Source organism: Streptomyces sp. Root1310 (genome assembly GCF_001426425.1).
In the GTDB taxonomy this organism is placed as follows: domain Bacteria; phylum Actinomycetota; class Actinomycetes; order Streptomycetales; family Streptomycetaceae; genus Streptomyces.
The window spans coordinates 57672-113458 of record NZ_LMEQ01000006.1; the positions used below are offsets into that span (position 1 = coordinate 57672).

At 72.7% G+C, this 55787-nt stretch carries 52 protein-coding genes (2 of these 52 cut by a window edge); 28 read left to right on the forward strand and 24 right to left on the reverse strand.

The genetic code is table 11. The features are described from left to right. The 4 genes from ASD48_RS14810 to ASD48_RS14825 form a co-directional block, all read left to right on the forward strand. Window positions 1-625, forward strand: the 3' portion of a protein-coding gene (locus ASD48_RS14810; protein ID WP_057602051.1) for an NtaA/DmoA family FMN-dependent monooxygenase. 707 nt of this gene lie to the left of the window's left edge; only the last 625 of its 1332 coding nucleotides appear in the window; its start codon lies off the left edge, out of view; it ends in the stop codon at window positions 623-625. Between the two features lie 1073 nt (window positions 626-1698). Beyond that, window positions 1699-2610: a S1 family peptidase gene (locus tag ASD48_RS14815; protein WP_057602052.1), complete on the forward strand. Its 912-nt coding sequence runs from the start codon at window positions 1699-1701 to the stop codon at window positions 2608-2610. Window positions 2611-2832: 222 nt separating this feature from the next. Continuing rightward, window positions 2833-3681 (forward strand): slipin family protein, encoded by an 849-nt coding sequence (locus ASD48_RS14820; RefSeq protein WP_057602053.1) that lies wholly within the window; start codon window positions 2833-2835, stop codon window positions 3679-3681. Window positions 3682-3927: 246 nt separating this feature from the next. Further along, the gene (locus ASD48_RS14825; RefSeq protein ID WP_079073764.1) at window positions 3928-5010 is read left to right on the forward strand and encodes a S1 family peptidase; all 1083 of its coding nucleotides are present in this window, start codon (window positions 3928-3930) and stop codon (window positions 5008-5010) included. Between the two features lie 117 nt (window positions 5011-5127). Here the strand turns inward: ASD48_RS14825 and ASD48_RS45970 are convergent, their stop codons facing one another. Then, on the reverse strand, window positions 5128-5250 hold the full coding sequence (locus tag ASD48_RS45970) for a hypothetical protein (protein ID WP_282438187.1): 123 nt from the start codon (window positions 5248-5250) through the stop codon (window positions 5128-5130). A gap of 291 nt (window positions 5251-5541) precedes the next feature. On the opposite strand from ASD48_RS45970, the gene ASD48_RS14830 reads away from it, so the two are divergent. Next, window positions 5542-9204 carry a DNA polymerase III subunit alpha gene (locus tag ASD48_RS14830; protein ID WP_057602156.1) on the forward strand — a complete coding sequence of 1221 codons (3663 nt, stop codon included), beginning with the start codon at window positions 5542-5544 and terminating at the stop codon, window positions 9202-9204. After that, on the forward strand, window positions 9201-10169 hold the full coding sequence (locus ASD48_RS14835) for a DNA polymerase (protein WP_057602054.1): 969 nt from the start codon (window positions 9201-9203) through the stop codon (window positions 10167-10169). The genes ASD48_RS14830 and ASD48_RS14835 overlap by 4 nt, the downstream gene beginning before the upstream one ends. 21 nt (window positions 10170-10190) lie before the next feature. On the opposite strand, the gene ASD48_RS14840 is transcribed toward ASD48_RS14835, so the two are convergent. Beyond that, window positions 10191-10565, reverse strand: coding sequence for a cupin domain-containing protein (locus ASD48_RS14840; protein ID WP_057602157.1), 375 nt, complete (start codon window positions 10563-10565; stop codon window positions 10191-10193). Between the two features lie 143 nt (window positions 10566-10708). Here ASD48_RS14840 and ASD48_RS14845 point away from each other — a divergent pair, with 143 nt between their 5' ends. After that, window positions 10709-11152 carry a MarR family winged helix-turn-helix transcriptional regulator gene (locus ASD48_RS14845; protein ID WP_057602055.1) on the forward strand — a complete coding sequence of 148 codons (444 nt, stop codon included), beginning with the start codon at window positions 10709-10711 and terminating at the stop codon, window positions 11150-11152. A gap of 174 nt (window positions 11153-11326) precedes the next feature. After that, window positions 11327-12208, forward strand: coding sequence for an alpha/beta fold hydrolase (locus tag ASD48_RS14850; protein WP_057602056.1), 882 nt, complete (start codon window positions 11327-11329; stop codon window positions 12206-12208). Between the two features lie 75 nt (window positions 12209-12283). Here ASD48_RS14850 and ASD48_RS14855 read toward each other — a convergent pair whose 3' ends face one another. After that, entirely contained in the window at window positions 12284-13324 is a 1041-nt protein-coding gene (locus ASD48_RS14855; RefSeq protein WP_057602057.1) for a lytic polysaccharide monooxygenase, read from the reverse strand. Between the two features lie 152 nt (window positions 13325-13476). On the opposite strand from ASD48_RS14855, the gene ASD48_RS14860 reads away from it, so the two are divergent. Further along, complete coding sequence (locus tag ASD48_RS14860; protein ID WP_057602058.1) at window positions 13477-13938, forward strand: GNAT family N-acetyltransferase; 462 nt, start codon at window positions 13477-13479, stop codon at window positions 13936-13938. A 12-nt stretch (window positions 13939-13950) separates the two neighbouring features. Here the strand turns inward: ASD48_RS14860 and ASD48_RS45975 are convergent, their stop codons facing one another. Continuing rightward, window positions 13951-14085, reverse strand: a complete 135-nt coding sequence (locus ASD48_RS45975) for a hypothetical protein (RefSeq protein WP_020128204.1) — start codon at window positions 14083-14085, stop codon at window positions 13951-13953. A gap of 140 nt (window positions 14086-14225) precedes the next feature. On the opposite strand from ASD48_RS45975, the gene ASD48_RS14865 reads away from it, so the two are divergent. Further along, window positions 14226-14840 (forward strand): class I SAM-dependent methyltransferase, encoded by a 615-nt coding sequence (locus ASD48_RS14865; protein ID WP_057602059.1) that lies wholly within the window; start codon window positions 14226-14228, stop codon window positions 14838-14840. 65 nt (window positions 14841-14905) lie between these two features. Here the strand turns inward: ASD48_RS14865 and ASD48_RS14870 are convergent, their stop codons facing one another. Further along, window positions 14906-15409 (reverse strand): DUF402 domain-containing protein, encoded by a 504-nt coding sequence (locus ASD48_RS14870; RefSeq protein WP_057602060.1) that lies wholly within the window; start codon window positions 15407-15409, stop codon window positions 14906-14908. Continuing rightward, entirely contained in the window at window positions 15390-16316 is a 927-nt protein-coding gene (locus ASD48_RS14875) for a GNAT family N-acetyltransferase (protein WP_057602061.1), read from the reverse strand. Before ASD48_RS14875 ends, ASD48_RS14870 begins: the two co-directional genes overlap by 20 nt. A 95-nt stretch (window positions 16317-16411) precedes the next feature. Here ASD48_RS14875 and ASD48_RS14880 point away from each other — a divergent pair, with 95 nt between their 5' ends. Further along, a complete protein-coding gene (locus ASD48_RS14880; RefSeq protein ID WP_057602062.1) occupies window positions 16412-16780 on the forward strand; it encodes a GntR family transcriptional regulator in 369 nt (122 codons plus the stop codon). A 19-nt stretch (window positions 16781-16799) separates the two neighbouring features. Here ASD48_RS14880 and ASD48_RS14885 read toward each other — a convergent pair whose 3' ends face one another. The 6 genes from ASD48_RS14885 to ASD48_RS14910 all read right to left on the reverse strand — a co-directional run bounded on the left by ASD48_RS14885 (window position 16800) and on the right by ASD48_RS14910 (window position 23164). Continuing rightward, complete coding sequence (locus ASD48_RS14885; RefSeq protein WP_057602063.1) at window positions 16800-17579, reverse strand: DUF72 domain-containing protein; 780 nt, start codon at window positions 17577-17579, stop codon at window positions 16800-16802. A gap of 29 nt (window positions 17580-17608) precedes the next feature. Further along, window positions 17609-18703: a DUF5925 domain-containing protein gene (locus tag ASD48_RS14890; protein WP_057602064.1), complete on the reverse strand. Its 1095-nt coding sequence runs from the start codon at window positions 18701-18703 to the stop codon at window positions 17609-17611. A gap of 144 nt (window positions 18704-18847) precedes the next feature. Then, on the reverse strand, window positions 18848-19633 hold the full coding sequence (locus ASD48_RS14895) for a polysaccharide deacetylase family protein (protein ID WP_057602065.1): 786 nt from the start codon (window positions 19631-19633) through the stop codon (window positions 18848-18850). Beyond that, window positions 19630-20628 carry a glycosyltransferase family 2 protein gene (locus ASD48_RS14900; protein ID WP_057602066.1) on the reverse strand — a complete coding sequence of 333 codons (999 nt, stop codon included), beginning with the start codon at window positions 20626-20628 and terminating at the stop codon, window positions 19630-19632. Before ASD48_RS14900 ends, ASD48_RS14895 begins: the two co-directional genes overlap by 4 nt. Then, a complete protein-coding gene (locus tag ASD48_RS14905) occupies window positions 20625-21455 on the reverse strand; it encodes a glycosyltransferase family 2 protein (protein WP_057602067.1) in 831 nt (276 codons plus the stop codon). Before ASD48_RS14905 ends, ASD48_RS14900 begins: the two co-directional genes overlap by 4 nt. A gap of 500 nt (window positions 21456-21955) precedes the next feature. Next, on the reverse strand, window positions 21956-23164 hold the full coding sequence (locus ASD48_RS14910; protein ID WP_057602068.1) for a S8 family peptidase: 1209 nt from the start codon (window positions 23162-23164) through the stop codon (window positions 21956-21958). 312 nt (window positions 23165-23476) lie between these two features. Here ASD48_RS14910 and ASD48_RS14915 point away from each other — a divergent pair, with 312 nt between their 5' ends. Beyond that, on the forward strand, window positions 23477-24283 hold the full coding sequence (locus tag ASD48_RS14915; RefSeq protein ID WP_057602069.1) for an SGNH/GDSL hydrolase family protein: 807 nt from the start codon (window positions 23477-23479) through the stop codon (window positions 24281-24283). Between the two features lie 40 nt (window positions 24284-24323). Here ASD48_RS14915 and ASD48_RS14920 read toward each other — a convergent pair whose 3' ends face one another. From ASD48_RS14920 to ASD48_RS14935, 4 genes are all read right to left on the reverse strand, one after another. Then, entirely contained in the window at window positions 24324-25949 is a 1626-nt protein-coding gene (locus ASD48_RS14920) for a serine/threonine-protein kinase (RefSeq protein ID WP_057602070.1), read from the reverse strand. Between the two features lie 60 nt (window positions 25950-26009). Beyond that, complete coding sequence (locus ASD48_RS14925) at window positions 26010-27743, reverse strand: sulfite exporter TauE/SafE family protein (RefSeq protein WP_057602071.1); 1734 nt, start codon at window positions 27741-27743, stop codon at window positions 26010-26012. Beyond that, window positions 27740-29671, reverse strand: a complete 1932-nt coding sequence (locus tag ASD48_RS14930; protein ID WP_057602072.1) for a tetratricopeptide repeat protein — start codon at window positions 29669-29671, stop codon at window positions 27740-27742. The genes ASD48_RS14925 and ASD48_RS14930 overlap by 4 nt, the downstream gene beginning before the upstream one ends. Before the next feature lie 175 nt (window positions 29672-29846). Then, entirely contained in the window at window positions 29847-31355 is a 1509-nt protein-coding gene (locus ASD48_RS14935; protein WP_199875798.1) for a DUF4331 domain-containing protein, read from the reverse strand. 210 nt (window positions 31356-31565) lie between these two features. On the opposite strand from ASD48_RS14935, the gene ASD48_RS14940 reads away from it, so the two are divergent. The 3 genes from ASD48_RS14940 (at window position 31566) to ASD48_RS14950 (ending at window position 33361) form a co-directional block, all read left to right on the forward strand. Next, window positions 31566-32108, forward strand: coding sequence for a sigma-70 family RNA polymerase sigma factor (locus ASD48_RS14940; RefSeq protein WP_054239311.1), 543 nt, complete (start codon window positions 31566-31568; stop codon window positions 32106-32108). Continuing rightward, window positions 32105-32953 carry an anti-sigma factor gene (locus ASD48_RS14945; protein WP_057602073.1) on the forward strand — a complete coding sequence of 283 codons (849 nt, stop codon included), beginning with the start codon at window positions 32105-32107 and terminating at the stop codon, window positions 32951-32953. Before ASD48_RS14940 ends, ASD48_RS14945 begins: the two co-directional genes overlap by 4 nt. A gap of 126 nt (window positions 32954-33079) precedes the next feature. Further along, window positions 33080-33361, forward strand: a complete 282-nt coding sequence (locus ASD48_RS14950; protein WP_079073766.1) for a hypothetical protein — start codon at window positions 33080-33082, stop codon at window positions 33359-33361. A gap of 34 nt (window positions 33362-33395) precedes the next feature. Here the strand turns inward: ASD48_RS14950 and ASD48_RS14955 are convergent, their stop codons facing one another. The 4 genes from ASD48_RS14955 to hmgA are packed head-to-tail and all read right to left on the reverse strand — an operon-like array spanning window position 33396 to window position 37902. Next, window positions 33396-34604: a CaiB/BaiF CoA-transferase family protein gene (locus ASD48_RS14955; protein WP_057602075.1), complete on the reverse strand. Its 1209-nt coding sequence runs from the start codon at window positions 34602-34604 to the stop codon at window positions 33396-33398. A 10-nt stretch (window positions 34605-34614) separates the two neighbouring features. Further along, a complete protein-coding gene (locus ASD48_RS14960; protein ID WP_057602076.1) occupies window positions 34615-35760 on the reverse strand; it encodes a type ISP restriction/modification enzyme in 1146 nt (381 codons plus the stop codon). Window positions 35761-35785: 25 nt separating this feature from the next. Then, window positions 35786-36535 carry a GntR family transcriptional regulator gene (locus tag ASD48_RS14965; protein ID WP_057602077.1) on the reverse strand — a complete coding sequence of 250 codons (750 nt, stop codon included), beginning with the start codon at window positions 36533-36535 and terminating at the stop codon, window positions 35786-35788. 26 nt (window positions 36536-36561) lie between these two features. Further along, the gene (hmgA, locus tag ASD48_RS14970) at window positions 36562-37902 is read right to left on the reverse strand and encodes a homogentisate 1,2-dioxygenase (RefSeq protein ID WP_057602078.1); all 1341 of its coding nucleotides are present in this window, start codon (window positions 37900-37902) and stop codon (window positions 36562-36564) included. A gap of 176 nt (window positions 37903-38078) precedes the next feature. Between hmgA and ASD48_RS14975 the strand changes: the two genes are divergently transcribed. The 10 genes from ASD48_RS14975 to ASD48_RS15020 all read left to right on the forward strand — a co-directional run bounded on the left by ASD48_RS14975 (window position 38079) and on the right by ASD48_RS15020 (window position 50294). Next, on the forward strand, window positions 38079-38600 hold the full coding sequence (locus ASD48_RS14975; RefSeq protein WP_057602079.1) for a hypothetical protein: 522 nt from the start codon (window positions 38079-38081) through the stop codon (window positions 38598-38600). Window positions 38601-38694: 94 nt separating this feature from the next. After that, window positions 38695-39312: a TetR/AcrR family transcriptional regulator gene (locus tag ASD48_RS14980; RefSeq protein ID WP_057602080.1), complete on the forward strand. Its 618-nt coding sequence runs from the start codon at window positions 38695-38697 to the stop codon at window positions 39310-39312. A gap of 82 nt (window positions 39313-39394) precedes the next feature. Continuing rightward, entirely contained in the window at window positions 39395-41632 is a 2238-nt protein-coding gene (locus tag ASD48_RS14985) for a molybdopterin oxidoreductase family protein (protein WP_057602081.1), read from the forward strand. A 140-nt stretch (window positions 41633-41772) separates the two neighbouring features. Continuing rightward, window positions 41773-43206: a citrate:proton symporter gene (locus tag ASD48_RS14990; RefSeq protein ID WP_057602082.1), complete on the forward strand. Its 1434-nt coding sequence runs from the start codon at window positions 41773-41775 to the stop codon at window positions 43204-43206. 19 nt (window positions 43207-43225) lie between these two features. Further along, complete coding sequence (locus ASD48_RS14995; RefSeq protein ID WP_057602083.1) at window positions 43226-44464, forward strand: MFS transporter; 1239 nt, start codon at window positions 43226-43228, stop codon at window positions 44462-44464. Between the two features lie 103 nt (window positions 44465-44567). After that, window positions 44568-45389: a hypothetical protein gene (locus ASD48_RS15000; RefSeq protein WP_057602084.1), complete on the forward strand. Its 822-nt coding sequence runs from the start codon at window positions 44568-44570 to the stop codon at window positions 45387-45389. Then, window positions 45376-46092: a class F sortase gene (locus ASD48_RS15005; RefSeq protein ID WP_057602085.1), complete on the forward strand. Its 717-nt coding sequence runs from the start codon at window positions 45376-45378 to the stop codon at window positions 46090-46092. The genes ASD48_RS15000 and ASD48_RS15005 overlap by 14 nt, the downstream gene beginning before the upstream one ends. A 246-nt stretch (window positions 46093-46338) precedes the next feature. Further along, window positions 46339-47676: an ABC transporter ATP-binding protein gene (locus ASD48_RS15010; protein WP_057602086.1), complete on the forward strand. Its 1338-nt coding sequence runs from the start codon at window positions 46339-46341 to the stop codon at window positions 47674-47676. 131 nt (window positions 47677-47807) lie between these two features. Continuing rightward, window positions 47808-49196 carry an aldehyde dehydrogenase family protein gene (locus tag ASD48_RS15015; protein ID WP_057602087.1) on the forward strand — a complete coding sequence of 463 codons (1389 nt, stop codon included), beginning with the start codon at window positions 47808-47810 and terminating at the stop codon, window positions 49194-49196. 15 nt (window positions 49197-49211) lie between these two features. Next, window positions 49212-50294 (forward strand): Zn-dependent alcohol dehydrogenase, encoded by a 1083-nt coding sequence (locus ASD48_RS15020; RefSeq protein ID WP_057602088.1) that lies wholly within the window; start codon window positions 49212-49214, stop codon window positions 50292-50294. Window positions 50295-50358: 64 nt separating this feature from the next. Here ASD48_RS15020 and ASD48_RS15025 read toward each other — a convergent pair whose 3' ends face one another. The 3 genes from ASD48_RS15025 to ASD48_RS15035 form a co-directional block, all read right to left on the reverse strand. After that, window positions 50359-51369 carry a DMT family transporter gene (locus tag ASD48_RS15025; RefSeq protein WP_079073767.1) on the reverse strand — a complete coding sequence of 337 codons (1011 nt, stop codon included), beginning with the start codon at window positions 51367-51369 and terminating at the stop codon, window positions 50359-50361. Between the two features lie 357 nt (window positions 51370-51726). Further along, on the reverse strand, window positions 51727-52560 hold the full coding sequence (locus ASD48_RS15030; protein WP_057602090.1) for a winged helix-turn-helix domain-containing protein: 834 nt from the start codon (window positions 52558-52560) through the stop codon (window positions 51727-51729). Between the two features lie 34 nt (window positions 52561-52594). After that, complete coding sequence (locus ASD48_RS15035; protein ID WP_057602091.1) at window positions 52595-53227, reverse strand: TetR/AcrR family transcriptional regulator; 633 nt, start codon at window positions 53225-53227, stop codon at window positions 52595-52597. 100 nt (window positions 53228-53327) lie between these two features. Between ASD48_RS15035 and ASD48_RS15040 the strand changes: the two genes are divergently transcribed. The 3 genes from ASD48_RS15040 to ASD48_RS15050 all read left to right on the forward strand — a co-directional run bounded on the left by ASD48_RS15040 (window position 53328) and on the right by ASD48_RS15050 (window position 55540). Beyond that, window positions 53328-54479 (forward strand): acyl-CoA dehydrogenase family protein, encoded by a 1152-nt coding sequence (locus ASD48_RS15040; protein ID WP_057602160.1) that lies wholly within the window; start codon window positions 53328-53330, stop codon window positions 54477-54479. Window positions 54480-54553: 74 nt separating this feature from the next. Further along, a complete protein-coding gene (locus ASD48_RS15045; protein WP_057602092.1) occupies window positions 54554-54841 on the forward strand; it encodes a YiaA/YiaB family inner membrane protein in 288 nt (95 codons plus the stop codon). Between the two features lie 72 nt (window positions 54842-54913). Continuing rightward, window positions 54914-55540, forward strand: a complete 627-nt coding sequence (locus tag ASD48_RS15050) for a TetR/AcrR family transcriptional regulator (protein ID WP_057602093.1) — start codon at window positions 54914-54916, stop codon at window positions 55538-55540. Between the two features lie 109 nt (window positions 55541-55649). Here the strand turns inward: ASD48_RS15050 and ASD48_RS15055 are convergent, their stop codons facing one another. Continuing rightward, window positions 55650-55787, reverse strand: the 3' portion of a protein-coding gene (locus ASD48_RS15055; protein WP_057602094.1) for a MaoC family dehydratase. Its footprint extends 324 nt past the window's final position; 138 of the gene's 462 nt are visible here — the last part of the coding sequence; its start codon lies off the right edge, out of view — the gene reads right to left on this strand; it ends in the stop codon at window positions 55650-55652.

A 55787-nucleotide genomic window follows, 5' to 3' on the forward strand; every position in this document is an offset into this window, starting at 1 on the left:
GCTGGAGGCAGGGCGCGCCTTCTACGCCGACGTCAAGGGACGGCTGGCCAAGTACGGCCGTAGCGCCGGCGATCTGAGGATCATGCCCGGCGTCACCGTCGTCCTCGGGGACACCGCGGCCGAGGCACAGGAGCGGGCCGCCACGACACGGCGGCAGCTGGTCTCCCCGCAGCGCGCCCTCCTCGTCCTGGAGCGGCTCTGGGGCGTCGACCTGTCGGCCTGGGACCCCGACGGGCCGCTGCCCGCGTTCGACCCGGTGGCCGACCCGCGGCCGGGGGGCCGCGCCCGGCACGGCGACGCCGTCGCGACGGCCGGGAAGCTGCGCGCGCTGTCGCGGGAGAAGGGGCTGTCCATCCGGCAGACCGTGATCGAGACGAGCGCCCGGCAGTCCTTCGTCGGCACGCCCGAGGCGGTCGCCGCCGAACTGACGGAGTTCGTGCGCGAGGACGCCGCCGACGGCTTCGTCCTCGTACCGCAGCTCACGCCCGACGGGCTCGACGAGTTCGTCGACCGGGTGGTGCCGCTGCTCCAGGAGCGCGGCGCCTTCCGTACGGAGTACGAGGGACACACCTTGCGCTCCCACCTGGGCCTGCCCGCCCCGGCGGGGGACGGGCAAGCCGTATGACGACCCGTGTGACGACCACGACCCGAAGGGCGACCCGCGGGACAACCCGTAGGACGACAGGACGGATCGAGGGGGAGCCGGTCGCGGCGCCCCGCGGGCCGCTCGCGCCCGGGTACCCTCACGCGGTGTCCTGAGAGGGCCGAGGGAGTCCCCGGCCCGAGGGCTTTCCGGACGGTCGACTTCCGGACACCCCAGGGATCCGGGTGGCCGAAGGGGACGCCGAGGCGCTCAGGGCGACCGGCTCCGGCGGCCTGACCACGGACGGGAAGCCGTTCAGCAGGGAGGCACGGTTCGGCGCCGACGCCGGCCCGGGGGCCGGCGGCCCGGGGCGCGCACGGCGCGCGACGGCTGGTCGTGCCGGTGCCCGAGGATCCCCGAGGGGGTGCGCGCCTTCGGCCCGGACTCCGCCGACCGGCCGGCCGGTCGCCCGGCGTCCACACGACCCGAGGCGCACGCCGGGCGGTACGGTCCGCGCGGTACAGGGCGAGGCCGTGCGCCGAGGACCGTACCGCCCCCGGCGCCGGTCGCCGAAGGGCGGGCGCGTGGTCCCGGGGCCCGCGGGGAACCGGCGTTCGTCCTGGCCGGCAGCGGCTCGCCCTCCGGGTGAGCGAGCGGGGCGACGGTGCGCCGCGGTCCCCGTTCACGGACGCCGCCTGCCGGGTGAGCGGCCGGCCGGTTCCGGTTCCCGCACTCCGGCGCACCCGGGCGCGGACGGACGCGCGACGGTCGACCTCCACAGGGACGTACTGCCTCCGTGCGCCTTGCGGATGCTTTCCTCCGCCCCGTCCCGCCGCCGGGGAACACATAGGACGTGGCGGTCGAGGCAGGAGAGCGCAACCTGGTCTGAGCTGGGGCAAGAGGCTGCAAGAGGGCTCAACTCACGCAGTTCGTTGAAGGTCTGACGGCCGAAAGGCGCCCTTGCGCCGACCGGCCGTTCGGCCGAATACTCCCCCTCAGCGCTTGTCAGGGTCACGGCGTGTCCGGAATCCGGACGAACGTCTGTCCCTGGCTGCGCCTCACGGGCCCCGACCCCACACCACGGGCCCCCGACTTCCCCTGGGAGGGAACGAAACGTGAGGATCAAGCGCACCACCCCCACCACCCCCACGAGCGGTATCTCGAGACGGACCCGGCTGACCGCCGTGACCACCGGACTCGTGGCCGCCGCCGCGATCGCCATCCCCCAGGCGAGCGCGGCCGACACCGCCACCTTCAGTACCGCCGAACTGAAGAGCGCCGGCGCCTCGGTGCTCCAGGCGGACATCCCGGGCACCGCCTGGGCGGTCGACAGCAAGACCAACCGCCTCCTGGTCACCGTGGACAGCACGGTCTCGGACGCGGAGATCGCGCAGATCAAGGAGCAGGCGGGCGACAACGCCGGCGCGCTCACGATCAAGCACACCCCGGGCAAGTTCAACAAGCTGATCGGCGGCGGCGACGCCATCTACGGCGGCGGCTACCGCTGCTCGCTCGGCTTCAACGTCGTCAGCGGGAGCACCTACTACTTCCTGACCGCCGGGCACTGCGGCGAGGTCGCCTCGACCTGGTACTCCAACTCCGGTCAGACCACCGTGCTGGGGACGAACTCCGGCTACAGCTTCCCGACCAACGACTACGCGCTGGTCCGCTACACCAACACCTCGGTCGCCAAGGCGGGCACCGCGGGCAACACCGACATCACCAGCGCCGGCAACGCCACCGTGGGCCAGTCGGTCATCCGGGACGGCTCCACGACCGGTATCCACACCGGCCGGGTGACCGCCCTGAACGCCACGGTCAACTACGGCGGCGGCGACGTGGTCTACCAGATGATCCAGACCAACGTCTGCGCCGAGGGCGGCGACTCCGGCGGAGCCCTCTACACCTCCGGCGGTGTCGCGCTCGGTCTGACCTCCGGCGGCAGCGGCAACTGCACCTCGGGCGGTACGACCTTCTTCCAGCCCGTGACCGAGGCCCTGAGCCGCTACGGCGTCAGCGTCTTCTAGTCCTCACGCGGGAATCCTCACGCGGGAGCCGGCAGTCCTGACGAGGCGGTCCTCACCCAGGAGTCCTCGCGCGGGACCGCCGCTCCCGGCCTGTGGCCCGATCGCAGGCAAGCCCCCGTACGCAACCGGCGTGCGGGGGCTCGCCCTTGCCCGGGGGCGGGGTTACCGTCGGGGTACAGGCAGTGATGCGCGGGCAGTGCTGTGGACCCCTGGGGGCCGGCAATGGTCGAGGAACTGGTGGTGGCGGGCGTCGCGCTGGTGTCCGCAGGAGCGGTGTACGTGGCGGCGGCGGCGCGGGTCGTCAAGCAGTACGAGCGGGGCGTGGTCCTCCGGCTCGGGAAACTCCGGCCCGAGGTGCGCGGCCCCGGACTCACCCTGATCCTTCCGGGCATCGACCGGCTCCGGAAGGTCAACATGCAGATCGTCACGATGCCGGTGCCCGGGCAGGAGGGCATCACCCGGGACAACGTCACCGTGCGCGTGGACGCCGTCGTCTACTTCAAGGTGACCTCGCCGGCCGAGGCGGTCGTGCGGGTGGAGGACTACCGGTTCGCCGTCTCGCAGATGGCCCAGACCTCGCTGCGTTCGATCATCGGCAAGAGCGATCTGGACGATCTGCTGTCCGACCGCGAAAAGCTCAACCAGGGGCTGGAGTTGATGATCGACAGCCCGGCCGTGGAGTGGGGTGTCACCATCGACCGGGTGGAGATCAAGGACGTCTCCCTGCCCGAGACGATGAAGCGCTCGATGGCCCGGCAGGCCGAGGCCGACCGTGAGCGGCGGGCCCGGATCATCAACGCCGACGCCGAACTCCAGGCGTCCAAGAAGCTCGCCGAGGCCGCGAAGGAGATGTCCGAGCAGCCCGCGGCGCTCCAGCTGCGGCTGCTCCAGACGGTGGTGGCGGTCGCCGCCGAGAAGAACTCCACGCTGGTGCTGCCGTTCCCGGTGGAGCTGCTGAGGTTCCTGGAGCGGGCCCAGCAGCAGCAACCGCTTCCTCCGACGTCCTCCACACCCCCGACGACTTCCACACCTTCGCCGCCCGAGGCGCAGTCGGGTTCCGGCCAGGACTAGACCTCACCGCCGCGTAAGTGGTTACTCACGCGTAGCGTTTGCACTGCGAATTCTCTCGTGGTGGCCAGGGGATGTTCCGGCGCGGTGAAGGCGTGGCGGGCGCGCGGTGTTCACCCTGTGCGCGTCCTGAAGTCGACCTTGTGTGCTCCCTGTGCGGTTCGGAAGAGTGGGCGCCCGTCAACCAGCCTTCCGGCCCGGAGCTGTCCCCATAACCGCCCGGGCCGACCCCCCACAGGAGGACGCGAGTTGAAGCACCGACGCATACCCGGGCGGCGGATGGTCATGACGGGCGCGGGCATCGCCGCGCTCGTCGCAGCCGGAGTCACCTTCCAGACTGCGAACGCCAGCGAGCCTGCGAAGACCTCGCAGCCCGCCCCCCTCTCGGCCCTCGCGGCCGGAAAGCTCGCCTCGACGCTCGGCCAGGACCTCGGCGCCGACGCGGCGGGCACGTACTACGACGCGAAGAGCAAGAGCCTCGTGGTGAACGTCCTCGACGCGGCCGCCGCGAAGACCGTCGAGGCGGCCGGCGCCAAGGCCAGAATCGTCGAGAACTCCCTCGCCGAACTGACCGGCGCCCGTACGAAGCTCACGGCGGACGCGTCCGTCCCGGGCACCGCCTGGGTCACCGACCCGACCACCAACAAGGTCGTCGTCACCGCCGACCGCACGGTCTCCGACGCCGAGTGGGCCAAGCTCACCAAGGTCGTCGACGGGCTCGGTCGGGTGGCGGAACTCCAGCGCACCAAGGGGGAGTTCAAGCCCTTCATCGCCGGCGGCGACGCCATCACCGGCGGCACCGGGCGCTGCTCCCTCGGCTTCAACGTGGTCAAGGGCGGCGAGCCGTACTTCCTGACCGCCGGACACTGCACCGACGCCATCTCCACCTGGTCGGACTCCTCCGGCACCCGGATCGGCGCCAACGAGGTGTCCAGCTTCCCGGACAACGACTACGGCCTGGTCAAGTACACCGCTGAGGTCGACCACCCGAGCGAGGTCGACCTCTACGACGGCTCGGCCCAGCAGATCACCGGCGCCGCCGAGGCCACCGTCGGCATGAAGGTCACCCGCAGCGGCTCGACCACCCAGGTGCACTCCGGCACGGTCACCGGCCTGGACGCCACGGTGAACTACGGCAACGGTGACGTCGTCAACGGTCTCATCCAGACCGACGTCTGCGCCGAGCCCGGCGACAGCGGCGGCTCCCTCTTCTCGGGCAGCAGCGCCGTCGGCCTGACCTCGGGCGGCAGCGGCGACTGCACCTCCGGCGGGGAGACGTTCTTCCAGCCGGTGACGGAGGCGCTGTCGGCGACGGGGACGCAGATCGGCTGACGGTCCCGCAGCAGCCCCCTTCGAACGGCCGAAGTCCCGCCCCGCGCGCGAGGGGCGGGACTTCGCGCGTGTCCGGCGCGGCGCGGCACGGGCGGGTGCCGCTCGCCGCGGACCGGCTCACGTCGTGCTCTGCGCGCGGTGCGTCCGCAGGGCCGCCGCCGGCAGGGTGACGACGGCCCCCGCGCCCGGCGGCAGCGCCGGACCGATCGCCTTCCGGAACGGCGGGAGCAGCGACAGCACGCCGGGGTCCTGGGGCGATGAAGAGCAGGTGGAGTGCGAGCACCCCGATCACCGGCAGCGTGGCCCGGGGGCCACGGCGTCCTTCACCTCGTCGAGGAAGGAGCCGGGGGGCTCCGGCGGAGCTGCGGGGTGGGTCGGTGCCGGTGGTGGGTGTCATGTCCCCACGGTCCCGGGCACGGGTGTTTCCGCAGGTGGGAGGCGCTCGAACGGCTGTCGTACAGATGTTCGGAAATTGGTCTATGGTGGGGGTGAGGTAGTTGGGAACTGATGTTCGATTCACGGGAGGTGTGGATGCCGGGGTTCACGCATCTGCACACCGTCTCCGGGTTCTCCCTGCGCTACGGCGCCTCGCACCCGGAGCGGCTGGCCGAGCGCGCCGCGGAGCGGGGGATGGACGCCCTCGCCCTCACCGACCGCGACACGCTCGCCGGCTCGGTCCGCTTCGCCAAGGCCTGCGCGAAGGCGGGAGTGCGCCCGCTGTTCGGAGTGGACCTGGCGGTGGCGCCCCCCGAGCGGCCGCAGGGCGACGCGTCCGTACGACGGGACAGACGCCGCACCCCCGTGCGCGGCGGCGCCTTCATCGACGAGTCGACGCCCCGTGTCACCTTCCTCGCCCGCGACGGCGCCCGGGGCTGGGGCGACCTGTGCCGGATCGTCACGGCCGCGCACGAGGGCGAGGGCACCCCGGTGCTGCCCTGGGCCGGGAACCACGGCGCGGGCCTGACCGTCCTGCTCGGCCCCGCCTCCGACGTCGGCCGCGCGCTCGCGGCGGGCCGGCCGGACCGCGCGGCGAAGCTCCTCACCCCCTGGCGGGAGGTGTACGGCGACGCCCTGCGGCTGGAGGCCGTCTGGCACGGGCGCACCGGCACCGGACCCGGCTCCCTGCGGCTGGCCGCCCGCACCGTCGGCTTCGCCGCCGAACAGCGGATCCGGCCCGTCCTCAGCAACGCCGTCCGGTACGCCGACCCCGGCCAGGGCCCGGTCGCGGACGTGCTGGACGCCGCCCGGCGGCTGGTCCCGGTCGACCCGGCGAAAGGACTGGACTCCGGGGAGGCCTGGCTCAAGGACGCCGGCGCGATGCTGCGCACGGCCGAGCGGATCGTCGAGGCCGCGGGCTACCGGCGCGACACCGCGCACCGCCTGCTGGAACAGACGCGGGCGACGGCCGCCGAGTGCCTGGTCGACCCCGAGGACGACCTCGGCATGGGCGCCGTCCACTTCCCCGAACCGCACCTCGTCGGCGCGGGCCGCCGCACCGCCCAGCGGACCCTGGCCTCCCGGGCGGCGGCCGGGATGGTGCTGCGCGGCCACTCCGGCAAGCGCGACTACTGGGAGCGGATGCACCGGGAGCTGGACATCATCGCCCACCACGGCTTCGCCTCGTACTTCCTGACGGTCGCCCAGGTCGTGGACGACGTGCGGGGGATGGGCATCCGGGTCGCGGCCCGCGGCTCCGGCGCGGGATCGCTGGTGAACCACCTGCTCGGCATCGCGAACGCCGATCCGGTCGAGCACGGGCTGCTGATGGAGCGCTTCCTGTCCAAGGAGCGGGTCGTGTTGCCCGACATCGACATCGACGTGGAGTCCGCGCGCCGGCTGGAGGTCTACCGGGCGATCATCGGCCGGTTCGGTACCGAGCGGGTCGCGACGGTCGCGATGCCGGAGACGTACCGGGTCCGCCACGCCATCCGGGACGTCGGCGCGGCCCTGTCCATGGACCCGGCCGACATCGACCGCATCGCCAAGTCCTTCCCGCACATCCGGGCGCGCGACGCCCGGGCGGCGCTGGCGGAACTGCCCGAACTCAGGTCGCTGGCGGGGGAGAAGGAGCGGTACGGGCGGCTCTGGGAGCTGGTCGAGTCTCTCGACGCCCTCCCGCGCGGAATCGCCATGCATCCGTGCGGGGTGCTCCTCTCCGACGCCTCCCTGCTCTCCCGTACGCCGGTCATGCCGACCAGCGGCGAGGGGTTCCCCATGGCCCAGTTCGACAAGGACGACGTCGAGGACCTCGGGCTGCTCAAGCTGGACGTGCTGGGCGTGCGGATGCAGTCGGCGATGGCGCACGCGGTGGGCGAGGTGGAGCGGGCGACGGGGGAGCGGATCGACCTGGACACGCTGAAGGGCGGCGACCCGGCGACGTATCGGCTCATCCGGTCCGCCGAGACGCTGGGGTGCTTCCAGATCGAGTCGCCGGGCCAGCGGGACCTGGTGGGGCGGTTGCAGCCGGCCACCTTCCACGATCTCGTGGTCGACATCTCCCTCTTCCGGCCCGGGCCGGTCGCCGCCGACATGGTGCGGCCGTTCATCGAGGCGCGGCACGGGCGGGCGCCGGTCCGGTATCCGCACCCGGATCTGGCGGAGCCGCTGCGGGACACCTACGGGGTCGTCGTCTTCCACGAGCAGATCATCGACATCGTCGCCGTCATGACCGGCTGCGGGCGCGGTGAGGCGGACCGGGTCCGGCGCGGGCTGTCGGACCCGGAGTCGCAGGGGCGGATCAAGGTGTGGTTCGCCCAGCACGCGGCGGTCGGCGGATATGACGCAGAAACGATTCAGCGGACCTGGGAGATCATCGAGGCGTTCGGTTCGTACGGCTTCTGCAAGGCGCACGCGGTCGCCTTCGCCGTGCCGACGTACCAGTCGGCGTGGCTGAAGGCGCACCACCCGGCCGCCTTCTACGCCGGGCTGCTCACCCATGACCCCGGGATGTACCCGAAGCGGCTGCTGCTGGCGGACGCGCGGCGGCGGGGGGTGCCGGTACTTCCGTTGGACGTGAACAGGTCGGCGGTCGCTCACCGTATCGAACTGGTGTCTGATTCAGATTCAGGGCCGGGTTCTCCCGACTCCCTTGGCTCCTCCGGTCCCTCTGGTTCTTCTGGTTCTTCTGGTTCCTCTGGTTCCTCTGGTTCCTCTCGTTCGTCCGGTTCAGGGGTCTGGGGGCTGAGGCTCGCCCTCTCCGACGTGTACGGCATCACCGAGGCCGAGGCGGCCCGGATCGCGGACGGGCAGCCGTACGCCTCGCTGCTGGACTTCTGGGAACGGGCACGGCCGAGCCGTCCGCTCGCCGCGCGGCTCGCACAGGTCGGCGCGCTGGACGCGTTCGGCGCCAACCGGCGCGATCTGCAACTGCACCTGACCGAACTGCACCGGGGGGCCCGGGGTGCGGGCGGCGGTCAACTCCCGCTGGCCGGCGGGCGGAAGACCACCCCGGCCGGGCTGCCCGACCTGTCCTCCGCCGAGAAGCTCAGCGCCGAACTGGGCGTGCTGTCCATGGACGCCTCGCGCCATCTGATGGACGACCACCGCGGCTTCCTCGACGAACTGGGCGTGGTGTCGGCGCGTCGGCTGCGTGACACCCGGCACGGCGAGACGGTCCTCGTGGCGGGTGCCAAGGCGGCCACCCAGACCCCGCCGATCCGGTCCGGCAAGCGGGTCATCTTCACCACCCTGGACGACGGCGCGGGCCTGGTCGACCTCGCCTTCTTCGACGACTCCCACGACGCCTGCGCGCACACCGTCTTCCACTCCTGGCTGCTGCTGGTGCGCGGGGTGGTGCAGCGGCGCGGCCCGCGCAGCCTCAGCGTGGTGGGCGCCGCCGCCTGGAACCTCGCCGAACTGCTGGAGGTGCGCCGGGACGAGGGGCTGGAAGGGGTCGCGGCCCGGCTGGCCGGTCCCGGCGGCGCCTCCGACGAGGGCGCCTATGGCGAGGGTGCCTCCGACGCGGGTGCCTCCGACGCGGGCGTCGACGTCGACGGGCCGGCGCGCGGCCGGCTCGCCGATTCGGACGGGCTGCCCGCACCGGCGGGTTCGGCCGCCCGGGACGCGGGGGAACAGCGTCGCATCCGCATGCCCACGGGGTACGAGATGCACCCCTGGGCCGATCTGCGCCCCGCGGGCGAAGGGCCCGCGGTGGGAAGAAAGTTGTGGCACCAGAGTCCGGGGAGTGCGGGATGACCATCCTCTGCGTACGTTTCCAGCTGCCTTCGACGGACGAGGCCGCCCTGCCGGCGCTGCTCGGACTGCTGGAGGAGTTCACGCCGGTCGTCGAGGCGTTGCCGCCGGACGGGGCACTGGCCGATCTGCGCGGCGCCGAACGGTACTTCGGGCGCAGCGCGGTCGAGCTGGCGTCGGTGATCAGGGTGCGCGCGCTCGCGCTGCACGGGGTCGACTGCGTGATCGGCGCGGGCCCCGGCCCGCTGTCGGCCCGCGTGGCGCTGCGGGGGGCCCGGCCCGGGGTGACGTGCGCGGTCCCCGAGGGCGGGGTACGGGAGTTCCTCGCCGGGAAGCCCGTCGTGGCGCTGCCCGGTGTCGGTACGGCGACCGCCCGCACCCTGTGCGAGTACGGCCTCGACACGGTCGGCCGGGTCGCCGTCGCGCCCCTGTCCACGCTCCAGCGCCTGGTCGGCGCGAAGGCGGGCCGGGAACTGTACGAGAAGGCGAACGGCGTCGACCGCGGCCGGGTCGTGCCGAACGCCGTATCGCGCTCGCTGGCCACCGAACGCCCCTTCGGGAGGGACGAGCTGGACCCCGACCGGCATCGCCGCGCGCTTCTCTCGGCCGCCGGGGAACTGGGCGCCCGGCTGCGCGCCGTGGAGAAGGTCTGCCGCACCCTGACCCTCACCGTGCGCTACGCCGACCGCTCCGGCACCACCCGCAGCCGCACCCTCGGGGAGCCGACCGCGCATTCGGCGGCCCTGACGAGAACGGCGTACGGCCTGTACGAGGCGCTCGGTCTCCAGCGCGCCCGGGTCCGCGCGATCACCCTGCGCGCCGAGGCCCTCGGCCCCGCCGACCAGGCCTCCCACCAGCTCACCTTCGATCCCGTGGACGAGAAGGTCCGCCGGATCGAGGAGGTGGCCGACCGGGTGCGGGCGAAGTTCGGGCCGGAGGCGGTGAAGCCCGGGACGCTGGCGGCGTGAGGGAACGGCGCCGGAACGGGATCAGTTGGCCCACGGGGGAGTGATCCGGGTCCCGTCGGCCAGCTCCGCCTCCAGGCCGATGGACGTGGTGACCCAGGAGAGCGCGGTGTGATCGGTCGGGTTCTCGACGGCCAGGGTCGCCCCCGGGTTGACGATCACCGTGTCACCGGCCCTGATCCGCTCGGCGCGGCCGTCGAGCGTGAGGATCAGCTCGCCGACGAGCAGATGGAAGATCTCCTCCCGGTTGACGGTGTGCGCGGGAGCCTTCGTCCCGGCGGGGATCTCACCCCTCCAGGCGCACAGCTCCTTGCTGCCGGTGCGGGGAGTGGCATAGGAGACGAAGCGGGCGCCGTGGATCTCGTGGGTGACGGCGTCGGACGAACGGATGACGGGCATGGGTGTCCCCTGTCGGCTCGGTTTCGGCTGCTGAGGGATGTCGTCGCTGCCGGACATCCGCTCGAAGATGGTCAAGGAGCTTGACTATCTGTCTCCATGGTCAAGCTGCTTGACCAATCTGTCAAGAATGTTTCAATGCAGACGTGCAGAACTCCGAAGCCCTTGCCCTGAGCGCCGCCCTGCTCGCCGCCGCGGGCGAGCTCACCCAGCGCATCAATGACGGTGTCCTCGCCCGTGGATTCGAGGCGCGGCCCGCCTACGGCTTCGCCTTCACCCGGCTCGCCCCGGACGGCGCCACGGTCACCGAGCTGGGCGCGCACCTCGGAGTCACCAAGCAGGCGGCGAGTCAGCTCGTCGAGGAGCTCGTGCGGAAGGGGTATGCCGAGCGCCGGCCGCACCCCGAGGACGCGCGGGCCCGGCTGATCGTGCTCACCGAGCGCGGCTGGGAGTGCACCAGGGCGGCGGAGGAGGCGGCCGCCGAGGCGGTGCTGGCCTGGGTCGCCGTGCTCGGCGAGGGTCAAGTGCGCCTGCTGCGCGACCAGTTGTCACGCATCGCCCCCCATGGCCCCATTCGGCCCGTTTGGTGACGGCATATCAGTGAGTCCGGGTCGAGTGTGGCTATCGCTGGAAGTTTTTACTGACGCGTAACTTCACACTTCAGCTACTCGCCCGTAACTTGACGAGTGAACAGCATCCTCGTGATCCGGGTCACAGGGCGTAAGGCCATCGCATCCTCCCTTGAGCCGCAAGGAGATCACCCGATGCTGCCCTGGAAACGCGCGCTCAGACCACTCGCCGCACTGCTGCTGGCCGCCGCGGCCGCCACCGTCCCCGCCACCGCCGCCCACGCGGACTCCACCGCCACCACCGCCACCACCACCTCGGCGAGTGGCTGGAACGACTACCACTGCAAGCCCTCCGCCGCCCACCCCCGCCCCGTCGTCCTCGTGCACGGCACCTTCGGCAACTCGGTCGACAACTGGCTGGCCCTCGCCCCCTACCTCACGGTCCGCGGCTACTGCGTCTTCTCCGTCGACTACGGCCAGTTGCCGGGCGTCCCGTTCTTCAACGGCCTCGGCCCCATCGACAAGTCGGCCGCGCAGCTCTCCGCCTTCGTCGACAAGGTGCTCGCCGCGACCGGCGCCGCCGAGGCCGACCTCGTCGGCCACTCGCAGGGCGGCATGATGCCGCGCTACTACCTGAAGTTCCTGGGCGGAGCCGCGAAGGTCAACGCGCTCGTCGGTGTCGCCCCCGACAACCACGGCACCACACTGAGCGGACTCGCCAACCTGCTGCCCTACTTCCCGGGCGCCGAGGACCTGCTCTCGGCCGCCACCCCCGGACTCGCCGACCAGGTCGCCGGATCGGCCTTCCTCACCAAGCTCAACGCGGGCGGCGACACCGTCGCCGGTGTCCGCTACACCGTCATCGCCACCAAGTACGACGAAGTGGTCACGCCGTGGCGCACCCAGTACCTCAGCGGTTCCGACGTGCGCAACGTCCTGCTCCAGGACCTGTGCCCGGTGGACCTCTCCGAGCACCTGGCGATCGGTCTGTTCGACCGCATCGCCTTCCATGAGGTGGCCAACGCGCTCGACCCGGCCCACGCCACCGCCACCACCTGCGCGTCCGTCTTCAGCTGACGCGCAGGTGTTCCGCCGGGGCCTGTCCGACCTGAGCCGCCGGTCAGGCCCCGGAGCATCGAGGGAAACGGCGGCTCAGCGGCCGTGCCGTCCGCCGCTCACCGCGCGCCTGCGCACCGACCCGAACAGCAGCGCCGCGCCCAGCGCCAGGACGGCCGCGCCGCCCACCGCGAGATACGGGGCGCTGCCGTCACCGCCGGTCTCCGCGAGGCGCTCGCCCGAACCCTCGCCGGCACCGGCCGCACGCGGTTCGTTGGCCGTGCCGGGCGAATCGGCCGCGGTGGAGGGCTCGGTCGTGGCGGACGGCCCGGTCGTCGGGTCGGTCGTCGGGTCCGCCGTCGTGGTCGCGTCGTCGTCCCCGTGACCGTGGTGTTCGATCGTCGACTTGTCGGCGCCGTCCTTGATCTGCTCCTCGGAGGGCGCGGAGGCGGACGGCGCGGCACCGGTCCCCGCTCCTGTGCCCGGGTTCGTGCCCGCGAACGTCACGTCCGAGCAGGAGTAGAACGCCTCCGGACTGTCCGAGCGCTGCCAGACCGCGTACAGCAGCTGCCTGCCCGAACGCTCGGGGAGGGTCCCGGAGAAGGTGTAGAAGCCGCCCGACGCGACCGGGTCGGTGGCCGTCGCCACGGGGTGCTCCAGGTCGAGGTCGGACCAGGCCAGCGGCCCGGCGGGGTCGTAACCGGCCTTGGTGAGATAGACCTTGAAGGTGCCCTTGTGCGGGGCGGTGACGCGGTACTTGAAGGTGTACGCGCCGCTGCCGACGCTCGTCGCCGGCCAGTCGGCGCGGGCCAGGTCCAGGCCCTTGAACTCCTCGTTGTTCGCGCTGCACAGCCTGCCGTCCGGGATCAGCTCCTGGTGGCGGCCGTTCGCGTCGCCGATGCGGATGCCGTTCCAGTCGTACAGCGCCTGCGTCCCGCCCGCCGCGACCGCGGCCCGGCACGCGTCCGACTTCGGGCTCTCCGGGCCTTCCGCGTAGCACTGGGCGACCCGGCTGACCGGATCGCCCATCGACCCGTGCGCGGCCGCGGGCGCGGCGGACAGCAGGGTCAGGGCCGCCGGGATCAGTCCGACGGAGGCGACGGAGGCGACGGCGGCGGCCTTGCGGCGTGCGGGCATGGGGGAACTCCTCGGAACCGGAACAGGTGGTGGCCTGATGTGTGCCGGTACCAAGAAACCGCGAATTCGCCTGCCCGGGACGGTCCGTGGCGATCTTTAGGGTCGCCTTAAGGAAGCGCTGAGACTGGGATCAGGTAGGTAGCGTTCCCCGCATGACGAGCGAGGAGATCCGGCCCGCCACGGCGGCCGACGTGCCGGCCGTGAAGGCCGTGACGGACGCGGCGTACACGCCCTACATCGAGCGCATCGGGCAGGTGCCGCAGCCCATGGAGGCGGACCACGCGGCCGACGTGGCCGCGGGGAAGGTGTTCGTGACCGGTGACCCGACCGCCGGCGGGGTGGTCGGTCTCGTGGTGGTCGAGGCGTTCGCCGACCACCTGTTCCTGCACAGCATCGCCGTCCGTCCCGACGCGCACCGCAAGGGCGTCGGGCGGCGGCTGCTGCGTTTCGTGGACGCACGCGCGCGGGCGCTGGGCCTGCCCGAGGTCAGGCTCTGCACCAACGTGATGATGTGGGAGAACCAGGAGATCTACCCGAAGTACGGCTACGCGCTCGTGGAGCGGCGCGTGGACGGCCCGTACGACCGCGTCCACTACCGCAAACGGCTGGACTGAAGGCGGCGTCGCTCAGCCGTCCGGCCACCAGGTGCGTGCGATGTCCTTGCGCACCTCGGGGCGTCCTGCGGGCCGTTCGTCGACCTCGTCACGGATCCGGCGGGAATCCGTCTTCTTCAGGGGCTTCTGCACGGTCGTACGGCGCATGGCTGCCTCCTTCAGGAGCTACCGGGTTCCGCGTTGTCACGGAGGTAGACCCTTTGGGGGAGAGTTCCTCATCGGCCCCCCTTCTGTCAGTGGCGGCTGTCACGATTCGATTGTCAGTGGTGGGTGTCACTCTTGGGCACATGAGGAAAAAGAGTGACGAAGCGACCGCGCCGGGTGTCGACTGGGACGCGGCGGCGGCCGCCTTCGACGAGGAGCCGGACCACGGCCTGCGCGACCCCGGGGTGCGTGCCGCCTGGGCCCTGCGGCTGCGCGCCTGGCTGCCGGAGCGCGGCTGTGACCTCCTCGATCTCGGCTGCGGTACCGGCAGTCTGTCGCTCCTCGCGGCCGAGCAGGGACACCGGGTGACAGGGGTCGACCTGTCCCCGGCCATGATCGACCTGGCCCGCGCCAAACTCGCCGGGCGTGACGCGGTGTTCCTCCTCGGTGACGCGGCGGCGCCGCCGGTCGGCGAGCAGCGCTTCGACACCCTGCTGGTACGGCACGTGCTGTGGACCCTGCCCGACCCCGCCCGGGTCCTGCGGCACTGGCGCGGCCTGGTGCGACCCGGCGGGCGGCTCGTCCTGGTCGAGGGCGTATGGGGGGCGGTCACCCCGGTCGGCATACCGGCGGACCGGCTCACCGCCCTGCTGGCCCCGCTGGCCGAGCACACGCGCGTCGAACGGCTCTCGCAGGACGCCGGGCTGTGGGGCGGGGCCGTGACGGACGAGCGGTACGCGGTGGTGGCCACGGTGTGAGAGGGGGCGGCGTGCGGCGGTGCCGTGCAGGGTGGCGCCCCGCACGGCGGCGGACCGGCGGCCCCTCACTCCAGCAGGGACTCGAGCCCGCCCTCGGCGGTGGCCAGCACCTCCAGCTCGTCGAGGGCGGTCACCGCGGCCGCCGCGGCCGCCGGGTCCCGCTCCGCCAGCCCGCTCTCCTCGAACTCGTCCTCGTCCAGTCGCCGTACGTCCGTCCCGTCGGCGGAGCGCCACAGATCCAGGTCGAGGTCCTCCACGAGCAGTTCGCCGCCGGACAGCGTGGCCGGGCGGGTGACGTCGCAGTACCAGCCCTTCAGGGCGCCCGTCGCGTCGCGGACCTCCTTCACCGCGTACCAGCGGTCCCGCCAGTAGTACTCGGTGAAGACGTCGCCCGCCTCGAAGCGGACGAAGCCGAAGTCGCGGACGGCGTCCCCGGCCCAGGGGGCGCGCACGGCGATCCGGGTGCCGTCGTCGGACAGCAGCTCGGCCGCGTACCGGATCTTCGTCCGGCCGCCCTTGACGAGGACGACGTCCACCCGCCCTGCCGACTCAGCCGAGTTCCCGGACATGCCGCACCTCCGTCGCACAGATCTCGTACCCGAACCACTTGTTGATCGCGAGCATCGGCCCGTTGTCCGCGTCGTTGCCCGTGTACGCCTCCGTGTACCCCGCGGCGCGGGCCCGGTGCAGCGAGTCGTTCTTGACGAGCTTGGCCAGGCCCCGGCCGCGGTGGTCGCGGGCGGTGCCGGTCATGCCCGTGGTGTACCGGCCGTCGTGGGTGTGCGCCACGCTGAAGGCGACGGGACGGCCGTCGGCCACGGCGACCGAGGTCAGCTCCCGGTCCAGGTGGGGGTGGTTCCAGTACTCGTCGACCCAGGCGGCGTAGTCGGTGAACTCGGTGGCGATGTCGCCGGGTTCGTCCGAACCCGCCTCCGCGTCCAGGGCGAACAGCGGGTGCGGGTCGGCGGCGAAGTCGGCGGCCGTGCGCAGCTCGACGCCGGGCGGCGGGTCCTGGAGCGGTGGCAGCGCGGTGCGGGCCAGGTCCAGGCGGAGGAAGTGCGCGGAGCGGCTCGGCCGGTAGCCGTGTCGCGCGGCGAAGGCGCGGCCGGCCGGCTCGTCCAGGACCCATGCGAACACTCTCGTCGCCCCGTGGGCCGCCAGATGCTCCTCCGCGGCGCGGACCAGCAGGGTGCCCGCGCCGCGCCGGGTGCGCGCGGGATCCACGTACACGTTGAGGGACCCCTGGCCGGGCTCCGGGCTGTCCTGGGCGAGGCCCAGCTGGGCCGTGCCGATGATCTCGCCGTCCTCGACGGCTACCAGCTTGCGGGCCTGGGCCCCGGGGCGGGACAGCGAGAGGCCGTGCAGCACGGAGGCCGGGCTGAAGAACACATAGGGCAGGGCGCGGTGCCGGACCCGGATGAAGCCCTCGATGTCGGCGGGCGTCCCGGGGCGCAGGTCGCGCACGATGACGGTCATGTGAGCGCACGCTACGGTCGGGCGGCGCCCGCCCGCCTCCCAATTTCGGCTCCGCCCGCACTCCCGTTCCCCGGCGGGTGCGGGACAATCGGCCCGTGACCTTGAAGATCCACATCGATGAGAGCGCCGCGCCCTACGAACAGGTGCGGGCGCAGATCGCCGAGCAGGCGCGGTCGGGAGCCCTGCCGGTCGGGTACCGGCTGCCGACCGTGCGGGGGCTGGCCGAGTCGCTCGGCCTCGCCGCGAACACCGTCGCCAAGGCGTACCGGGCGCTGGAGGGGGACGGGGTGATCGAGACCCGGGGGCGCAACGGCACGTTCGTCGCCGCGTCCGGACCGGCGGCCGAGCGGGAGGCGGCGGGCGCCGCGCAGGCCTACGCCGAGCGGGTGCTGCGGCTGGGACTCACCGAGCAGCAGGCGTCGGCCGCCGTACGGGACGCCCTGCGGGCGGCCTACGAACGGTGACCGGCGGTGCCCGGTGTGCTCAGCGGTGCGCGGCCAGCGTGCCCGGCGTACGGGTCACGCCGAGCCCCGCCCGCTGCGCCGTGCGCCCGAACAGCGCCGCGTTCTCCACCGCCGCGCCGCCGGGGTCGTTGTTGAAGTAGGCGTAGACGTCGTTCCCCTCCCCGACCGCCCAGGTCGTGGCGATGCGGTCCAGCCAGGTCTCCAGGGCCCGGCGGCCGTAGCGCGGCCAGGGGTGGGCACGGCCCTGGTGGAAGCGGACGTATCCCCAGTCGGCGGTGCGCCACAGCGGGGTGACCGGGCGGGAGCCGACGTCCGCCCAGCACAGGGCCGCGCCTCGGGCCCGCAGGACGTCCCGCACGCCGGGCGTCCACCACGACTCGTGCCGCGGCTCCACCGCGACGCGCGTACCCGGCGGGAAGCAGGACAGACAGGCGTCCAGGAGCCCGGCGTCGGCCCGCAGGGTCGGCGGCAGCTGGAGCAGCACCGGGCCGAGGCGGTCGCCGAGGCCGGCCGCGTGGGTCATCAGGCGCCGTACCGGCTCCTCGGGGTCCTTCAGCCGCTTGATGTGGGTCAGATAGCGGCTCGCCTTCACCGCGACCACGAAGTCCGGCGGTACGCGCCCGGCCCAGGACGCGAACGTCTCCCGCGACGGCAGCCGGTAGAAGGCGTTGTTGATCTCGACGGTGGCGAAGTGCCCGGTGTACTCCTCCAGCCACCGCCGCACGGGCACGTCGGCCGGGTACAGGACGCCCCTCCAGTCCTTGTACTGCCAGCCGGACGTGCCGACGTACAGCGTCATACCTCCATCAGAACACCTGCAGGCGACACCTACAGGTACAGTCCCGCGTCCGAGCGCCCCCGGGGTTCGGGCAGCGAGGTCGGTGAGGTGCCCCGGCGCAGTGCGTACAGCTCGGCCAGCGTCGCGCCCTCGCGGCCGACGCCCTCCTCGGTACCGAGCCAGTCCACGGCCTCCCGGCGGGTCAGCCCGCCGACCTCGATGCGGGCCAGACAGCGGCCGGGGCGGACGACGGCGGGGTGCAGCCGCTCCAGGTCCTCGTTGGTCGTGACCCCGACCAGGACGTTGCGGCCCTGGCCGAGCAGGCCGTCCGTGAGGTTCAGCAGCCGGGACAGGGCCTGGCCCGCGGTGTGCTTGGCCTCGCCGCGGATCAGTTCGTCGCAGTCCTCCAGGAGGAGCAGCCGCCAGCGGCCCTTGCCGGTGCTGTCCTCCTCGCCGATCGCGATGTCCATCAGATAGCCGACGTCGGAGAAGAGCCGCTCGGGGTCCAGGACGCAGTCCACCTGGCACCACTCCCGCCAGGAGCGGGCCAGGGTGCGCAGCGCCGAGGTCTTGCCGGTGCCGGGAGGCCCGTGCAGCAGGAGCAGCCGGCCGGCGATGTCGTCCGGGGTCGTCCTCATCAGGTGGTCCATCGCCTCGGCGACGGGCGCCGTGTAGTTCGGGCGCACCTCGTCCCAGGTGCCCGCGGAGATCTGCCGGGTGGTGCGGTGCGGGCCGCGCCGCGGGGAGACGTACCAGAAGCCCATGGTCACGTTCTCCGGCTGTGGCTCGGGTTCGTCCGCCGCACCGTCGGTGGCCTGGTCGAGCACCTGCGCGGCCAGTTCGGCGGTGGTCGCGGTGACCGTGACGTCGGCCCCGCGGTTCCAGCGGGAGACCAGCAGGGTCCAGCCGTCGCCCTCGGCCAGGGTGGCGCTGCGGTCCTCGTCCCGGGCGACCCGCAGCACGCGGGCGTGCGGCGGCAGCAGGGTCGCGCCGGAGCGCACGCGGTCGATGTTCACCGCGTGCGAGTACGGCTGCTCGCCCGTCGCGAAGCGGCCGAGGAACAGCGCGTCGACGACATCGGACGGGGAGTCGGAGTCGTCGACGTTGAGCCGGATCGGCAGTGCGTCGTGCGGGGGTACGGACATGCCGCCATGATCCGGCACAAGAGCGCCGCCCGCACCCGGTTTCCGCAGTGCGCGAGGTACGCCCGGTGTGTCGGGAGTGCCGGATGCCGGGAACGGGTCCCGCCGGGGGTGGGTGGCCCCGACGGGCTCGGCCGGGGCCACCCCTCAGACCCGCTGCCGGAGCCGCCGGGTCCGCCGCACCACGGCGTACCCCTTGGTGAGCGCCCGGTCCCTCGCGAACGTCCGGCCGATCGCCCGGCCGTCGACGAGCCGCTCGAACTCCTCGGCGCTCGTGGCGCGCCGTACCGTCACCCGCCGCAGGGCGTACGGCCCCTGGGCGCGGTGGGCGAGGGAGTTGCCCACGGCGAGCGCCTGGGCGAACCCGTGTCCGCGTACCGCCGTGCGCACCCGGCGGCTGGAGTAGCCGTACGGGTAGGCGAACGACACGGGCGCGGTGCCCAGTTCACCGGCCACGATGTCCCGGCAGCGGGTCAGCTCGGCGCGCAGCCGGGCGTCGTCGAGCTGGTCGAGCTGCGGATGGGTGTGGCTGTGGCCGCCGATCTCGACGCCGTGGTCCGCCAGTCCGCGCACCTGCCGCCAGTCCAGCATGGTGTCCAGGCCGCCGCCGGTGTCGTAGGCGCCCCGGACCCAGCCGGTGGTGACGAACAGGGTGGCCGGGAAGCCGTGCTCGGCCAGCGCCGGGAGGGCGTGCCGGTGCACGCCCTCGTAGCCGTCGTCGAAGGTGATCAGGACCGGCCGCTCCGGCAGTGGCCGGCCGGACCGCCAGCGGGCCGCCAGACCGGCGGTGGTGAGCGGGGTCAGCCGCCGCTCCGCGAGCACCGACATCTGTTCGGCGAACGCCTCGGGCGTGACCGAGAGGGCGCGGGTGGCGGTGTTCGGGTCGGCGGCCACCGCGTGGTACATGAGGATCGGTACGCCCGCCCCCGTCATGCGGCCCGCTCCACCTGGTCCACCGGGATCGGCACCACGGCGAACGTCGTCCCCGCCCGCCGCGCCCGCACGCTGCCGACCAGGTACCCGCCGGCCGCCGTCAGCACCCCGGTGACGATCGCGGCCGCCCGCCGGGCCCCGCCGGGCCGGGCCAGCAGCTGGTCGCGCAGTCCGCGGACCACACCGGCCGGCAACACCCGCGTGGCGTAACGGCGTTCGGACTCCAGACCCTTGTCGGTCCCGACACTGCGCGCGACGAGCGCCTTGGACAGGCCCTCGGCGTAGGTGCGCGTGCGGAAGTACCCGAAGTGCTCGCGCGCCTCGGGCACCTTGTGGTGGATCACCGCGCGGTCGTCCATCAGCAGGATCGCGTCGGGTCTCGCGCGGCTGAGCCGGATGCACAGATCCGTCTCCTCCCCGCCCATCGGGCGTTTGCTGCCGTCGCGTCCGATGCCGGTGGCGAAGCCGCCCACGAAGTCGAACGCGGTACGCCGGAAGGAGGCGTTGCCGCCGAGGATGTTGCGCACCCGCACCCGGCCGGGCGGCAGGCCCCGGTAGGAGCAGCCCACCACCCAGTCGAACTCCTCGGGGAACCAGTCGGGCCGCCGCCCGGAGGACCAGACGGGCACCGCCCGGCCGCCCACGGCCAGGACCCGGGGATCGGAGTACGGGTCGGCGAACCGGCGCAGCCAGTCGCGCTCGGCGACGGCGTCGTCGTCGAGGAAGGCGACGACCTCGCCCCGGGAGACGGCGATGCCGGTGTTGCGGCCGGCCGACAGACCGCGCGGGCCGGCGTTGGGCAGCACCCGCACCCCGCCGGTCTCCTTGTACTCGCTCCTCAGCCGGTCCAGGAGCGTCGGGTTGTGGTCGACGACGACCAGGGTCTCCAGGGCCGCGTGGGTCTGCGCCCGTACCGAGGCGACCGCCGCGAGGATGTCCTCCCAGCGGTCCTCGGTGTACACACAGATGACCACCGAGACGTCGATGGCGCTCAAGACGCCTCTCCCCGGCCCGAGTCGAGCATCGGCGAGCGGCGGACCAGCCGGCGCAGCGCCCGCCGGTTGGACCGCTCCTTGAGGATCACCCGCAGCACGCGCAGCCCGTCGCGGACGGCGCGCAGATTGCTGACGCCGTGGATGCGCAGGTACTCGTGGCTGGGGATCTCCTGCACCTTCAGCCCGGCCTTGACGACCCGGATGTTCATCAGGGTCTCGACCTCGAAGCCGGTGCAGTCCAGTTCGATCTTGTCCAGGCAGTGCCGCCAGAACGCGTTGTAGCCGTAGCAGAGGTCGGTGTAGCGGGCGCCGAACTTGCGGTTGACGATGGCGCACAGGACCCGGTTTCCGAGCATGCGGACGAAGGTCATGTCGTCGGTGCCGCCGCCGTTGGCGAAGCGCGAGCCCTTGGCGAAGTCCGCGCCGGAGACGAGGGCGGAGACGTACGACACGATCTCGTTGCCGTCCGCCGAGCCGTCCGCGTCGACCATCACGATGATGTCGCCGCTGCACGCCTCGAAGCCGGTGATCAGGGCGTCGCCCTTGCCGCGGCCCTGCTGGCCGACGACCTTGATGCCCGGCCACAGCCCCCGCGCGACCTGCACGGTGTCGTCGGTGGAGTTGCCGTCGACCAGGACCACCTCGTGGATCCAGTCCGGCAGGGTCTTGAACACGTACGGAAGGTTCTCGGCCTCGTTCATCGCGGGGATGACCACGCTCACCGGTGGCGCGATGGCCAGGTGAGAGGAGATGGGCCGGTACTTGCCGACGGTCGACGGGCTTTCGAGATCCTGGCCCGGTGTCGCCGGTTGCAGAACGGAACTCATGAGTCTGGTCCCTCTCGTCCGGTGGGCCGCCCGCCCCTGGGCGGCCAGGAATCCACGTCCGGTTCGAAAGGGGGGTTTCTCACCCATGGCGGAGTGATCTCCGCGCAGACACGGGTGAGCTGGCAGAACTGACCGGCCACCGTCGAAGGACGGCAGCCGACCTCGCGCGGCACGGCCCGGTCACCAGCGCGGTCACCGAGCACGGCACCCCCCTACCGCGCTCCCGCCCCGATACCGCCGCGGTCCCTGAGCCCTCCCCTGGAGCCGTTGCCGACGGTCCGATGCGAGTGAGATGTATGACGGTATTGATGATTACGCCCGGATGGCAAGCCCTTGGCGGCTCACTTACCTTTTTGTTCGTTTGACCGTTACAGAATGATGCGTCCCCTCGAAAGGAACCGGCGCAGGAATGGACACGGGAGCGAACAAAAGTGTTCCCCGGAGCCGTGGAGGCCTCCGGGGAACGGTGGTTCAGCTCAGTGCCGCGCGTTCCGCAGGGGTCACGGGACGATCTTGAGGAGCTTGTTCGGTGAGCCGGTGCCCGGGCTGGTGACCACGTTCGAGGTCGCGCCGTTCACCAGGGCCGTGGCCACCTGCGCCGGGGTGGCCGAGGTGTGGCCCGCCAGGTAGACCGCGGCCGCGCCCGCGACGTGCGGGGTCGCCATCGACGTACCGGAGATGGTGTTCGTGGCGGTGTCGCTGGTGTACCAGCCCGCGGTGATGGAGGAGCCGGGGGCGAAGATGTCCAGCACCGAGCCGTAGTTGGAGTAGCTGGCCCTGGCGTCGGCGCTGGTGGTGGCGCCGACGGTGATGGCCTGGGTGACGCGGGCCGGGGAGTACGAGGAGGCGTTGGCGCTGCTGTTGCCCGCCGCCACCGCGTAGGTGACACCGCTGGCGATGGAGTTGCGTACCGCGGTGTCCAGCGTGGTGGACGCGCCGCCGCCGAGCGAGAGGTTGGCGACCGAGGGGCCTGAGTGGTTGTTCGTGACCCAGTCGATGCCCGCGATGACGCCCGCGGTGGTGCCGGAACCGGCGTTGTCGAGCACCCGCACCGCCACGATCTTCGCCTTCTTGGCGACGCCGTAGGTGGAGCCCGCGATCGTCGTGGCCACGTGGGTGCCGTGACCGTTGCCGTCGGAGGCGGTGGTGTCGCCGTCGACGGCGTCGTAGCCGTAGGAGGCCCGGCCGCTGATCTGGGAGTGGGTGATGCGGACGCCGGTGTCGATGACGTACGCGGTGACGCCGCTGCCGGCCGTGTCCGGGTAGGTGTACGTGCCGGACAGCGGGAGCGAGGTCTGGTCGACGCGGTCCAGGCCCCAGGGGGCGCTCGACTGGGTCGTGTCGCTCACCCGGACGGTCTGGTTCTGCTCGACGGTGGCGACCGCCGGGTCCGCGGCCAGTCTCCTCGCCTCGGTGGCGGAGAGGGTGGCGGTATAGCCGTTCAGCGCGGAGCCGAACGTCTTCCCGACGGTGCCGCCGTAGCCCTTGACGAGGTTCCTGCCGGTGGCCGAGGACGCCTTGAAGCCCGCCTGCGACTTCAGGGTGACGATGTAGCTGTCCTTGACGGCGGTGGGGGAGCCGGCCGCGAGGACCTTGCCCTCGGCCGGTGCGGCCTGGGCGGGGAGCGCGGTGAGCCCGCCGACGAGGGCGGCGGCCGCCACGGTGGCGGCGGCGGTTATGCGGGCCTTGTTGCTACGCAGTTGTGCCATTACGAGGGAGTCCTCCTCTAGGCAGCCCGCGCCTGGGTCGGGCGCACGGCTGTGGGGGAGTGCGCGCGGTCGCGCACACGGCCTCGAACGTCGCGTTCCGTTCGCGGCTGAGGTAAAGCCTCGGCCGTCTATGTGCGTAGAACAAGGAAGTTGAGTGGTTGTCAACAACCTTGACATGGTCACGCAACACCAGCCCCACAAAGCGGTGCGAACGATCCCGCTAGGGGCCGGAAAGTCTTGGCATGGACACTTCCCGTCAACACGCGTAGTTGCTACGAACGTTGTGGCAGAGATCCTGCTAAGGGAGGTTCCATGAGACGTTCCCGACTTGTCGTATTCGTGAGCTCACTCCTCCTCGCCCTCGGCACCGCCCTCACCGGGGCGGCCTCGGCGCAGGGCGCCCAACTCGCCGCCACAGGCGGCTATGTGGCGCTGGGGGACTCCTATTCCTCCGGCGTCGGCGCGGGCAGCTACATCAGCTCCAGTGGCAACTGCAAGCGCAGCACCAAGGCGTACCCGTACCTCTGGAACGCCGCCCACGGCCCCTCGTCGTTCACCTTCGCGGCTTGTTCCGGCGCGCGAACGGATGAAGTTCTGGCGAGTCAGCTCGGCGGCCTGAACTCCTCGACCGGCCTGGTCTCCATCACCGTCGGCGGCAACGACGCGGGCTTCGCCGACGTCATGACGACCTGCGTCACCGGCTCCGACAGCACCTGCCTGTCCCGCATCAACACGGCCAGGGCCTACGTCGACTCGACGCTCCCCGGCAGACTCGACACCGTCTACTCCTCGATCCGCGCCAAGGCGCCCAACGCGCGCGTCGTCGTCATCGGCTACCCCCGCTTCTACAAGCTCGGCACGGTCTGCCTGGGTCTGTCCGAGACCAAGCGCTCCGCCATCAACAACGCGGCCGACTACCTGGACGCCGCGACCGCCAGGCGCGCCGCCGCCCACGGCTTCGTCTTCGGCGACGTCCGCACCCCGTTCGCCGGCCACGAGATCTGCTCCGGCAGCTCCTGGCTGCACAGCCTCAACTGGCTGAACATCGGCGAGTCGTACCACCCGACCGCGTCCGGCCAGTCGGGTGGCTACCTGCCGGTCCTGAACAGCGCCGCCTGATCCGTCTGATCCATCCGTTCCACCGGCTCCGCCGGCTTCGTCACTCCGAGGCAGAAGGTGAGGGGGAGGCCCCGCCCGTCGGGGTCTCCGTCTCGCAGGTGACCGAGAACGGGACCGAGTTGGACGTCGTCTTCACCGGATCACGGACCTCGACGGCGATCGAGTTCCGGTACGTCCCGCTCTCGGCGTACGTCGACACGATCACCTGGTCCTGCTTGGACTTCCCACCACCGGACGGGAAGTCGAGCGTCTTCCAGGTCTGCCCGGAGAGCTCACCGTCCTTCGACACCCAGCGGTAGGACACCGTCGCGGGCAGCCGCCCCACGGTGATCGTCGCGGTGAACGCGGGCGCGTCCCCGTCCGGCGGCGGACAGCTGCCCGCGTAGTCCGTGTGCGCACCGGCGACGGTGACCGACACGGTCTGCGCCGGAGCCTCGGAACTCTCGCTCTCGCTCGGACTCGGGCTCGGCGACTCGCTGGCCTCCTCGCTCTTCTCCGGCTGCGTCGGCGGCGAACTCAGCACGTCCGTCGTGCTGTTGGTGACCCCGCCGCCGTCGGCGTCGCCGCCCCCGTCGTCGCGGTTCAGCAGCCCGTACGTCAGCCCGGCGACAGCCAGCGCCAGCACCACCACACCGGTGGCGAGGACCACACCGGCGCGCCTGCTCCGGTGCGGCTGGGCCGAACCGGTCGTCGTCTCCGGGGTGGCCGACCAGGGTCGGGGCGGGGTCGGGGACGACGGCTCCTGACGGAACGGCTCGGCCGGGGTCGAGACCGTCGGCGGATACGGCGCGAACGGCGCCGGTGGCGTCGAACGGACCGTGTCGCCGCCGCGAGGGGCACCGCCCGCCGCGACCAGCCGCAGGTCCTGCTCGGCCCGGTCGGCCGGCAGCCGTTCGGCCGGGTCCTTGCGCAGCAGGCCCTCGATCACGGGCGCGAGCGGCCCGGCCCGGCGCGGCGGCGGCAGCTCCTCGTCGACGATCGCGCGCAGGGTGCTCAGCGGAGTGTCGTGACGGAAGGGCGAGTTGCCCTCCACCGCCGCGTACAGCAGCACGCCCAGCGACCACAGGTCCGACTCGGGCCCCGGGGTGCGCCCCAGCGCCCGCTCCGGCGCGAGGAACTCGGGGGAGCCGATGACCTCGCCGGTCATCGTCAGGGCGGAGGTGCCCTCGACGGTCGCGATACCGAAGTCGGTGAGCACGACCCGGCCGTCGTTCGACATCAGCACGTTCGCCGGCTTCACGTCCCGGTGCAGCACTCCGGCCTCGTGCGCGGCCCGCAGCGCGGACAGCACCTCGGCGCCGATGTGCGCGGCCCGGGACGGTTCGAGCGGTCCCTCGGCGTCCAGCAGCTCGGCGAGGGAGATCCCGCGCACGATCTCCATGACGATCCACGGCCGCCCGTCCTGCGTGGCCACGTCGTACACCGTGACGACGTTCCGGTTCGCGACCCGGGCCGCGGCCCAGGCCTCGCGCTCCAGCCGTGCGTACATCCGCTCGACGTCCGAGGCCGCCAGTCCGTGCGGCGCACGCACCTCCTTGACGGCGACCTCGCGGTGCAGCACTTCGTCCCGGGCCCGCCACACCGTGCCCATGCCGCCCTCGCCCAGCGGGGTCAGCAGGCGGTAGCGGCCCGCGATCAGACGTTCACTGCCCGGTTCTTCGGACACCGCGCCCCCATTTCGCTCTTCGTATCCGGGCGAAAACCTCCGCAACCCCACAAACGTAGCTCAGCCGAGTACGGATGCGGCCCCCTTGAGCACCAGTCCCGCGCCGAGGGCGACGACGAGGAACGCGGACCACAGGGGCAGGTTGCGGCGGACCAGCGTCACGACCGGGTGGGTCGTCCAGCGCGGCTGCCGGTCCAGCAGCCGGGTCGCGCCCGCGCCCAGCCTCACGACGGCGAAGCCGGCGGCCGTCAGGGTCAGCGCGAGCCCGACGCCGTACGCGACGACGAGCAGCAGCCCGAACCAGGCGTGCCCGAGCGCCGCCGCGCCGACCAGCACGACCACGGCGGACGGGCTGGGGACCATGCCGCCGGCGAAGCCGAGGAGAAGCGTGCCGCGGAGCGTGGGGGCCACGGCGTGGGTGTGGGTGTGACCGCCGTGGGTGTGCGTGTGGGCGTGACCGTGCTCGTGCCCGTGCTCGTGACGGTGGTCGCGGACGTGCTCGTGGTCGTGCTCGTCGGCGTGCTCGTGGTGGCGGCCGCCGTCGCTGTCGTGGGCCTGGTCGTGCCCGTGCCCGTGCTCATGCCCGGGGTCGTGATGGGCATGGGTGTGCGGGGTGGGGGCGCCGACGAGGGCGAGTTGACGCGCGGGGGCTTTGACGGGCTCGTGGGTGTGCGGTTCGGCCCCGTGCGGGTCGCTGCCGTGTGGATGGGGGTGCGGATGCGGGTGGGTGTGTCCGTGGGGGCTGTCGGGGCCCCGGCCGCGCCAGGCCCGGCGTGCGAGGGTCGCGCCCGCGAAGAGCACCAGCGCGCCGCTGGCCAGGCCCAGCCAGGCGATCACCGAAGGCGCCGCGGCCGAACCCGCGGTGACGAGGAGGCCGAGGGCGACGACGCCCAGGGTGTGCGTGACGGTGACGGAGGCGGCCAGGGGGAGGACGTCCTTCATCCGGGCCCTGCCGCCGCGGGCGGCGGCCGTCGCGGCCATGAGGGTCTTGCCGTGCCCCGGGGCGACCGCGTGCATCGCGCCGAGGCCGATGGCGATCACCAGGGCCAGCGCGGCGAAGCCGACGGTGAGGTCCTGCCGGGCGACCAGGTCGTCCAGGGCCCGCGTCCAGCGGTCGGCGCCCCGCGGCAGCACGGACGCGGCCGGCGCGTCCCGGTCGTCCTCGACGAGGGCCGCGCCACCGGGCCGCACCCGCACCGAAGCCGTCGAGGTGTCGGCGGGCGAGGAGAGCAACTCCTTGGGATAGCTGGTGAGTTCCGACGAGAGCGACTTCTTCGGTACGTCGGACTCGGAGAGCGTCATCCGGTCGCCGCGCGCGGTGATCTCGCGCCAGCCGGGTCCGGAGGAGGCGCCCTCGCCGTGGAAGGTGAGGGAGAGGGTGTCCTCGCCGGACACGGCGGGCAGCGGTGCGGTCAGCCCGCACTCCAGGCGCAGGGTGTCGAGCCCCGCCTGACCGGGCCGTACGACCGCCTTGGCGGCGCCCGCCGTGAGGGTGACGGCACGGCCGTCCACGGTCAGCCTGCTGCCGGTCGCGGCCGTCGCGCAGCGCTGCCGGGCCCACTCGGTCATCCCGAGCCGTTCGATGTCGGGCTTCGCCTGGGTCGCCGGGATCTCGGCGAGGTCCTCGACATGGTCGACGCGGAGCTGTCCGGGGGCGGCGACGAGACCGTCGTAGCGGTTGACGGTGAAATTGCCGAGGGGATGCGCGCTCGCGTTGGCGGAAGGGACCAGCGCGAGCGCGCAGCCGGCCGTGAACACGGCCGCGCAGGAAGCCAGCAGACGACGGGAAATCACTTGCTCGCCTCCAGCGTCTTGAGAGCCGTACGGGCCTCACGGGCGCCCAGCGGGGAGAAGCCGGGGTTCAGCTTCAGGGCGGCGGCGAGGTGGGTACGGGCGTCGGCGGGGTGCCCGGTGGCCTTCTCGATCATCCCGCGGTGGTAGAGGAAGGACGCGTTGCGGTAGCCGGTGGCCGTGGCCCGCCGGGCGTAGGGGAGGGCCTCGGCGTCCTTGCCGTTGACGTGCAGGGCCCAGGCGAGGGCGTCCGCCGTGTGCACGGTGTGCCGGCGGGACCAGTCGTCGCGGGCCGCGCGCAGGGCCGTCGTCCGGTCGCCGTGGTCGGCCGCGGCGAGCGCGGTGTCGAGGTCGGCGTTGACGCCGTTGGCGCGGGCGATGGCCGTCCACGCGTCGACGAGCAGGTACTGGTTCTCGGCCTTCGCCTCGTCGCCCTCGCCGCCCCGGGCCTCGTACAGCTCGCCGAGCTCCACCAGCGGTCCGGGGAGCGGGTAGCGGGCGACGATGAGCTCCAGCCCCCTGACGGCGTCGTCCCGCCGTCCGCTCGCCGCCTGGGCGCGGGCACGGCCCTCCAAGGCGGGGAGGTAGTTCTCGTCGGCGGCGAGCGCACGGGCGTAGTGGGTGAGCGCGGTGGCGTAGTCGCCCTGGTTCCACGCGAGTTGACCGAGCTGTGCGGCCACGTAGGCGATGTCGCCGGGTGAGGTGGACGCGGCGAGCGCCCGCTCCAGGACCCGGCGGGCGGTGGTGACGTCACCGCGCAGCTCGTGCACGTACGCGTAGCGGGTGAACACCGGTACGCCCGGCCGCCGTTCGTCGGCCGTCTTCGCGGCCTCCTCGGCGTCGTCGTAGCGGCCGAGTTCCACGAGGGCGTCGATACGGGAGCACAGGGCGCGCTCGCTGTAGGGGTTCTGCCTCAGCGCCTGGTCGGCCAGGTCGAGGGCGTTCGCGAAGTCGTGCCGGGCGGCGGCGAGGGCGGCTCGGCCGGCGAGCGCCTGGTCGTTGTCGGAGCGCAGCGAGAGGGAGCGCTTCAGGGCCTGTTCGGCCTGCGGGTAGCGGGAGGGGTCGCCCTTGGTGCGGGCCTGCTCGACATAGGCGAGCCCGAGGGTGGCCCAGCCGCCGAAGTCCCGTGGCTGCGCACGGAGATGGGCCTGGAGTGCGGTGATGCTCGAGTCGAGGTCGCCACTGGCGAGCAGCCCGGGGGAGACCGCCGCGGCGGTCGACACGGGCACGTTCTGTCCGTCCCGCACCGCCCCGAGCGCGACCGCTCCGGCGGTGAGTGCCACGGCCAGCATGGCGGCGCAGGCGCTGAGTTGAGCGGCCCGCCACCGACGCCCGGCGGCACCCGCCCGCCGCACCGCGGCGACCCGCTCGTCGCCACCGACGGCGAGCGCGCCACCGTCACGGTTGCCTGCACCGGCCTCGGCACCGGCACCGGCCTCGGCACCGGCGAGAGCCTCGGTGCGAGCATCGGTCTCGGCGGCAGCCTCGGTGCGAGCACCGGTCTCGGCGAGAGCCTCGGTGTCGGCGCCGGTTTCTGTCTCGGTGCCGGCCCCGGGCCCGACCTGGGCTTCCGTCCTGGACTCGGCCGCAGCCTCGCCCCCGGCCCTGGCCGCAGCCTCGCCCTCTGCCCTGGCCGCAACCCTGGCTTCGGTATGGGCGGCGGTGTCGGCGTCTGTAGGCGCGTCGGCCTGGGTCTCGGCCCGGGTGTCGGCTTCCGCCGTGTCCTCGGGCTTCGCCTCTGCCGTGGTCTTCGTGTCCGAGGCTTCCTCGGAGGCCGGGCCCGGACCGGGGTTCGGCGCCGGTCGGCCGGGCTTCGCGAGCGGTCCGCCGGAGGCCGGTGCGCCGGAAACCGGTGTGCCGGAAACCGGTACCGGTCGGGCGGAGGCCGGTCGGGTGGGCTCCGGTTCGCCGTCGTTCGTCCGCGGGGACATGCCCTCTCCTAGGTCGCCTGGGGTCGTTCAGCCTGCTCGCACGAGGGTGGCGCGGCCCGCGCCGTGGGGGATGAGTACGCGGGCCGCGCCAGTCTGTGAGGCGGGCCGGGGAGCGCAGGATTCTCCCCGGCCCGCTCGGGAGGAGGGCCCGGTGGGCCCTGCTCAGGAGGAGGGCCTAGTAGGCCCGCCGCCGCCCGCGCCACCACATCAGGCCACCGCCGATGAGGAGGATGCCCGCCGCGCCGGCGCCCGCGGAGGACGCGATCAGCGTGGTGTTGCTGTCGGAGCCCGTGAGGGCGTCACCGAGCTGGCTGCGGACGTCGGCGCCGCTCTTGGCGGTCGCGCCGCGCGAGCCCTCGGTGGGCAGGGCCACGTACGGGAAGTACTTCTCGAAGGACTTGTCGTTCTTGTCGACCGCGTCGCCGAGGTCGTTCTTGGAACCGACCAGCTCACCCTCGACGACCTGGAGCGAGGCGTCGATCACGTCGTCGGTGAGGCGACGGCCGTTCGGGAAGCCCGCGTTGTCACCGTCGAGGACACCGAGCCGCTTGGGGCTGGCGGTCGGCTTGATCGAGGTGTTGAGGCGCAGTTCCTCCGACGGCGTCACGTAGGGCGGCTGGTTGAGGCCCTTGACACCCTTCAGGAACACGTCGACGAGGTCGTTGCGCGGCTCGGCCGGCGCCTTGATCTTGTAGATCGCCTCTATGAGCTTGGGCAGCTCGGGGTTGGTGACGTTCTTCAGGAACTGGCCGTCGTCCTTCGGCTCGGACGCGTTGAACTTGTCCTTGTCCTTGATCGGGTTGACGACCTCGTTGACCAGCGGCATGCCGAGCCGCGAGACCTGGGAGTAGTGGCCCTGGGCGTTCTCGCGCTGGGTCGTCGACCAGATGCCGACGATCGGCTGGTGCTCCGACTCGGCGATCATGTCGTTCGGGACCTGAAGCGCGATCGAGTTGACGTTGTAGCCCTTGAGCGTGTCGTTGCCGACCTCGGAGAGGTCACCGCCGTACAGCAGGTCGAAGACGCGCAGGTCGAGGAAGAACGGGTCGTCGGCCTGGCCCGCGAAGGTCTTGGCGCCGCTGGAGAGCTTGTAGATCGCCTGGTCGCGCAGCTTCGAGTAGTGCGGCATCGAGGCCTTGCCCACGTTCGACGGTGCCACCGGCACGTCGTCCGCGATCTTCGTCTCGTGCTGGACCTTGCCCTTCTTCGACTTGATCAGTTCGAGGTCGTACGTCTGTGTGATGTTGAGGTCGGCGTCGTCCAGGCTCTCGACGACTCCCGTGTTGTAGAGGAACGTCTTCTTGTTCTTCACATGCGTCTTGAAGGTGTAGCGGAAGGTCAGATCCTCCTTCGCGTCACCGTTGTTGTCGATGTGCAGGTCGTACTGGGCGTCCTCGGCGAAGGGGAAGAAGTTGGGACCGCCGGCCGGCTCCTCGAAGGGGATCCAGTTCGCGACGATCGTCGTCGTGTCCGGGTGGTCCGGGCTGACGAAGGCGTACACGTCGGTGTTGTCGTACTGCGGGGTGCCCGAGATGAGGGGGGCCTCGCGGTGGCTGGAGGCGTAGGCCGCCCCCGGCACCAGCGTGGCCACGCCGGCGGCTGCGAGCCCCCCGGCGGCCAACGCACCGCAGACGAGGGTCGCGACGCTCCTGCGTCCGTTGCCGCTCCTGGAGAAAGCTGTCATGCCGTCCGTCCTCTGTGCCAAGTTGCCTGACGGACAGTGATACGGAGCGGGGGGTGGTTTCGGATTGGTCGAATCCCAAAAACTTTTTCTTTCCTGCTCACCCGCGTTTTCGGCGCTTCGATACGTACCCCCCATCCGGAGGTGTGTTCGTTGCGAATGCCTGGTGTGACGGGGCGGCCCGGGTGTGGTGGCCGCAGGGAGGGGGACCGCATGGAGGCGGACGAGCTACTGGTGCTCGTGGCTGGGGGCGACCAGCGCGCATTCGAACAGCTCTACGGACTGGTGTCGGGGCCGGTGTTCGGGCTCGTGCGCCGGGTCGTCAGGGATCCCGCGCAGTCGGAGGAGGTCGCCCAGGAGGTGCTCCTGGAGGCCTGGCGCTCGGCCGGCCGGTTCGATCCGAACCGGGGCAGCGCCCTCTCCTGGATCCTCACCCTCGCGCACCGCCGCGCCGTCGACCGGGTGCGCAGCGCCCGTGCGGCCGTGGACCGTGAGCAGCGCGAGGCGTCGCGCTATCACGACCCGGCCTTCGACCAGGTGGCCGAGGAGGTCGAGGCGGGCCTGGAACGCCAGTTGGTCCGCCGCTGCCTCGACCGGCTGACGGCGCTCCAGCGCCAGTCCGTCACCCTCGCCTACTACGACGGCTACACGTACCGTGAAGTGGCAGACCGGCTGTCGCTGCCGCTGGGCACGGTGAAGACCCGGATGCGTGACGGACTCACGCGGCTGCGCGACTGCCTGGGAGGTGCCGCATGAGTGTGCTCGGCCTGTTCCGCCGCGAGGACCTGCACTCGCTGGCCGCCCCCTACGCGCTCGACGCCCTCGAACCCGACGAACGCCGCCGCTTCGAGAAGCATCTGACGGGCTGCGACCGCTGCTCCGCCGAGGTGCGGGAGCTGGCCGAGGACGCCGTCCGGCTCGCCTGGTCCCAGGCCGCGCAGCCGCCGGCCCACCTGCGCAGCCGGGTGCTGGCGGCCGTGCAGAGAACGCCGCAGGAGTCCTCCCGCGCGCCGGGGAGGGAGTACGCGCCCCAACTGCCCCCGCACGTCTGGGGCGCGCAGTCGCCGCCGGGACGCTCCGGGGGCACCTCCCACGCGTCCGGCCGTGGGGGAGCGCCCCGCGCGCGCCGCCCGCTGTTCGTGCCGTTCGCCACGGCCACCGCCGCGGCGGCCCTCGTCGTCGCCTCTCTCTTCGCCGTGCAGGCGGGCCGCGCCCAGGACGAACTGAACGCCGAGCGCGACCGGGCGCGTGAGATCGCCCACGTTCTCGCGGCTCCCGACGCGCGGGCGAGCACCGGCAAGGACGCGCAGGGCCGCGGTATCGGAGTGATCGCCTCCGCCGAGGAGGGGGAGGCGATCGTCACCCTGAGCGGATACGGCGATCTGCCCACCGGACAGGCGCATCAGCTGTGGCTCATGCGCCCCGACGCGCAACCACGCTCCCTTGGGCTCTTCGACGGCGACACGCCCTTGGTCGCCACCGGTCTCGACAAGGTCGCGACCTCACTCGCTGTGACCGTCGAGCCCGACGGGGGGTCACCACAGCCCACTACGCAGCCGGTTGTCCAACTCGCCCTGAAATCGGTTGGATTCGGAGAGTGATCGGGGAGGGGTCGTCAACCCCCTTACGGGGAAGGTGAATCCTGTGAGCTCGATACACGTGTGCCTCGACGGGGCGATAGGGTTACCCTGCCCGGGCCGGGTGGACTCGTACGGGTGGGGAGTGACATGGAACAGATAACGATGCACAGCAGGGCACGCGTCCCTGCGATCACCTGCGGGAGCAGTGCGACCAGTTCGCGCCTCGACCGCCATCTCTCGGTGCTGGCGGGCCCCGCCATACCGCAGCGCGAGACGCTCGAGGCGACCTCGCTCATGCGGGAGCTGACCGCGCGTGAACCCGCGCGCGTGCACGGCCCCAAGACGGCGCGGGCACGGGTGAGCCGTGTCTCGCTCTTCGCGCCGCTGCGCCGACTGCGGCGTTCACTGTTCGGAGGCAACAAGCACTGACCGGCCGGCGCGTCCTCACGTACTGAGTCCGCGCTCAGGCGGCCACACCGTCCCGGCGCAGCGCTGCGATCTCCTCGTCCGTCATCCCCACGGCACGCAGCAGCGCTTCGGTGTGTTCCCCGAGCGCGGGCACGTCTCCCATCCGTGCCTCCGCCCCGCCCGGCAGTGTGATCGGGGGCAGCAGTGCCCGCAGCGGCCCGACCGGCGTCCCCACCTCCCGCCACCGCTGACGGGCCGCCAGCTGCGGATGTTCCGCGAGCTCGTGCAGATCCCTCAGGCGTGCGCACGCGATGCCCGCGCCCTCCAGCCGGGCGAGCGCCTCGTCGGCGTCCAGGGCGCCCAGCGCCCCGGCCACCAGCGCGTCCGTGCGCTCCCGGTTCACCACCCTGGCCGCGTTCGTCGCGTAGGCCGGATCCGTGCCCGCGTCGGGTCGGCCGAGGACCTGTACCGCCAGCCGCCGCCACTCCCGGTCGTTCTGCACGGAGAGCAGCACCCGCCCGCCGTCCGCGGTGGGGTAGGCGTCGTAGGGCGCGATCACCGCGTGCGCGAGGCCGGTGCGGGCCGGAGCGGTGCCGCCGTGCAGCGTGTGGTGCAGCGGATGTCCCATCCACTCCGCGAGCGCCTCCAGCATCGACACCTCCACCGGCCCGCCCCGCCCGGTCGTGCCCCGCCGCACCAGCGCCGCCAGCACGCCGGAGAAGGCGTACATGGCCGCCGCGATGTCCGCCGCCGGGATTCCCGCCTTCACCGGCCGCTCGGGCGTCCCGGTCACCGACACCAGCCCCGCCTCGCACTGCACGAGCATGTCGTACGCCCGCTTGTCCGCGTACGGCCCGCTCGCGCCGTACCCGGAGATGTCGACGGCGACCAGTCGCGGATGCTCCGCGCACAGGGTGGCCGCGTCCAGGCCCAGCCGGGCCGCCGCCCCCTGCGCGAGGTTCTGCACGAACACGTCCGCGTCGGCGACGAGCCGCCTTACGACGTCCAGGCCGCGGGGGTCCTTGAGGTCCAGCGCGATGGACTCCTTGCCCCGGTTGCACCACACGAAGTGCGAGGCGAGGCCGGCGGCGGCCGTGTCGTAGCCGCGGGCGAAGTCACCGCCGTCGATCCGCTCGACCTTGATCACCCGGGCGCCGAGATCGGCGAGCTGGCGGGTGGCGAAGGGGGCCGCGACCGCCTGCTCGACGGCGACGACGGTGAGGCCCTCCAGGGGCGGCGGCAGCGGCGGGGGGCTCTGGTCCATGGGGTGGATGCTAGATCAGCGCGAACTGACCCTCCGGGCCCTCCTCGTGGTGGTCGAGGACCGTCGCCGGGTGCCGGACCTGGTCCGGGACCGGCAGGACGCCCGCCGCGCGCAGCTCCTTCGCGGTGATCGTGTCCGGCACCGTCAACTCCTCCTGCTGGGCGCGCGCTTCCGCGAACAGCGCCAACACCGTGATCAGTTCGAGGAGTTCGGAGGTCCAGGCCTGCGGCCAGGTCCTGGGGCGGATCGCGGCCAGGGTGCCGGGGCCGGGCTCCGCCGTCCGGGCCGCGAACCACTGCTCCAGGACGCGGACCCCGCCCGCGGTGAAGTCCCAGGCCGCGGGCGGGACGGGGGAGACCCGGCCGCCGTCGAGGTGCAGGGTCTCCTCGTCGCGGTCGTAGTGCAGCGTCAGGGGCCGGCCGGGCAGCGGGGCGCGGACGTAGGGGCGGCGGCCGCCGGGGAGCCGGGGGCGGTCGCCGTCGCGGCGCAGCAGCCACAGGGCGCGGCGGCCCAGTTCCACGCCCCGGGCCCAGAGCCCGGGGTCCCGGGTGAGCGGGACGGTGAGATCGGGGCGGACGGCGGTCAGGGTCCAGGCCAGGAAGTCCACCGGATCGGGGGAGTGGCCGAGGTGCTCCAGCAGGCCCGGCGCCAGGTTGGGTTCCATGCCGCCGGGGCGCCGGTACAGCGGGCGGATCCGGCCGGGGCGCGCCAGCGGGATCAGGGCGGTCGCGAGCAGCGGGGGGCCCGGTGGGGACGGCGCCTCCACCACGAAGACCTGGTGCTCGTCCGCCACCCGCCACAGCTCCGGGCGGGCCGCGTCGATCAGCCGGTGGTCGGGGATGAGCCAGTGCTCGTCGAAGGGCCCGGTCAGCACCCGTACCGGCTCGGGGCACGGGCCGCAGGCACGGACGAGTCTCCCGGTGCCGCCGGGGTGCCCGGGCAGCTGCCCGACCGCCGTGTGCAGGGTGCGTGAGCGGGTCGGCTCGAACAGGGCCTCGCGGTCCGGGCCCTCGGCCCTCACCAGGGCGTCCCAGCGGGCTTTCAGGGAAGCCGGGTCGGGGTCCGCCGGCCATCCCCGGCCGAGCCGTGGTGGTGCGACGGACCACGGCATGAGGTCCGCCAGCGGCGGAGCGTCGTCGGGCGTCACGCCCGGCATCGTACGACGGGTCGCCCGTGGCGGGTCACGTCGCGTCGACGGTGACCGTGAAGGAGAACCGGTCGCCCCGGTAGTGGATGACGGCCACGTCGAGGACCTGCCCGGCGGTGTCGTGGATGACGCCCGTGTAGTGCAGGATCGGGCTGAGCAGCGGGACCCGGAGCAGCTGGGCGGTCTCCGGGTCCGCGAGCCGGGCCTCGACCGTGTCCGTGATCCGGCCGATGTCCACGCCCGTGAGGTCCCGCAGCACCTTCGTCATGGGCCGCCGGACCAGGTCGTCGGGGTCGATCCGGGCGGCGATCTCGGGACGGACGTAGTTGCGGGCGTGGTTGGTCGGCTCGCCGGTGTTCTCGTCGCTCCGCAGCCGGTGGTAGGTCGCCACCTCGGTCAGGTCCGGGAAGTGCTCGGCGACCTCGGCTGGGACGGACGTACGGCCGTGGTCGAGGAGTTCCGTCGTCATGGCGGACTGCTGGGCCACGATCGCGTCGACCGAGCCGAGGAGCCGGACCGGAGCGCCCCGCCGCGCGCTCGGCTCGATGAACGTGCCCCGCCGGCGGTGCCGGCTGATCAGACCCTCGTCCTCCAGCTCCTTCAGTGCCTGCCGCATGGTCAGCACGCTCACCCCGTAGTGACCCGCCAACTGCTCCTCGGTGGGCAGTCGGAGCGGGTCCTGCGGCGAGCGGCCGAGTATCGAGGCGCGCAGCGACTGCGACACCTGGTACCAGAGCGGCAGCTTTCGGGTGAGGACGATCGAGTCCGGCGCGAAGGAGGTCACGGGCTATCCGTACCGGTCGGCACCGTTCAGTGCAATGTTCCGTCGGACGGACGGAAGTGGCGTTCGAGGCCCTGCCAGACGTCGTCGTAGCGCTCCTGGAGGTGGTCGGCCCCGGCCGCGTCCGGGGTGAGGGTGATCGGCCAGCGGGTCTCGAACATGAACGCCAGTCCGTCGTCGATCTTCTGCGGCCCCAGCTCGGCGGCGCTCGCCCGGTCGAAGGTCTCCCGGTCCGGGCCGTGCGCGGACATCATGTTGTGCAGCGAGCCGCCGCCCGGCACGAAGCCTCCCTTTCCGGCCGTCTTGGCGTCGTACGCGCCCTCGATCAGGCCCATGTACTCGCTCATCACGTTCCGGTGGAAGTACGGCGGCCGGAAGGTGTCCTCGCCGACCAGCCAGCGCGGGGCGAAGACCACGAAGTCGACACCGGCCAGACCGGGGGTGTCGGACGGGGCGGTCAGCACCGTGAAGATCGACGGATCCGGGTGGTCGTAGGAGATGGTGCCGATGACGTTGAAGCGGCGCAGGTCGTAGACGTACGGGACGTGGTTGCCGTGCCAGGCGACCACGTCGAGCGGGGAGTGGTCGTACGTCGCGCTCCAGAGGTGGCCGCAGTACTTGTTGACCACCTCCACCGGACCCTCGACGTCCTCGTACGCGGCGACGGGCGCGCGGAAGTCACGGGGGTTGGCGAGGCCGTTGGCGCCGATCGGGCCGAGGTCGGGGAGGCGGAAGGGGGCGCCGTAGTTCTCGCAGACGTAGCCGCGGGCGGAGGCGTCCAGCAGGTCGACGCGGAAGCGGACCCCGCGCGGGATCAGCGCCACCTCGCCGGGCTCGGCGTGCAGCTGCCCGAACTCCGTGCGCAGCAGCAGTCCGCCCTGCTCGGGGACGATCAGCAGCTCGCCGTCGGCGTCACCGAACACGCGGTCCATGGAGGCGTTCGCGTGGTACAGGTGCACGGCCATGCCGGTGCGCTGGGTGACGTCGCCGTTGCCGCCCAGGGTCCACAGGCCGGCCAGCAGATCCGTGCCGGCCGGCGGCTCGGGCAGCGGGTCCCAGCGCAGCCGGTTCGGATCGGGGACGGTCTCCGTGAAGGGGCCGGTGCGCAGCGCGCCGTCGTCGACGCGGGTGAACGCCGGGTGCGCGGCCGACGGACGGATCCGGTAGAGCCACGAGCGGCGGTTGTGGGCCCGCGGCTCGGTGAACGCCGTACCGCTGAGCTGTTCCGCGTACAGGCCGAGGGGCGCGCGCTGCGGCGAGTTCCGGCCGTCGGGCAGGGCCCCCGGCACGGCCTCGGAGGCGTGCTCGTTGCCGAACCCGCGGAGATAGGTCAGGCCCTCGGCGGTCTTGCGTGCGTCCCCGCTGCTCATGATCGCTCCCTCCGGCGCCCCGCGGGTGCGCCTGCTGATTCCTATGCATCACCGTAGGATTGCGATTTCCCCGGCGCAAGAGGTGCGACGGTCCTCCTCCTGGAGGACGATCAAGACGGCCGGAACCAGACTCCAGGGGGATCCGCGTGTCGGTCCGTTGTTCTACGCTCCCCCGCATGTCGTGGACGCGCGGAAGCCTCGCCGTGCCCGCGGTCTGTGTCCTGCTGCTGACCGGATCCGCGGGCTGTGGCACCAGTGGCGCCCATGAGCGGGGGGACGCGTCGACCGCGGCGTCGGCCTCCCCCTCGCCGGTGGGCAAGGTCCTGAAGGAAACGGACGACGAAGGGCGGCACTACCGCGAGGTGGGGAAGAAGGGGGCACCCGAGGTCGGTGTCCAGGTGGAGCCCGAGGCCGACGGCAGCTGGGACGTACGCCTGAAGGTGGAGAACTTCCGGTTCACGCCCACCGCGGCGAAGGCGGGGGCTGCCCACGGCCGCGGCGCGGCCCGGCTCTACGTGGACGACCAGCCGGTCGCCGACCTGCGCACCCCGTCCTACCGCATCCCGGCCGGCTACCTGCCGCACGGCACCCACCAGGTCACCGCCCGGCTGTACGCGGACGACGGCACCGTGTGGGCGGTGGACGGCAAGCCGGTGGAGAGTACGGCGTACATCACGGCGTCGGAGCCCTCGCCCTGAGCGTCGTCCCCCCGGTGGGCCCGCCGTTGAGTGCAGCGGGCATCTTTCTCCGTACCGAGGGGTGAGGTTCACCCCGCCGCGACGGAAAGGCATCATGAGCTCCGTGCCCCAAGCGACATCGCTCCGTCGTGCGCCCGTGCAGCGGCGCAGCGCCGAACGGCTGACCAGAATCCTCGACGCCTGTGCCGACCTGCTGGACGAGGTCGGCTACGACGGCCTGAGCACCCGGGCCGTCGCCGAGCGCGCCGGCGTCCCCATCGGCTCCGTCTACCGCTTCTTCGGCAACAAGCGGCAGATGGCCGACGCGCTCGCGCAGCGCAATCTCGAGCGTTACTCCGAGCGCGTCACCGAGCGGCTGAAGGGCGCGCGCCGGGGCGACTGGCGGGCCGCCATGGACGCCGTGCTCGACGAGTACCTGGCCATGAAGCACACCGCTCCCGGGTTCTCCCTCGTCGACTTCGGCAACCAGATCCCGGTCGGCGCCCGGCACGCGGAACCCAACCACCGGGTCGCCGACCGCCTCACCGAGCTGCTCTCCGACTATCTCGTCCGCGAGCCCGACGACGACCTGCGCCGCACCTTCCTGATCGCCGTGGAGACCGCGGACACCCTCGTCCAGCTGGCCTTCCGGGTGGATCCGGAGGGCGATCCGAAGGTGATCGACGAGACGCGGGAGCTGCTGCGGGCGTATCTGGCGCGGACCCTGGACTGACGGTCGCGGCCGCCCCCTCCCCATTGGCCATACCGCTCGGTATGCTCACCGGGAGATGGCAATGCCGCCCCCAGGAGGACCCGTGTCCCGCACCGCCCTGCGAATCTGCCCGTTGTGCGAGGCCACCTGCGGGCTGACGCTCACCATCGAGGGGACGGAGGTCACCGGCGCCCGCGGCGACCGAGAGGACGTCTTCAGCAAGGGCTTCATCTGCCCCAAGGGCGCCTCCTTCGGTGCCGTCGACGGCGACCCCGACCGGCTGCGGACGCCCCTGGTGCGCCGGGACGGCGAGCTGCGCGAGGCCACCTGGGAGGAGGCCTTCGACGCCGTGGCCGCCGGGATCCGGCCGGTCGTCGAGCGGTACGGGGCGAACTCCGTCGGAATCGTCCTCGGCAACCCCAACGTGCACACCATGGCCGGCGCGCTCTATCCGACCGTCCTGATCGCCGGCCTCGGCACCCGCAGCCTCTTCACCGCCTCCACGGTCGACCAGATGCCCAAGCACGTCTCCAGCGGCCTGCTGTACGGCGACGCCAACGCGATTCCCGTGCCGGACCTGGACCACACCGACCATCTCCTGCTCATCGGCGCCAACCCGCTGGAGTCCAACGGGAGTCTGTGCACCGCCGCCGACTTCCCCGGCAAGCTCAAGGCGCTCAAGGCGCGCGGCGGCACCCTCACCGTCATCGACCCGCGCCGCACCCGCACCGCGAAGCTCGCCGACCGGCACATCCCGATCCGGCCGGGCACGGACGCGCTGCTCCTCGCCGCCATGGCCCAGGTGCTCTTCGAGGAACTCCTCGTCGATCCCGGCGAGTCGGCCCCGCACCTCGAGGGCCTCGACGAACTCGCGGAGGCCGTACGGGACTTCACCCCCGAAGCGGTGACCGCCGCCTGTGACGTGGACGCCTCGCTCATCCGCACCCTGGCCCGCGAACTCGCCGCCGCCCCCACCGCCGCCGTCTACGGCCGCATCGGCAGCTGCACGGTCCCCCACGGCACCCTCGCCAGCTGGCTCGTGGACATCCTCAACATCCTCACCGGCAACCTGGACCGGCCCGGCGGCGCCCTCTTCCCGCAGGCCGCCACCGACCGCACGCCCCGGCCGGCCGGCCCCGGCCACGGCTTCCGGCTCGCGCGCTGGCACTCCCGGGTGAGCCGGCACCCGGAGGCCAAGGGCGAGCTGCCGCTGTCGTCGCTCGCCGAGGAGATCGACACCGCGACGGCGGAGGGCGAGCCGGTCCGCGCGCTCGTCGCCGTGGCCGCCAACCCCGTCCTGTCCGCCCCGGACGGCGACCGGCTCGACAAGGCGCTCGACTCCCTCGACTTCATGGTCAGCGTCGACCCCTACCTGAACGAGACCTCCCGCCACGCCGACGTGGTGCTGCCCCCGCCCCCGCCCTCGCAGAGCCCGCACCACGACTTCGCCTTCAACACCCTCGCCGTACGCAACCAGGTCCGCTACAGCCGCCCGGCCGTCCCGCTCGAGCCTGGCCGGATGGCCGAGACCGAGATCCTCGCCCGGCTGGTCCTGGCCGCCACCGGCATGCACGGCGCCGATCCGTCCGCCGTGGACGACCTGGTCATCGGCCAGACCCTCGGCAAGGCGGTGAAGGAGCCCCACTCACCCGTGCACGGCCGCGACCCGCACCAGCTCGCGGCACAGCTCACCGGCGAGACCGGGCCCGAGCGACGGCTCGACATGATGCTGCGTCTCGGCCCCTACGGTGACGGCTTCGGCGCCCGCCCGGACGGACTCGGCCTCGCCCGGCTGCTCGACCACCCGCACGGCATCGACCTCGGGCCGCTCCGGCCGCGCCTGCCCCAGCCGCTGAAGACGCGCAGCGGGCGGATCGAACTGCTGCCGCAGCCGATCGCCGACGATCTTCCGCGGCTGCGGGAGGTACTGAAGCGGCGGCCCGACGAACTCGTCCTGGTCGGCCGGCGTCATCTGCGGTCCAACAACAGCTGGATGCACAACGTCCCCGCGCTCACCGGCGGCACCAACCGCTGCACCCTGCACATCCACCCCGAGGACGCCGAACGGCTCGGCGTGCGGGACGGCGCGCCGGTACGGATCAAGGGCGCCGGGGGAGAGGTCACCGCACCGGCCGAGGTCACCGACGGCGTACGCCCGGGCGTGGTCAGCCTGCCGCACGGCTGGGGCCACGACCGCCCCGGCACCCGCCTCAGCCATGCCGCCACCGACCCCGGCGTCAACGTCAACCAGCTCCTCGACGGCAGCCTGCTGGACCCGCTGTCGGGCAACGCCGTCCTCAACGGAGTACCGGTGGAACTTGCCCCCGTGGCGGCGCGCTGAGCTGAGCAAAGCTGTGACCTGGAGTTTTGCGCTTATTGCTCGCACGTCAACGTCTTGTTAACACCGTTTGAACGGACCTAACGTCAACCCACCGCCGACCCCAGGTGGGATGTTCAAGGGCGAACGTTAGGTATCCACTCATGTTGACCATCCTCGGCTTCGCCATGATCGCGACCTTCCTGGTCCTGATCATGCTGAAGAAGATGTCGCCGATCGCGGCGCTCGTGTTGATCCCGGCACTGTTCTGCGTCTTCGTCGGGAAGGGCGCCAAGCTCGGTGACTACGTCATCGACGGCGTCACCAGCCTCGCCCCCACGGCGGCGATGCTCATGTTCGCGATCGTCTACTTCGGTGTGATGATCGACGTCGGCCTCTTCGACCCGATCGTTCGGGGCATCCTGAAGTTCTGCAAGGCCGACCCGCTCCGCATCGTCGTCGGCACGGCGCTGCTCGCCGCGATCGTCTCCCTGGACGGCGACGGCTCCACCACGTTCATGATCACCGTCTCGGCGATGTACCCGCTGTACAAGCGCCTGAAGATGAGCCTGGTCGTCATGACCGGTGTCGCGGCGATGGCCAACGGCGTGATGAACACGCTGCCCTGGGGCGGCCCGACCGCCCGCGCCGCCACCGCGCTGAAGCTCGACGCCAGCGACATCTTCGTGCCGATGATCCCGGCCCTGGCCGTGGGCCTGCTCTTCGTCATCGCCCTCTCCTACGTGCTCGGCCGCCGGGAACGCGCCCGGCTCGGCACGCTGACGCTGGACGACGTGCTGGTCGAGGAGAAGGCGACCGAGACGGTCCTGGTGGGCGCCGGCGGCTCCGGCGACGCCAAGACCCCCGTCCGCAAGGGCGGTTCCGGATCGGGCTCCGGCTCCGGTTCCGGCGCCGACGCGGCCGCCGCTGCCGCGCAGGACGACGAGGACGACGACTTCCAGGGCCTCGACCCGCACCGGGCCACCCTGCGCCCCAAGCTGTACTGGTTCAACGCGCTGCTCACGGTCACGCTGCTCACCTCCATGATCATGGAGTGGCTGCCGATCCCGGTGCTGTTCCTGCTCGGCGCCGCGCTCGCCCTCAGCGTCAACTTCCCGCACATCCCGGACCAGAAGGCCCGCCTCGCCGCCCACGCCGACAACGTCCTGAACGTCTCCGGCATGGTCTTCGCCGCCGCCGTCTTCACCGGCGTCCTCCAGGGCACCGGCATGGTCGACCACATGGCCACGTGGATGGTGGACGTCATCCCCGCGGGCATGGGTCCGCACATGGCCCTCGTCACCGGCGTCCTGAGCCTCCCGCTCACCTACTTCATGTCGAACGACGGCTTCTACTTCGGTGTCCTGCCGGTCCTCGCCGAGGCGGGGGCGGCGCACGGCGTCTCGCCGCTGGAGATGGCCCGCGCCTCGCTCGTCGGCCAGCCCCTGCACATGTCGAGCCCGCTCGTCCCTGCCGTCTACGTCCTCGTCGGCATGGCGAAGGTCGAGTTCGGCGACCACACGAGGTTCGTGGTCAAGTGGGCCGCCCTGACCTGCCTGGCGATCCTCGGCGCGGGCATCCTGTTCGGGATCATCTGAGCCGGTCGTGGAGGAAGTTGTGAGGCCCGGCAGGAACCGCGGCTGGCTGCTCCGTCTCGTCATCGCCTTCGGCTTCGCGCAGGGGGCGGTGTCGATGGCGAGGCCCGCCGTCTCCTACCGGGCCCTCGCGCTGGGCGCGGACGAGCGGGCGATCGGCGTCATCGCGGGCGTGTACGCGCTGCTTCCGCTGTTCGCCGCCGTACCGCTCGGCCGCCGCACCGACCACGGCCGCTGCGCGCCGCTGCTGCCGGTCGGGGTGGTCCTGATATCCGGCGGCTGTGTGCTGAGCGGGGTCGCCGGCTCCCTCTGGACGATGGCCCTGTGGAGCGGGGTGATGGGCCTCGGCCATCTCTGCTTCGTCATCGGCTCCCAGTCGCTCGTCGCCCGCCAGTCCGCGCCGCACGAACAGGACCGCAACTTCGGCCACTTCACCATCGGCGCCTCCCTCGGCCAGCTGGTCGGCCCGATCGCGGCCGGAGCGCTGATCGGCGGCGCCGACATGGCGGCCGGCAGTGCGCTCGCCCTGCTGGTCGCGGGCGCCGGCTGCGCGGTCGCGGTCACCTCGCTGTGGCGCATCGAAGACCGCGACACCACGCCCAAGTCCCGTACGGAGCAGGGCGAACGCGTCCCGGTCGGCCGCATCCTGCACGCCCGGGGCGTTCCCGCCGGCATCCTCATCAGCCTGTCCGTGCTGTCCGCGACCGACATCCTCACCGCCTATCTGCCGGTGGTCGGCGAGCACCGGGGCATCGCGCCGTCCGTCATCGGCGTCCTGCTCAGCGTCCGCGCGGCGGCCTCCATCGCCTGCCGCCTCGTCCTCACGCCCCTGCTGCGGCTGCTCGGCCGGACCCTGCTGCTCACCGTGACCTGCCTGCTGGCGGCCCTGCTGTGTGCCGGGATCGCGCTGCCGATGCCGGTCTGGGGGCTGGGCGTGGTCCTCGCGCTGCTCGGCTTCTGCCTCGGTGTCGGGCAGCCGCTGTCCATGACGACCGTCGTCCAGGCGGCGCCGGACGGTGCCCGTTCCACCGCGCTCGCGCTGCGCCTCACCGGCAACCGGCTGGGCCAGGTCGCCGCGCCCGCCGCCGCGGGGCTGGTGGCCGGGGTCGCGGGGGTGGCCGCGCCGTTCGTGATGCTCGGGGTGCTGTTGCTGGTCTCGTCGGGGGTGGCGGTGCGGTCGCGCGGGGACGCGCAGATGGAGGCGGCCGTGCCCCGGCGGCGCCGGTCGGGATCGGGGTTGCGCCGGTCGAGCGATGTCTGACGGCGCGTCGGGCGGCGCTCCCACAGTCGTGGGCGCCGATGTGAAAGAGAGTCAGGTGCAAGAGCGATTTGTATGAAAATCGTCCTGACTCGGAGGAATGCGCATGTCCAGCTCGACGCTCCCGTCCGCCCTCGGCTCCCGCCTCGGCGTCACGGCCCTCACAGTGCTCGCCGCGGCCGGGTTCACCGGCCTCTCGGCACCGTCCGCCGTGGCCGTGGGGGAGGCCGGTGACATCAGGATCCACCGCGAGAACGTCCCCCCGGGCGTCTCGAAGGACGACCCGGTGGCCTGCCGCTTCTACCTCGACGCGGCCAACTTCGGCGAACTGCCCTCCGTCGGGTACACCATCAAGGCGCGGCCCCCGGCCCCCGACACGGCCACGGTCACCGGCACCATCACCCTGACCCAGGGCGCCGGGCACACCGACACCCTGGGGCTGGCCGAGGGGTCGTACACGCTCGAGTGGACCATCCCCGGCGACGTCGTGGTCCCCTCGCCCAAGGTGAAGGTCTTCAAGATCAACTGCCCTGAGGGCCAGCGCGAGGGCAACGGGAGCCCCAACCGGCCGATCACGGACGACGGCCGCGAGGCCGGCGGTCCGAACGGCCAGGCCGGCGGCGGCCAGAACGGCGGGAGCCAGAACGGCACCACGCAGAACGGCAGCTCGCAGGGTGCCGGCGGGCGGGAAGGCGCAACGCAGGGAGGCTCCGCCTGGAACGGCGAGAAGGGCGGCCCGCAGGGCGGCTCCGCCTGGAACGGTGAGAAGGGCGGCCCGGAGGGCGGCGTGCACGCGGGCGGCGGCGGTCTCGCCGACACCGCGCAGGCCTTCACCCCGCTGGCCGGAGCCGCGGCCGTCGGACTGGTGGCCGTCGGTGGAGTCGCCTACTTCCGCCTGATCCGCCGGCGCACCCATGGTGCCGCGTAGGCGCGTACGCAGGCCCTGGCACCGGACCCGCGCCTACCGCCTCACCAGGACGGCCCTGTTCACGGTCGTCCTGGTGACGGTCGGAGTCCGGTGCGGGGGGCACGACGGCCCGGCCACGGCGGCCCGGGCCGGGGAGGTGGCGTCCGGCGGGGCGCAGGCCGCCCCGGCCCCCGGGGGTGACGCCGGCGAGGGCCGGACGGCGGGGAAGAAGGCGTCGAAGAGTCCCGGACCCCCACCCCGCCCGTTGCCCCGGTCCCCGGCGACCACCCTGCGCGTGCCCTCTCTGGGCATCGTCGCGCCGATCGTCCCGCTCCGGCTCGGGACGGACCGGCATCTCGGGACGCCCCCGCTCGACCGGCCGAAGCTCGTCGGCTGGTACGCGGGCGGCCCCACACCGGGGGAGCGGGGCACCGCCATCGCCGTGGGCCACCGCGACACCAAGACCGGCCCGGCGGTTTTCGCGGGCCTCGCGCGGGTGGCCCGGGGCGCCCGGATCGAGGCCCGGCGCGCCGACGGCCACACGGCCGTCTACACCGTGGACCGGGTACGCGTCTTCGACAAGGCCACCTTCCCCGACAAGGAGGTGTACGGCGCGACCCGCCGCCCCGAGCTGCGCATCCTCACCTGCGGCGGCCTCTTCCGGCACGCGACCGGGTACACCAGCAACGTCGTCGTCTTCGCCCACCTGACGGCGACCCGCTGACCCGCCGACCCGCGGCCCTGGCCGCTTTGGTGGTCCCGGCCCCGGCGCCGAGGCCCGCTGAATCAGGCAGTCCGGTTTCTCACCAGTCGGACGGCGGAGTCCGATCCTGGCCTGTCTCTTCCCCCGGGTGCGCACAGTCCGTTAACTTCCGTGACTCACAAGCCCCGTTCGACCCGCACGGGGCAGGTCGGACAGCGGAGCACCGGCCGGGCCGGCCCGGCACACGAGTCCCCGGGGACACTTCTCATGACACGCGCCATCTCGTTGCACGACGTCAGCAAGGTCCACACCCGAGGAGTCCGGGTCGTGGACCGGCTGTCGCTGGACATCGCGCCCGGCGAGTTCCTGGTCCTGCTCGGCCCCTCCGGCTGCGGCAAGTCCACCGTGCTCCGCATGATCGCGGGCCTGGAGCACATCACCGAGGGCGAGTTACGGCTCGACGGCGAGTACGCCAACGACCTGGCGCCCTCGGAGCGGGACATCGCGATGGTCTTCCAGAACTTCGCGCTCTACCCGAACATGACCGGCCGCGACAACATCGGCTTCCCGCTGCGCATCGAGGCCCCCGGCGCCGACCCGGGCCCCCGCGTGGACGCCACCGCCCGGCTGCTCGGCATCGAGGACCTGCTCGACCGCTTCCCCGGTCAGCTCTCCGGCGGTGAACGCCAGCGCGTCGCCATGGGCCGGGCCATCGCCCGGCACCCCTCCGCCTTCCTGATGGACGAGCCGCTGTCCAACCTCGACGCCAAGCTCCGCAACCATCTGCGGGCCGAGATATCCAAACTGACCCGGCATCTGGGCGTCACCACGGTCTACGTCACGCACGACCAGTCCGAGGCCATGTCGCTCGGTGACCGGGTCGCCGTGCTGCGCGGGGGAGTCCTCCAGCAGGTGGGTACCCCGCGGTCCGTCTACGCCCTGCCGCGCAACATCTTCGTCGCCGCCTTCATCGGCACCCCGCGCATCAACCTCCTGCGCGGCCTGGTCCGCGCCCCGCTCGACGGAGCCATGACGATCAACCTGGGCAAGCAGGCGCTGCGGCTGCCCGAACCCCACTCCCTGGACCACAAGCTGCTGCGTGTGCAGCAGGGCCGGGAGGTGATCGTCGGACTGCGCTCGGAGGCGGTCCGTATCGCCACGCCCGCCGAGGCCCGGCCCGGCGAGACGCACATCACCGGCCTGGTGGAGCACGTGGAGTTCCAGGGTCACGAGGTGCTGGTCCACTTCAACACCGGCTCCCGGCTCGCGGTCGTGCCGGAGCTGGAGGCGCCCCGCCCCGCCGGCCGGCCGGCCCGGCGGCGGCGCCGCGAGGGCGGGATGCTGGACCGGCTGCGCAAGGGTGCGGGCAGCCTGCGGGCCGGCGCGGTCGACGTACTGGACGAGCCGTCGGCGCAGGAGGGGCCGCTCGCGTCCCCGGAGGCCCGCCCCCTCGGTGACCTCGTCGTGCGCACCACCCCCGATTTCGACCTCCGGCACGGGATGCAGGTCCCGCTCCTCGTCGACATCGCCCATCTCTTCGTCTTCGACCAGCACGGCGAGCGCATCAGCCCGGCTCCGGCCCGGCTGCCCGACCTCGACGAGTGAGGGGGCGTCCCGAGGCGTCCGCGGTCCGGTGCCGCGCGCGTTCCGAGTCCTTCACCGCCGTCCCCTGGTGCCAGAAAACTAACAGCGCTAGTTTAGGTCGCGGAAGAGGACGCCCGCCCGAAGGGAACGCGATGAAGGCACATGACGGCATCTACCTCGACGGCGCCTGGCGCCCGGCCGCGGGCCGGGATGTGATCGAGGTCGTCGACCCGGTGGGAGAGCAGGTGATCGCCCGGGTCCCGGCCGGTGACGCCGTCGACGTAGACGCCGCCGTACGGGCGGCCCGCGCCGCCCTGCCGGGCTGGGCCGCGACCCCGCCCGCCGACCGCGCGGCCCGGCTGACCGCGCTCCGGGACGTCCTCGCGGCCCGCAAGGACGAGATCGCCGAGACGGTCACCGCCGAACTCGGCTCGCCCCTGGCCTTCTCCCAGGCCGTCCACGCGGCGGTGCCGATCGCGGTCGCGGGCTCCTACGCCGAGCTGGCCGCGACCCACCCCTTCGAGGAGAAGGTCGGCAACTCGACCGTGTTCCAGGAGCCGGTCGGCGTGGTCGGTGCCATCACCCCCTGGAACTACCCGCTGCACCAGATCGTCGCCAAGGTCGCCCCGGCCCTCGCCGCGGGCTGCACGGTGGTCCTCAAGCCCGCCGAGGACACTCCGCTGACCGCCCAGCTCTTCGCCGAGGCGGTCCACGAGGCGGGCGTCCCGGCCGGAGTCCTCAACCTCGTCACCGGCCTGGGCCCGGTCGCCGGCCAGGCCCTGGTCGAGCACCCCGGCGTCGACCTGGTGTCCTTCACCGGCTCCACGGCCGTGGGCAGGCGGATCGCCGCGACGGCGGGCGCCGCCGTCAAGAAGGTGGCCCTGGAACTCGGCGGCAAGTCCGCCAACGTCATCCTGCCGAGCGCCGACCTCGCCCGGGCGGTCAACGTCGGTGTCGCCAACGTGATGTCCAACTCCGGGCAGACGTGCAGCGCCTGGACCCGGATGCTCGTCCACCGCGACCGGTACGACGAGGCGGTCGAGCTCGCCGCGGCGGCCGCCGCGAAGTACGCCGACCGCATCGGCCCCGTCGTCAACGCCGCACAGCGGGACCGGGTGCGGGGCTACATCGAGAAGGGCGTCGCCGAGGGCGCGCGGCTGGTCGCCGGCGGCCCCGACTCCCCGCGCGAGCGGGGCTACTTCGTCAGCCCCACGGTCTTCGCCGACGTCACCCCCGACATGGCCATCGCCCAGGAGGAGATCTTCGGCCCCGTCCTGTCCGTCCTGCGCTACGAGGACGAGGAGGACGCCCTGCGCATCGCCAACGGCACGGTCTACGGGCTCGCGGGCGCCGTCTGGGCCGGTGACGAGGCGGAGGCGGTGGCCTTCGCCCGCCGGATGGAGACCGGCCAGGTGGACATCAACGGCGGCCGCTTCAACCCGCTCGCGCCGTTCGGCGGCTACAAGCAGTCGGGTGTCGGCCGCGAGCTCGGCGCCCACGGCCTCGCCGAGTACCTCCAGACCAAGTCCCTCCAGTTCTAGAGGAGTCAACCGAACATGGCTGTCCGCGCCGCCGTACTCCCCGCCATCGGCGCTCCGTTGGAGATCAGGGAGATCGTCCTTCCGGACCCCGGCCCCGGCCGGGTCCGCGTCCGGCTCGCCGCCGCCGGGGTCTGTCACTCCGACCTGTCCCTGTCCGACGGCACCATGCGGCTGCCGCTCCCCGCGGTCCTGGGCCACGAGGGCGCGGGCACGGTCGTCGCCGTCGGCGAAGGAGTCGAACACCTGGCGCCCGGTGCCGGTGTCATCCTCAACTGGGCTCCTTCCTGCGGAAGTTGCCACCCCTGCACGCTCGGCGAGGTGTGGCTGTGCGTGAACGCCCTCAACGGGGCCGCGGAGGTGTACGCCCGCACGACGGACGGCACGGACCTCCACCCCGGGCTGAACGTCGCCGCCTTCGCCGAGGAGACCGTCGTCCCGGCCTCCTGCGTGCTGCCCCTGCCGGACGGCATCCCGCTCACCGACGCGGCCCTCCTCGGCTGCGCCGTCCTCACCGGTTACGGCGCGATCCACCACTCCGCGCGGGTCCGCCCCGGCGAGACGGTCGCCGTCTTCGGCGTCGGCGGGGTCGGGCTCGCCACCCTCCAGGCGGCCCGGATCGCCGGCGCCTCGACGATCGTCGCCGTCGACGTCTCCCCGGAGAAGGAGGAGCTGGCGCGGGCGGCGGGCGCCACGGAGTACGTGGTCGCCTCCGAGCTGACCGCCCGCGAGATCCGCGCCCTCACCGGCAAGCAGGGGGTCGACGTGGCCGTCGAGTGCGTGGGCCGCGCGGTCACCATCCGGACGGCCTGGGAGTCGACCCGGCGCGGCGGCCGCACCACGGTCGTCGGCATCGGCGGCAAGGACCAGCAGGTCACCTTCAACGCCCTGGAGATCTTCCACTGGGGCCGCACCCTCGCCGGCTGCGTCTACGGCAACTGCGACCCGGCGAAGGATCTCCCGGTCCTCGCCGACCACGTCCGGGCGGGCCGTCTCGACCTGAGCGCCCTGGTGACGGAGCGCATCGCCCTGGAGGACATCCCGGGGGCCTTCGACAACATGCTGGCGGGCAAAGGAGGGCGGGCACTGGTGATGTTCTGACGGTGGCCCCGCTCCGGTGTTCCGACGGGCCCCGCTCCGGCGTCCTCGGCACGCTCCGGCGCTCTCAGCCCGCCCGGGGGCCGACCTCCCGGTCGGGCCCGGGGGCCGTGAGGTCCTGCCCCGCTTCCGCCCCCTGCCCCGCTTCCGGCTCCCGCGTCACCTCCGGCTCCCCGGTCTGCGAGGTGCGCGGCCTCGACCGCGACACGGCCACGCCCGCCAGGCACAGCAGCCCACCGGCCAGGGTGAGCAGCCCCGGCACCTCGCCCAGCGCCAGCCACGACATCAGGACGACCAGCGCGGGCACGGCGTACGTGGTCGCGCCCATGCGGCTCGCGGTCGTCCGGGCCAACGCGTACGCCCACGTGGTGAAGGCGAGCGCGGTCGGGAAGACGCCCAGGTAGACCATGTTGAGCGTCGCGGAGACCGGCGCGTCGGCCGCCTCGTGGACCAGCTGCCCCGCGAACGGCAGACACACCACCGTGCCGATGACACATCCGAACGTCGTCACCTGGAGCGCGGTCGCCCGGCCCAGGGCGGGCTTCTGCGCGACGACCCCGCCCGCGTAGCCGAAGGCGGCGAGCAGACACAGCACCACCCCGAGCACCGACGATCCGCCCTCGCCCGACATGGACAGTCCGACCGCGACCGCGCCCGCGAAGGACACGGCCATCCCGGCCAGCAGCCTCGGCGGCATCGCGTCCCCGAGCAGCCGTGCGCCGAGCAGCGCGATGAGGATCGGCCCGATGTTCACCACCAGGGCCGCCGTCCCCGCGTCCACCTGCTGCTCACCCCAGTTGAGCACCACCATGTAGAAGCCGAACCACAGCACGCCCGACACGGCGATCCCGCGCCAGGCGGCCCTCGGCGGCCACCCCGCGCGCCGCACGGCGCAGATGGCCCCCAGTACCAGGGCCCCCGACACCAGCCGTCCGAGCGCCAGTGCCCCCGGCGAGTACGCGTCGCCCGCGCTGCGGATCGACACGAAGGCCGAGGCCCACAGCACGACGGTCACGGCGGCCGCACCGGCGGCGAGCAACTCTGTACGACGTTCGGTACGCCGGGCGCTGTTCATCATGCTCCTCAGGCTAGGAAGAAACGCGGGCCGAAAGCTCGCGGATTTCGGACGGGAGATCGAGACGTGGGGGTCTGGGCGAGAGATCGAGACGCGGGGGTCTGGGCGAGGGCGGGGGACCAGGGGCGCGGTCCGTAGGGCCCGGATACGAGCGACGGAGGCCGAGCGACGGAGGCCGAGCGACGGAGGCCGAGCGACGGAGGCCGAGGGACGGAGGCCGAGGGACGGAGGCCGAGGGACGGAGGGCCGGCGTCGGCCCCTCCCGAGGCGCGGCTCGGCCCTTTTTGGCGCGGCCGGGCTCACGCGGCGGGCGAGGGTCACCGCGTGCGGGGCCGGCGAGGGTGGGGCACCGCGAGCGGGTCAGCGCAGCGCACCCGCGTCGACGCCCAGCAGCTCGGCCAGCGCCCGTTCGCCCGCCGCCGTCACCTTCACGGCCCGCTCGGAGCCGATCCGCACGCACCAACCCGCGTCGAGGGCGTGCCGGCACAGGGCCGCGCCCGCCGCGCCCGCCAGATGCGGGCGGCGCTCGGTCCAGTCCAGGCAGGCGCGGGCGAGCGGCCGTCGCGTCGCGCGGTCGAGCGCGATGCCGCTGCCCTCGAACCACCGCAGCCCGGCCTCGGTCAGCAGGAACCCGGTGGCGCGCTCCCTGACCGCCGGCGCCGCCGGTGCCCTCGGTCCGGCGGCGCTGGGCCCCGCCGCCGCCCCGTCGGCCCGCCCCTCGGGCTCGCTCACCGCGCTCAGCAGTCCGTGGGCGGTGAGTGCGTCGGTGACGGCGATGCCGAGCCGTCCGGCGAGGTGGTCGTAGCAGGTCCGGCCCCGGGCCATCGCCGATCCGGCGCTCGCGGCGCGCAGGGTGCGCGGCCGGTGGGCGGGGTGCGGGGCGACCTGGGCGGCCAGGTCCTCCACGAGCTGGGCGACCCGGGTGTCGGCCAGCCGTACGTAACGGTGCCGCCCCTGCCGTTCCTCGGCCAGCAGTCCGCCCGCGACCAGCTTGCCCAGGTGCTCGCTCAGCGTCGACGGGGCGACGCCCGCGTGCCGGGCCAGCTCACCGGCGGTCCACGCCCGCCCGTCGAGCAGCGCCAGCAGACAGGCGGCCCGCGTCTCGTCGGCGACGAGCCCGGCCAGGGCGGCCAGCCCCGGCGCCCGCACGTCCCTGTCGTTCCCGGTGTCCGTGATGCTCACGTGTCCCAGCATGCGCGACGGACACTTCGGCGGCCGCCGAACCGTGCTAGGGCAGCTGCGCGAACTGCTGGGAGAGGCCGTCCAGCAGTGCCGTCAGTCCGGTCTCGAACGCCCGGTCGTCGATCTTCTCCTGCTGGTCGGCGAGGAGGTGGGCCTGTCCGAGGTGCGGGTAGTCGGCGGGATCGTAGGCGCTCACGTCGTCGACGAAGCCGCCGGCGAACGAGCCGAGCGCGGAGCCCATGACGAAGTACCGCATCAGCGCGCCGATGGAGGTGGCCTGCGCGGGGGGCCATCCCGCGCGGACCATCGCGCCGTACACCGCGTCGGCGAGCCGCAGCCCGGCCGGCCGGCGGCCGGGGCCCTGGGCGAGCACCGGGACGATGTTCGGGTGGTCGCGCAGGGCGGCGCGGTAGGAGACGGCCCAGTCGTGCAGCGCGGTCCGCCACTCCCGGCCGTCCTCGAACATCGACAGGTCGACCTGCGCGCTCACCGAGTCGGCGACGGCCTCCAGGATCTCGTCCTTCGTGCGGAAGTGGTTGTACAGCGAGGGCCCGCTCACCCCCAGCTCGGCGGCGAGCCGCCGCGTGGAGACGGCCGGCAGGCCCTCCGCGTCCACGAGCGTCCGTGCGGTCTCGACGATCCGGTCGGTGCTGAGAAGGGGCTTGCGCGGTCGGGCCATGGCGCACATAGTAGGGCTGCGGAGCGAAAACTAGCAGTGCTAATTTAAGCGGCAATCGTGAAGCGGTCCTGAAGGCCTTCCTCTGTGGGGTGATCTCGTGGTGAATCTGGCGCTCAGCGAGGAGCAGGAGGCCGTCCGGCGGCTGGCCAAGGATTTCGTGGACCGCAAGGTCGCGCCTCATGTCATCGCCTGGGACCGCGCCGAGGACATCGACCGGTCCCTGGTCAAGAAGCTCGGCGAGGTCGGCTTCCTCGGCCTGACGATCGACGAGGAGTACGGCGGCTCGGGCGGCGATCACCTCGCGTACTGCCTGGTCACGGAGGAACTGGGCCGCGGGGACTCGTCCGTGCGCGGGATCGTGTCGGTCTCCCTCGGGCTGGTCGCGAAGACCGTCGCGGCCTGGGGGAGCGAGGAGCAGAAGCGGCGCTGGCTGCCGGGACTGACCTCCGGCGAGTACGTCGGCTGCTTCGGCCTCACCGAGCCCGGCACCGGTTCGGACGCCGGCAACCTCGGCACCCGCGCGGTCCGCGACGGCGACTCCTACGTCATCAACGGCACCAAGATGTTCATCACGAACGGCACCTGGGCCGATGTGGTCCTGCTCTTCGCCCGCTCCACGGACGCGCCGGGCCACAAGGGCGTCTCCGCGTTCCTCGTCCCCACCGACACCCCGGGCCTGAGCCGCCGCGCGATCCACGGCAAGCTCGGCCTGCGCGGCCAGGCGACCGCCGAACTCGTCCTGGACGACGTCCGGGTCCCCGCCTCCGCGATGCTGGCGCCCGAGGGCAAGGGATTCTCCGTCGCGATGTCGGCGCTGGCCAAGGGCCGTATGTCGGTCGCGGCCGGCTGTGTCGGCATCGCGCAGGCCGCCCTGGACGCGGCGGTGCGGTACGCGGGCGAGCGCGAGCAGTTCGGCAGGCCCATCGCCCACCACCAGCTGGTCCAGGAACTGATCAGCGACATCGCGGTCGACGTGGACGCGGCCCGGCTGCTGACCTGGCGGGTCGCCGACCTGATCGACCGGGGCCTGCCCTTCGCCACCGAGTCCTCCAAGGCCAAGCTCTTCGCCTCGGAGGCCGCCGTCCGCGCCGCCAACAACGCCCTCCAGGTCTTCGGCGGCTATGGCTACATCGACGAGTATCCGGCGGGCAAGCTCCTGCGCGACGCCCGCGTGATGACGCTCTACGAGGGCACCAGCCAGATCCAGAAACTGCTCATCGGGCGGGCGCTGACGGGGGTTTCGGCCTTCTGAGCCGAAGCGCCTGAGTACCTGTCTGAGTAGGTGCGCGGATGTGGCGCGGATCCCCTCCGCCGAAGCTTGTCCCCATGAGTGACACACCGGTCAAGCAGCAGAGCACGGCGGCGTTCTACGGACAGGCCGTCGCTTCCTTCGGCATCGCCATCGCGGCCACCGCCATCGGCATCTACAACCTCCAGACCGACGCCTGGGTGCGCGCCTTCCTGGCGATCGCCGTCCTGTATCTGGTGACTTCCGCCTTCACCCTGGCGAAGGTGATCCGTGACCGCCAGGAGGCCGGCCAGATCGTGAGCCGGGTGGACCAGGCCCGCCTGGAGAAGCTCCTCGCCGACCACGACCCCTTCGAGAAGATCTGAGCAGGCACGCTAAGCGGCCGCTCACCTTCGGCGGTATGGTGTAGCTCCTGTACCGAGAGGGGCGAACGAGCGATGAGTACGGCGGAGGAGACGACCGGCGGCGAGATCGAGCCGTGGGAAGAGGTCACCCCTGACGCGGCCCGGCGACTGCTGGTCGCGGCCGTGGAGGCCTTCGCCGAGCGCGGCTACCACGCGACGACGACCCGCGACATCGCGGGCCGCGCGGGTATGAGCCCGGCCGCCCTGTACATCCACTACAAGACCAAGGAAGAGCTGCTCCACCGCATCAGCCGGATCGGCCACGACCGCGCGCTGGGCATTCTGCGCACGGCGGCCGCCGGCGAGGGCGACGCCACCGGGCGCCTCGCGGACGCCGTGAGCTCCTTCGTCCGCTGGCACGCCGGTCGGCGCACCACGGCACGGGTCGTCCAGTACGAACTGGACGCGCTCGGTCCCGACGCCCGCGCCGAGATCCTCGACCTGCGTCGGCAGGTCGACGCCGAGGTGCGCGGGATCATCGAGGACGGCGTGGCGAGCGGCGAGTTCGCCGTGCTGGACGTGCACGGTACGACCCTCGCCGTGCTGTCCCTCTGCATCGACGTGGCCCGCTGGTTCAACGTGGACGGCCCCCGCACACCCGACGAGGTCGGCGCACTGTACGCCGACCTCGTGCTGCGGATGGTGGGCGCGGCGAAGTAGCGCCCACCGGGAGCAGCGCCCACAGGCGGTGGTGCCCACGGGCGGGTGCAGCGCCCACAGGCGGTGGTGGTGCCCACGGACGGGTGCGGCGCCCGCAGGCGGGTGGCGGCTACAGGTAGTAGCGGGCCACCGACTCCGCCACGCACACGGGCTTGTCCCCGCCCTCGCGCTCCACGGTGAAGGCGACGGCCACCTGGACGCCGCCGGTGACGTCCTCGACGCCGGTGATCGTCGCGGTGGCGCGCAC

Bases quoted from the DNA above. Each gene is read 5' to 3' on its own strand.
- ASD48_RS14930 (WP_057602072.1), bottom strand. From the start codon at position 29,671: ATGTCCCCGCGGACGAACGACGGCGAACCGGAGCCCACCCGACCGGCC.
- ASD48_RS14945 (WP_057602073.1), top strand. From the start codon at position 32,105: ATGAGTGTGCTCGGCCTGTTCCGCCGCGAGGACCTGCACTCGCTGGCC.
- ASD48_RS14915 (WP_057602069.1), top strand. From the start codon at position 23,477: ATGAGACGTTCCCGACTTGTCGTATTCGTGAGCTCACTCCTCCTCGCC.
- ASD48_RS14875 (WP_057602061.1), bottom strand. From the start codon at position 16,316: ATGACCGTCATCGTGCGCGACCTGCGCCCCGGGACGCCCGCCGACATC.
- ASD48_RS15015 (WP_057602087.1), top strand. From the start codon at position 47,808: ATGAAGGCACATGACGGCATCTACCTCGACGGCGCCTGGCGCCCGGCC.
- ASD48_RS14890 (WP_057602064.1), bottom strand. From the start codon at position 18,703: ATGTCCGTACCCCCGCACGACGCACTGCCGATCCGGCTCAACGTCGAC.
- ASD48_RS14885 (WP_057602063.1), bottom strand. From the start codon at position 17,579: ATGACGCTGTACGTCGGCACGTCCGGCTGGCAGTACAAGGACTGGAGG.
- ASD48_RS15030 (WP_057602090.1), bottom strand. From the start codon at position 52,560: ATGCTGGGACACGTGAGCATCACGGACACCGGGAACGACAGGGACGTG.
- ASD48_RS14910 (WP_057602068.1), bottom strand. From the start codon at position 23,164: ATGGCACAACTGCGTAGCAACAAGGCCCGCATAACCGCCGCCGCCACC.
- ASD48_RS15050 (WP_057602093.1), top strand. From the start codon at position 54,914: ATGAGTACGGCGGAGGAGACGACCGGCGGCGAGATCGAGCCGTGGGAA.
- ASD48_RS14980 (WP_057602080.1), top strand. From the start codon at position 38,695: ATGAGCTCCGTGCCCCAAGCGACATCGCTCCGTCGTGCGCCCGTGCAG.
- ASD48_RS15000 (WP_057602084.1), top strand. From the start codon at position 44,568: ATGTCCAGCTCGACGCTCCCGTCCGCCCTCGGCTCCCGCCTCGGCGTC.
- ASD48_RS14895 (WP_057602065.1), bottom strand. From the start codon at position 19,633: ATGACGGGGGCGGGCGTACCGATCCTCATGTACCACGCGGTGGCCGCC.
- ASD48_RS15025 (WP_079073767.1), bottom strand. From the start codon at position 51,369: ATGATGAACAGCGCCCGGCGTACCGAACGTCGTACAGAGTTGCTCGCC.
- ASD48_RS14935 (WP_199875798.1), bottom strand. From the start codon at position 31,355: ATGACAGCTTTCTCCAGGAGCGGCAACGGACGCAGGAGCGTCGCGACC.
- ASD48_RS14975 (WP_057602079.1), top strand. From the start codon at position 38,079: ATGTCGTGGACGCGCGGAAGCCTCGCCGTGCCCGCGGTCTGTGTCCTG.
- ASD48_RS14905 (WP_057602067.1), bottom strand. From the start codon at position 21,455: ATGAGTTCCGTTCTGCAACCGGCGACACCGGGCCAGGATCTCGAAAGC.
- ASD48_RS14835 (WP_057602054.1), top strand. From the start codon at position 9,201: ATGACCATCCTCTGCGTACGTTTCCAGCTGCCTTCGACGGACGAGGCC.
- ASD48_RS14855 (WP_057602057.1), bottom strand. From the start codon at position 13,324: ATGCCCGCACGCCGCAAGGCCGCCGCCGTCGCCTCCGTCGCCTCCGTC.
- ASD48_RS15045 (WP_057602092.1), top strand. From the start codon at position 54,554: ATGAGTGACACACCGGTCAAGCAGCAGAGCACGGCGGCGTTCTACGGA.
- ASD48_RS14860 (WP_057602058.1), top strand. From the start codon at position 13,477: ATGACGAGCGAGGAGATCCGGCCCGCCACGGCGGCCGACGTGCCGGCC.
- ASD48_RS45975 (WP_020128204.1), bottom strand. From the start codon at position 14,085: ATGCGCCGTACGACCGTGCAGAAGCCCCTGAAGAAGACGGATTCCCGC.
- ASD48_RS14940 (WP_054239311.1), top strand. From the start codon at position 31,566: ATGGAGGCGGACGAGCTACTGGTGCTCGTGGCTGGGGGCGACCAGCGC.
- ASD48_RS14830 (WP_057602156.1), top strand. From the start codon at position 5,542: ATGCCGGGGTTCACGCATCTGCACACCGTCTCCGGGTTCTCCCTGCGC.
- ASD48_RS14955 (WP_057602075.1), bottom strand. From the start codon at position 34,604: ATGGACCAGAGCCCCCCGCCGCTGCCGCCGCCCCTGGAGGGCCTCACC.
- hmgA (WP_057602078.1), bottom strand. From the start codon at position 37,902: ATGAGCAGCGGGGACGCACGCAAGACCGCCGAGGGCCTGACCTATCTC.
- ASD48_RS14865 (WP_057602059.1), top strand. From the start codon at position 14,226: ATGAGGAAAAAGAGTGACGAAGCGACCGCGCCGGGTGTCGACTGGGAC.
- ASD48_RS14950 (WP_079073766.1), top strand. From the start codon at position 33,080: ATGGAACAGATAACGATGCACAGCAGGGCACGCGTCCCTGCGATCACC.
- ASD48_RS14990 (WP_057602082.1), top strand. From the start codon at position 41,773: ATGTTGACCATCCTCGGCTTCGCCATGATCGCGACCTTCCTGGTCCTG.
- ASD48_RS15035 (WP_057602091.1), bottom strand. From the start codon at position 53,227: ATGGCCCGACCGCGCAAGCCCCTTCTCAGCACCGACCGGATCGTCGAG.
- ASD48_RS14960 (WP_057602076.1), bottom strand. From the start codon at position 35,760: ATGCCGGGCGTGACGCCCGACGACGCTCCGCCGCTGGCGGACCTCATG.
- ASD48_RS14820 (WP_057602053.1), top strand. From the start codon at position 2,833: ATGGTCGAGGAACTGGTGGTGGCGGGCGTCGCGCTGGTGTCCGCAGGA.
- ASD48_RS14850 (WP_057602056.1), top strand. From the start codon at position 11,327: ATGCTGCCCTGGAAACGCGCGCTCAGACCACTCGCCGCACTGCTGCTG.
- ASD48_RS15010 (WP_057602086.1), top strand. From the start codon at position 46,339: ATGACACGCGCCATCTCGTTGCACGACGTCAGCAAGGTCCACACCCGA.
- ASD48_RS14840 (WP_057602157.1), bottom strand. From the start codon at position 10,565: ATGCCCGTCATCCGTTCGTCCGACGCCGTCACCCACGAGATCCACGGC.
- ASD48_RS15020 (WP_057602088.1), top strand. From the start codon at position 49,212: ATGGCTGTCCGCGCCGCCGTACTCCCCGCCATCGGCGCTCCGTTGGAG.
- ASD48_RS15005 (WP_057602085.1), top strand. From the start codon at position 45,376: ATGGTGCCGCGTAGGCGCGTACGCAGGCCCTGGCACCGGACCCGCGCC.
- ASD48_RS14870 (WP_057602060.1), bottom strand. From the start codon at position 15,409: ATGTCCGGGAACTCGGCTGAGTCGGCAGGGCGGGTGGACGTCGTCCTC.